Origin of the sequence: Micromonospora olivasterospora, from assembly GCF_007830265.1 — a bacterium.
GTDB classification, from domain to species: domain Bacteria; phylum Actinomycetota; class Actinomycetes; order Mycobacteriales; family Micromonosporaceae; genus Micromonospora; species Micromonospora olivasterospora.
The window spans coordinates 5962843-6020513 of record NZ_VLKE01000001.1; the positions used below are offsets into that span (position 1 = coordinate 5962843).

38 protein-coding genes and 2 pseudogenes (2 of these 40 only partly in view) are annotated in these 57671 nt (G+C 74.0%); 23 read left to right on the forward strand and 17 right to left on the reverse strand.

The features are described 5' to 3' along the window. The 8 genes from JD77_RS27300 to JD77_RS27335 all read left to right on the forward strand — a co-directional run. Positions 1-617, forward strand: the 3' end of a protein-coding gene (locus tag JD77_RS27300; protein ID WP_145776755.1) for an ABC transporter substrate-binding protein. The gene continues 664 nt to the left of window position 1, outside the view; the window shows 617 of its 1281 coding nt (coding positions 665-1281); its start codon lies beyond the left edge, outside the window; it ends in the stop codon at positions 615-617. Positions 618-627: 10 nt separating this feature from the next. Further along, a complete protein-coding gene (locus tag JD77_RS27305; protein WP_145776756.1) occupies positions 628-1575 on the forward strand; it encodes a carbohydrate ABC transporter permease in 948 nt (315 codons plus the stop codon). Beyond that, the gene (locus tag JD77_RS27310; RefSeq protein WP_145776757.1) at positions 1565-2407 is read left to right on the forward strand and encodes a carbohydrate ABC transporter permease; all 843 of its coding nucleotides are present in this window, start codon (positions 1565-1567) and stop codon (positions 2405-2407) included. The genes JD77_RS27305 and JD77_RS27310 overlap by 11 nt, the downstream gene beginning before the upstream one ends. 58 nt (positions 2408-2465) lie before the next feature. Continuing rightward, positions 2466-2630, forward strand: coding sequence for a hypothetical protein (locus JD77_RS34290; protein WP_246141012.1), 165 nt, complete (start codon positions 2466-2468; stop codon positions 2628-2630). A gap of 83 nt (positions 2631-2713) precedes the next feature. Then, positions 2714-3643, forward strand: coding sequence for a hypothetical protein (locus JD77_RS27320; RefSeq protein ID WP_145776758.1), 930 nt, complete (start codon positions 2714-2716; stop codon positions 3641-3643). Continuing rightward, positions 3640-4095 carry an ABA4-like family protein gene (locus JD77_RS27325; protein WP_145776759.1) on the forward strand — a complete coding sequence of 152 codons (456 nt, stop codon included), beginning with the start codon at positions 3640-3642 and terminating at the stop codon, positions 4093-4095. Before JD77_RS27320 ends, JD77_RS27325 begins: the two co-directional genes overlap by 4 nt. Before the next feature lie 4 nt (positions 4096-4099). Continuing rightward, positions 4100-5359 carry a sensor histidine kinase gene (locus JD77_RS27330; protein WP_145776760.1) on the forward strand — a complete coding sequence of 420 codons (1260 nt, stop codon included), beginning with the start codon at positions 4100-4102 and terminating at the stop codon, positions 5357-5359. Continuing rightward, complete coding sequence (locus tag JD77_RS27335) at positions 5356-5982, forward strand: response regulator transcription factor (RefSeq protein ID WP_145776761.1); 627 nt, start codon at positions 5356-5358, stop codon at positions 5980-5982. The genes JD77_RS27330 and JD77_RS27335 overlap by 4 nt, the downstream gene beginning before the upstream one ends. A gap of 29 nt (positions 5983-6011) precedes the next feature. Here the strand turns inward: JD77_RS27335 and JD77_RS27340 are convergent, their stop codons facing one another. The 3 genes from JD77_RS27340 to JD77_RS27345 all read right to left on the reverse strand — a co-directional run bounded on the left by JD77_RS27340 (position 6012) and on the right by JD77_RS27345 (position 8475). Next, complete coding sequence (locus JD77_RS27340; protein ID WP_246141014.1) at positions 6012-7586, reverse strand: dolichyl-phosphate-mannose--protein mannosyltransferase; 1575 nt, start codon at positions 7584-7586, stop codon at positions 6012-6014. Further along, the gene (locus JD77_RS32535) at positions 7583-7759 is read right to left on the reverse strand and encodes a hypothetical protein (protein ID WP_170286559.1); all 177 of its coding nucleotides are present in this window, start codon (positions 7757-7759) and stop codon (positions 7583-7585) included. The genes JD77_RS27340 and JD77_RS32535 overlap by 4 nt, the downstream gene beginning before the upstream one ends. 179 nt (positions 7760-7938) lie before the next feature. Then, positions 7939-8475 carry a winged helix-turn-helix domain-containing protein gene (locus tag JD77_RS27345; RefSeq protein WP_145776762.1) on the reverse strand — a complete coding sequence of 179 codons (537 nt, stop codon included), beginning with the start codon at positions 8473-8475 and terminating at the stop codon, positions 7939-7941. Between the two features lie 372 nt (positions 8476-8847). Here JD77_RS27345 and JD77_RS27350 point away from each other — a divergent pair, with 372 nt between their 5' ends. Beyond that, entirely contained in the window at positions 8848-13173 is a 4326-nt protein-coding gene (locus tag JD77_RS27350; RefSeq protein WP_246141016.1) for a S8 family serine peptidase, read from the forward strand. Positions 13174-13295: 122 nt separating this feature from the next. Here JD77_RS27350 and JD77_RS27355 read toward each other — a convergent pair whose 3' ends face one another. Further along, on the reverse strand, positions 13296-13874 hold the full coding sequence (locus JD77_RS27355) for a winged helix-turn-helix domain-containing protein (protein ID WP_145776764.1): 579 nt from the start codon (positions 13872-13874) through the stop codon (positions 13296-13298). Positions 13875-14674: 800 nt separating this feature from the next. Here JD77_RS27355 and JD77_RS27360 point away from each other — a divergent pair. Continuing rightward, positions 14675-14998: an SAM-dependent methyltransferase gene (locus JD77_RS27360; RefSeq protein WP_211372695.1), complete on the forward strand. Its 324-nt coding sequence runs from the start codon at positions 14675-14677 to the stop codon at positions 14996-14998. Between the two features lie 82 nt (positions 14999-15080). Here JD77_RS27360 and JD77_RS27365 read toward each other — a convergent pair whose 3' ends face one another. Continuing rightward, positions 15081-16457, reverse strand: a complete 1377-nt coding sequence (locus tag JD77_RS27365) for an FAD-dependent oxidoreductase (RefSeq protein WP_211372696.1) — start codon at positions 16455-16457, stop codon at positions 15081-15083. Between the two features lie 320 nt (positions 16458-16777). Here JD77_RS27365 and JD77_RS27370 point away from each other — a divergent pair, with 320 nt between their 5' ends. Continuing rightward, positions 16778-17071 carry a hypothetical protein gene (locus JD77_RS27370; protein ID WP_145776766.1) on the forward strand — a complete coding sequence of 98 codons (294 nt, stop codon included), beginning with the start codon at positions 16778-16780 and terminating at the stop codon, positions 17069-17071. Between the two features lie 41 nt (positions 17072-17112). Here the strand turns inward: JD77_RS27370 and JD77_RS34860 are convergent, their stop codons facing one another. Further along, on the reverse strand, positions 17113-17247 hold the full coding sequence (locus JD77_RS34860) for a hypothetical protein (protein ID WP_281292130.1): 135 nt from the start codon (positions 17245-17247) through the stop codon (positions 17113-17115). 41 nt (positions 17248-17288) lie between these two features. After that, positions 17289-18122, reverse strand: a complete 834-nt coding sequence (locus JD77_RS27375; RefSeq protein ID WP_145776767.1) for a hypothetical protein — start codon at positions 18120-18122, stop codon at positions 17289-17291. Between the two features lie 71 nt (positions 18123-18193). On the opposite strand from JD77_RS27375, the gene JD77_RS33035 reads away from it, so the two are divergent. Continuing rightward, on the forward strand, positions 18194-18373 hold the full coding sequence (locus JD77_RS33035; RefSeq protein ID WP_211372697.1) for a hypothetical protein: 180 nt from the start codon (positions 18194-18196) through the stop codon (positions 18371-18373). Between the two features lie 79 nt (positions 18374-18452). Here the strand turns inward: JD77_RS33035 and JD77_RS27385 are convergent, their stop codons facing one another. The 5 genes from JD77_RS27385 to solA all read right to left on the reverse strand — a co-directional run bounded on the left by JD77_RS27385 (position 18453) and on the right by solA (position 22258). Beyond that, positions 18453-18938 (reverse strand): SRPBCC family protein, encoded by a 486-nt coding sequence (locus tag JD77_RS27385; RefSeq protein ID WP_145776768.1) that lies wholly within the window; start codon positions 18936-18938, stop codon positions 18453-18455. A gap of 3 nt (positions 18939-18941) precedes the next feature. Further along, entirely contained in the window at positions 18942-19283 is a 342-nt protein-coding gene (locus JD77_RS27390) for an ArsR/SmtB family transcription factor (RefSeq protein WP_145776769.1), read from the reverse strand. Further along, positions 19280-19831, reverse strand: a complete 552-nt coding sequence (locus JD77_RS27395) for a hypothetical protein (protein WP_145776770.1) — start codon at positions 19829-19831, stop codon at positions 19280-19282. The genes JD77_RS27390 and JD77_RS27395 overlap by 4 nt, the downstream gene beginning before the upstream one ends. 16 nt (positions 19832-19847) lie before the next feature. After that, entirely contained in the window at positions 19848-20549 is a 702-nt protein-coding gene (locus tag JD77_RS27400; RefSeq protein ID WP_211372855.1) for a GH39 family glycosyl hydrolase, read from the reverse strand. Positions 20550-21019: 470 nt separating this feature from the next. Beyond that, positions 21020-22258, reverse strand: coding sequence for an N-methyl-L-tryptophan oxidase (gene solA / locus JD77_RS27405; RefSeq protein ID WP_246141018.1), 1239 nt, complete (start codon positions 22256-22258; stop codon positions 21020-21022). Positions 22259-22962: 704 nt separating this feature from the next. On the opposite strand from solA, the gene JD77_RS27410 reads away from it, so the two are divergent. The 9 genes from JD77_RS27410 to JD77_RS27450 all read left to right on the forward strand — a co-directional run bounded on the left by JD77_RS27410 (position 22963) and on the right by JD77_RS27450 (position 52771). Then, positions 22963-28428, forward strand: a complete 5466-nt coding sequence (locus JD77_RS27410; protein ID WP_145776771.1) for an ATP-binding protein — start codon at positions 22963-22965, stop codon at positions 28426-28428. Positions 28429-28804: 376 nt separating this feature from the next. Next, on the forward strand, positions 28805-33181 hold the full coding sequence (locus tag JD77_RS27415; RefSeq protein ID WP_145776772.1) for a peptidoglycan-binding protein: 4377 nt from the start codon (positions 28805-28807) through the stop codon (positions 33179-33181). Positions 33182-33227: 46 nt separating this feature from the next. Further along, positions 33228-36911 (forward strand): DUF6603 domain-containing protein, encoded by a 3684-nt coding sequence (locus JD77_RS27420; protein ID WP_145776773.1) that lies wholly within the window; start codon positions 33228-33230, stop codon positions 36909-36911. Between the two features lie 102 nt (positions 36912-37013). Continuing rightward, entirely contained in the window at positions 37014-41732 is a 4719-nt protein-coding gene (locus JD77_RS27425; RefSeq protein WP_145776774.1) for a hypothetical protein, read from the forward strand. After that, positions 41729-46249 carry a hypothetical protein gene (locus JD77_RS27430; protein WP_145776775.1) on the forward strand — a complete coding sequence of 1507 codons (4521 nt, stop codon included), beginning with the start codon at positions 41729-41731 and terminating at the stop codon, positions 46247-46249. Before JD77_RS27425 ends, JD77_RS27430 begins: the two co-directional genes overlap by 4 nt. Beyond that, the gene (locus JD77_RS27435; RefSeq protein ID WP_145776776.1) at positions 46246-48096 is read left to right on the forward strand and encodes a hypothetical protein; all 1851 of its coding nucleotides are present in this window, start codon (positions 46246-46248) and stop codon (positions 48094-48096) included. Before JD77_RS27430 ends, JD77_RS27435 begins: the two co-directional genes overlap by 4 nt. A 44-nt stretch (positions 48097-48140) precedes the next feature. After that, positions 48141-49955, forward strand: coding sequence for a hypothetical protein (locus JD77_RS27440; protein WP_145776777.1), 1815 nt, complete (start codon positions 48141-48143; stop codon positions 49953-49955). 320 nt (positions 49956-50275) lie between these two features. Continuing rightward, positions 50276-51829 (forward strand): hypothetical protein, encoded by a 1554-nt coding sequence (locus JD77_RS27445; RefSeq protein WP_145776778.1) that lies wholly within the window; start codon positions 50276-50278, stop codon positions 51827-51829. Positions 51830-51913: 84 nt separating this feature from the next. Continuing rightward, entirely contained in the window at positions 51914-52771 is an 858-nt protein-coding gene (locus tag JD77_RS27450; RefSeq protein WP_145776779.1) for a peptidoglycan-binding domain-containing protein, read from the forward strand. 425 nt (positions 52772-53196) lie between these two features. Here JD77_RS27450 and JD77_RS27455 read toward each other — a convergent pair whose 3' ends face one another. From JD77_RS27455 to JD77_RS35710, 5 genes and pseudogenes are all read right to left on the reverse strand, one after another. Continuing rightward, positions 53197-54333: a mandelate racemase/muconate lactonizing enzyme family protein gene (locus JD77_RS27455; protein ID WP_145776780.1), complete on the reverse strand. Its 1137-nt coding sequence runs from the start codon at positions 54331-54333 to the stop codon at positions 53197-53199. After that, positions 54330-54671 (reverse strand): dihydrodipicolinate synthase family protein, encoded by a 342-nt coding sequence (locus JD77_RS34865; RefSeq protein ID WP_281292191.1) that lies wholly within the window; start codon positions 54669-54671, stop codon positions 54330-54332. The genes JD77_RS27455 and JD77_RS34865 overlap by 4 nt, the downstream gene beginning before the upstream one ends. Next, positions 54635-55267, reverse strand: coding sequence for a dihydrodipicolinate synthase family protein (locus JD77_RS27460; RefSeq protein WP_211372698.1), 633 nt, complete (start codon positions 55265-55267; stop codon positions 54635-54637). The genes JD77_RS34865 and JD77_RS27460 overlap by 37 nt, the downstream gene beginning before the upstream one ends. Beyond that, positions 55264-55659 (reverse strand): annotated as a pseudogene (locus JD77_RS35705) (GntR family transcriptional regulator); the annotation flags it as partial. The gene JD77_RS27460 and the pseudogene JD77_RS35705, both read right to left, overlap by 4 nt. Before the next feature lie 54 nt (positions 55660-55713). After that, a pseudogene (locus JD77_RS35710) lies at positions 55714-55947 on the reverse strand (GntR family transcriptional regulator); the annotation flags it as partial. Between the two features lie 119 nt (positions 55948-56066). On the opposite strand from JD77_RS35710, the gene JD77_RS27470 reads away from it, so the two are divergent. Both JD77_RS27470 and JD77_RS27475 read left to right on the forward strand, forming a co-directional pair. After that, the gene (locus tag JD77_RS27470; protein WP_145776782.1) at positions 56067-57428 is read left to right on the forward strand and encodes an ABC transporter substrate-binding protein; all 1362 of its coding nucleotides are present in this window, start codon (positions 56067-56069) and stop codon (positions 57426-57428) included. Between the two features lie 141 nt (positions 57429-57569). Continuing rightward, positions 57570-57671, forward strand: partial view of a carbohydrate ABC transporter permease gene (locus tag JD77_RS27475; protein WP_145776783.1) — the 5' portion only. 810 nt of this gene lie beyond the right edge of the window; 102 of the gene's 912 nt are visible here — the first part of the coding sequence; its start codon is at positions 57570-57572; the stop codon falls past the right edge of the window.

Here is a 57671-nt window from a genome sequence, read left to right on the forward strand (position 1 = left end):
CCCAGGCCTGGAGCGCGGACGGCAAGAGCTGCGGCTTCGCCAGCCCGGAGATGGTCGAGGCGATGACCACGCTGCACAAGGCCATCTTCACCGCGAAGGCGCTGCCCGGCCCGGGCACCACCGCCGACTTCTTCGCCGGTGACGCCGCCATGACGATCACCCAGATCTCCCGCGCCTCGCTGCTGAAGGACGACGGTTTCGCCTGGGACCTGGTCCCCCTGCCGGCGGGCCCGAAGGGACCGTACTCGGTGATCGGTCAGGCCGGCCTCGGGGTGATGAAGAAGAGCCGGCACGCCGACGTCGCCGCCGACTTCCTCGCGTTCTTCACCAACCCCACCAACTCCGCCAAGCTCGCCCAGTTCTTCCCGCCGCCGCGGCAGTCGCTGCTGACCGCGGAGAACCTCGCCAAGACGAACCCGAAGCTCAAGCCGGAACAGCTGCAGAAGGTCGTCATCGAGGGCATCACCAACGGTGTCGTCAAGCCCACCCACGCGGGACAGGCCGAGCTGAGCCAGCAGGTTCGCGCCGGGCTCGACCCGCTCTGGAAGCCGGACGCGGACGTCAAGGCCGTCCTGGACGGGGTCTGCGCGAAGATCCAACCGCTGCTGGCGAAGTAGGCAATCGATCATGACCCGTACGGACACCAGGGTGGGCCCGGTCGAGGCCCGGCCCGCCCTGGGCCCGGCGCGGCCGTTCTGGACCAGCCGCCGCCGGGATCAGCTCACCGGTTACCTCTTCGTCACCCCGCAACTGCTCGGCAGCGTCGTGTTCGTGATCCTGCCGCTGATCCTCGTGGTCTGGTACAGCCTGCACGAGTGGAACGTGCTGGCCGGGACGTTCGACTTTGTCGGCACGGACAACTACCGGGCGCTCGCCGCGGATCCCAACCTCGGCGCGGTGCTGCGGGCCACCGGGCTGTTCTCCGTCGGGCTGGTGGTGTTGAACCTCGGGCTGGCGTTGCTGCTGGCCGTCCTGCTCAACCAGAAACTGCGGGGCACCATCCTGTTCCGCACGGTCTTCTTCTCCCCCGTGGTGGTCTCGCTGGTGGCCTGGACCATCGTGTGGGGCTTCCTGTTGCAGGACAACGGCGGCGTGAACGGCCTGCTCGACACGATGGGCGTGGACGGGCCGAACTGGCTGCGCGGCGAGGGCACGGCGATGCTGTCGGTGATCGTCGTGCAGGCGTTCAAGAACGTCGGCCTGAACATGGTGCTGTTCCTGGCCGCCCTGCAGGGCGTGCCGGCGGAGCTGTACGAGGCCGCGGAGATGGACGGGGCGAGCCGGATGCGCCAGTTCCGGCGGATCACCGTACCGCTGATCAGCCCGACCATCCTGCTCACGTCGATCATCACCGTGGTCGGGTCGTTGCAGGTCTTCGCGCAGATCGCGGTGCTGACCCAGGGCGGGCCCGGCGCCTCGACGACCGTGCTCGTCTACTACCTCTACCAGCAGGCGTTCCAGTTCCACCACTTCGGCTACGGCGCCACGCTGTCGATCATGCTGTTCGTCATTGTGCTCGCGCTCACCGTGCTGCAGTGGCAGATGCGCAAGAGATGGGTCTTCCATGAGTCGTGACCTGTCGCGACGGGCCAAGCTGGCGTTCTACGGGGCGCTGCTGGTCCTGGCGATCCCGTTCGTGTTCCCGACCTGGTGGATGGTCACCTCGTCGCTGAAGCCGGTGGCGGACATCTTCGCCTTCCCGCCGCAGCTGCTGCCGGTCAACCCGCGGCTCGACGCCTACCGGCGGGTGTTCGAGTTGCAGCCCTTCGGGCAGCAGTACGTCAACAGCCTCTACATCGCGCTGGTGGTCACCGTCGGCACCCTGGCCGTGTCGGCGCTGGCCGGGTACGCCTTCGCGCGGATCCGGTTCCGCGGCCAGAACCTGCTGTTCCTGGTCGTCCTCGCGGGCCTGCTCATCCCCAGCGAGGTGACGATCGTGCCGCTGTTCCAGATGTTCTTCAAGCTCGGGCTGATCGACACCCACTGGCCGCTGATCGTGGTGCCGATCTTCGGGGCGCCGAGCGTGCTGGCGACGTTCATCATGCGGCAGTTCTTCATCAGCCTCCCCGACGAACTGGAGGAGGCGGCCCGGGTCGACGGGCTGGGTCGCTTCGCCACCTTCTGGCGGATCGCCCTGCCGCTGTCGCGGCCCGCGCTGGGCGCGGTGGCCATCTTCACCTTCCTGCACAGCTGGAACCTGTACCTGGAGCCGATCGTGTTCCTCTCCTCGCCGGAGAAGTTCACCCTGCCCCAGGCGCTCACCCAGTTCGTCGACGCGTACGGCGGCCCGATGTGGGACGTCCAGCTCGCGGCGGCGTCGATGACCGCGCTGCCGGTGCTGGTGGTGTTCGTCATCGCGCAGAAGCAGTTCGTCGAGGGCCTGGCACACACCGGCCTGAAGGGATGACGGCATAGGTGCCCACCCCCACCCGGTCCGGGCCCGAGGCGGTGCTGGACGCCGCGGGTTGGCCGCCGACCTGCTCGGCGCGGCCGGCGCCGGGCCGGTCGGGGTGGGCACGGCCGGCACGGGCACCGGGCAGGCCGCCGCGTACGCCATCGAGGCCGGCGCCGAACACCGCCAGCGGCACAGGCAGGGACGGGGCCGACGGCTGCGTCTCCTACCCAGGTAGGAGGAGGCGGCTCCGACCGCCGGCCGCAACCGGGGCTTCAGGTCGGGCGAAGTCCGCGGGCCGGCGCACGAGCATCTGTAGGTATGACAACCACGATGCGCCGGGCGGCGCGCTGGCACCGCCCCCTGATGGTCTTCGTCTCGGCGATGGCGGTGCTCGCCCTCGTCTCCGCGGTCGGCGTCATCGCCGACTCGCGGGTCCTCACCGGCGTGCCGATCTGGCTCAAGCCGCTGAAGTTCTCCCTGTCGTTCGTGGCGTACGCCACCACCCTGGCCTGGATGCTCTCGCTGCTGCCGAGGCGTAGCCGGGTCGCGGAGCGGGCGGCCACCGTCATCGTCGCGGTGGCGGTGCTCGAAATGGTGATCATCGTCGGGCAGGTGCTGCGGGGCACCACCAGCCACTTCAACGCGACCACCCCGCTGGACGGCGCCCTGTTCGCGCTGATGGGTGCCGCGATCATGGTGCTGTTCGCCGCGCACCTCGTCCTCGGGATCGTGGTGCTGCGCCAGCGCATCGCCGACCGGGCCGCCCGGTACGCGGTGGCGCTGGGGCTCGGCCTGACGCTGCTCGGCATGCTGGTGGCCGTACCGATGACGATGCCCAGCCAGCAGCGGGGCGTCGAGGGGATCTCCGGGGCGCACAGCGTGGGCGTACCGGACGGCGGGCCGGGTCTGCCGCTGGTCGGCTGGAGCACCACCGGCGGTGACCTGCGGATCGGGCACTTCGTGGGGCTGCACGCGCTGCAGGCGCTGCCGATCCTGGCGATCCTGCTGCGCCGCTTCCTCGGCGCGCGACTGGACGAGCGCACCCAGGCGCGGCTGCTGCTCGTCGCGGGTGGCGCGTACGGCGCGTTCACGCTGCTGCTCACCTGGCAGGCGCTGCGCGGACAGCCGCTGCTGCGGCCGGACGCGCTCACCCTGGCCGCCGCCGCGGCCCTGGTGCTCGCGGCCGCCACCGCCGTCGGCGTGGTGGTGGCCCGGCGGCGCCGTCCGGAAATGGCGCTGGCGGCATGACCGGCACGCTGTTCACGCTCACGTTCGCGGTGGCCGCGCCGTTCTGGGCGCTGATGATCCTGCTGCCCCGCTGGTCGGTGACCGCCCGGATCGTCCGGTCACCGCTGATCGTGGCGCCGGTCCTGGCGATCTACGCGATCCTGGTGCTTCCGGCGCTCGGCGAGGTGCTGCCGGCTGTGACGTCCCCGACCCTCACCGGCATTCGCGACCTGCTGGGCACCGCCGACGGCGCGGCGGCGGCCTGGGCACACATGATCGCGTTCGACCTGTTCGTCGGCCGGTGGGCGTGGCTCGACAGCCGGGAACGGGGTGTGCCGGCGCTGGTCATGGCGCCGGTGCTGGTCCTGACGATCCTGCTCGGGCCGCTCGGCCTGGCCGCCTACCTGGCGGTCCGGACGAGATGGGACCGGCCGGAGGCCGCTCGTGTCACCGAGCCGCAGCGCCTAGGCTGACCCGGTGGGCTGGGTGGCACGGCTGTTCGACGCGCGGGACACCCTCGTGCGGATGGTGCTGCTCGACCTCAGCGGCATCGGATACCTGCTGTTCGGCGCCCCGGTGGCCGGGGCGCCGACGGCCGCCCAGTGGGTCCTCGCGGTGATCGCGTTCGCCCTCGCGCTGGTGTTGCACCGCCGGCCGCTGGTCAACCTGCTGATCCAGGCCGCGCTGCTGGCGGTCGCGATCCGGCTGGTCGACGACATCATGATCAACCAGGTGGGCGCCAGCTGGGCGCTGCTGGAGCTGACCATGCGGGCGCGGCGGCCGCGGACCATCTGGCTGGCGGCCGGGCTGCTGACCGCCGTCGACATGACCAACTCGATCGGCGATCCGTGGCGACGGGTCCTGTCCGGCGTGTTCGGGCTGCTGGTGGAGGTGGGCGTCCCGCTGCTGCTCGGGCTGGTCATCCGGACCACCCGGGAACTCGCCCGGCAGGCGCAGGAGCGGGCGGCGGCGGAGCAGCGCCGGCGCGAGTCGGAGAGCCGCGCCGCCCGCGCCGACGAACGCAGCGCCATCGCCCGGGAACTGCACGACGTGGTCGCCCACCACGTGGCGTCGATGGTGCTGCGGATCGGCGTGGCCCGGCACGTGCTGACCGACCTGGACCCACGGGTGGGTGAGGTGTTCGACGACGTGCACGCCACGGGAAGCGCAGCCCTGGCGGACCTGCGTCGGCTGGTCGCGGTCCTGCGTGACCCCGACGGGGTACGCGGCGACGCGGCGCTGACCGCGATCGAGCCGTCGGCGGTCCCGGCGGCCCTCGGCGCGGCGGTCGACCGGGCCCGGCAGGCCGGTGTCACGGTGGAGGCCGACATCGACCCGGCGGTCGGTTCGCTCGACGCGGTCCGGGGCCTGGCGGTGCTGCGACTCAGCCAGGAGGCGCTGACCAACGTGGCCAAGCACGCCGGCCCGTCCGCGCTGGCCCGCCTGTCGGTGGCGGTGGTCGACGGCGCCGTCCACTGGGAGGTGTCGGACGACGGGGGCGGGTGGGCGCCCGCGACGGTGCCGTCCGGCGGCGGCCACGGCGTCACCGGGATGCGCGAGCGCGTCGAGGTCCTCGGCGGCCGCCTGGAGGCCGGTCCGACGGGCGCGGGCTGGCGGGTGCGTACCGTCCTCCCGACGGCGGCACCCGCTCCCCCGCCCCCTGCCGGCGCGCCCGCTTCGCCCGCCCCGCGGGAGCGCGAGGCGCCCGCCGCGCCGCGCGCGGCGGAGCCGGCATGATCCGCGTCCTGCTGGTCGACGACCAGCACCTCATCCGCGCGGGCCTGCGCATGCTCTGCGACGCCCAGCCCGACATCGAGGTGGTCGGCGAGGCCGACAACGGCCGCGACGCGGTCGCCCTCGCCGCGCGGCTCGTCCCCGACGTCGTCGTCATGGACCTGCGCATGCCGGGCGTCGACGGCATCACCGCGACCAGTCGCATCCTCGCCGACCGTCCCGCCATCCGGGTGCTGGTGCTGACCACGTTCGGCGACGACGACCACCTGTACCCGGCCCTGACCGCCGGCGCCTGCGGATTCCTGCTCAAGGACGCGCCACCCGCCGACCTGCTGGACGGCGTCCGCCGGGCTGCCGCCGGCGGCAGCCCGTTCAGCCAGGAGGTGCTGCGGCGCCTGGTCCAGCGCGCGGTGCACGCCCGCGCCGAGGCGCCCCGGCCGGTCGAGGGGCTGACCGCCCGCGAGCAGGACGTGCTGAACCTCGTCGCCGAGGGCCTGTCCAACACGGAGATCGCCGAGCGGCTGCACGTCGGCGTCACCACGGTCAAGACCCACATCACCAGCCTGATGACCAAGACGGGCAGCCCCAACCGGGTCCGTCTGGCCCTGTACGCCCGCGGCGCCTGACCGGCCGCCCGGCGGGGGCGAGAATGAACCTATATCCAGCGGCTGCCCAGCCACATGCGGGCCGCCCACTCGGTGTACGGGATGGACGTGCCGACGTAGAGCGGGTGGAAGTACGCGAAGCAGATCGCGACCAGCAGCACGTACGCGCCCGCGACGAGCGCGCCGATCATGCGGCGGTCGCCGTCGCCGTCCGCGGCCCCGTCGGTCGTGGCGGGCGCTCGGGCCGGCGTCATGATCGCGCCGAGCACGTAGACCACGGCGAGGATCAGGAACGGCTCGGCCGGGGCGGTGTAGAAGTAGTACATCGTGCGGTTGTCGGCGGCGGCGAAGTAGAACCAGGGCAGCAGCCCCGCGACGACGCCCACCCAGATCGCGCCCGCCCGCCAGTCGCGCCGGGCGATGCCGAACCAGGTCAGCGCGCCCAGTGCCGGGATGAACGACCACCACAGCAGCGGCGTGCCGAGCAGCAGGACCTCCCTGGTGGCGGTCGCTCCCCCACACGTTCCCTCGCACCACCAGTAGAACGCGACCGGTCGGCCGAGCAGCAGCCACTGCCACGGCCACGACTGGTACTGGTGCGTCTTCTCCAGCCCGGTGTGGAACGTCAGCGCCGCCTGGTGGTAGTGCCACAGGTTCTGCAGCGCGCCGACGACCGGCGCCTCCCGCTGGCCGGTGTCGCGCAGCCAGTGTCGGAGATAGCCGTCGTCGGTCACGAACCACCCCGCCCAACTGGCCAAGTAGACCGCGCCGACGAGGACCGCGCCGAGCACCAGCCAGCCGACCTCGCCGAGCAGCGCGTCGCGCCACGGATGCCGCGCGCCGGCGGAGCGCCGGGTCTGGGCCGCCCAGTAGAGCATCAGCGCGGCGAACACGAGGACGTACCACACGCCGCTCCACTTGACCGCGCACGCGCAGCCGAGCAGGACGAAGGTGGCCAGCCGCCACCACGGTACGGCGAACCGGGGTCGCCCCGCGCGGCCGTGCGCGGTCGGGTCGAGCCCGTCCGCCAGCGCCCGCAGCCACCGGCGCCGCCGCGCGTCGCGGTCGAGGAGCAACGTGCCGAACGCGGCGAGGACGAAGAACATCAGGAAGATGTCGAGCAGCGCCGACCGGGACAGCACCAGATGCATGCCGTCCAGCGCCAGCAGCAGCCCCGCGGCGCAGCCGAGCACGGTGGACCCGAACATCCGCCGGGCAACCCTGACGAGGACGAGCACCGACACCGTCCCGGTGACCGCGGCCGAGACCCGCCAGCCGAACGCGTGGTAGCCGAAAAGCCACTCGCCCAGCGCGATCATCCACTTCCCGAGCGGCGGGTGCACGACGTATCCCGCGGTGTCGTTCTTCTCGTCCCACTCGACTCCGCGGGTGAGCAGGTTGTGCGCGTCGGTGGCGTAGTAGAGCTCGTCGAAGATCTTGCCCGCGGGCTGGTCGAGGTCGACCAGGCGCAGGACGCCGGCGATCACCACGACCACCGCGGTGGCCAGCCAGGAGGAGCGGCCGCCGCGCGGACGGACGGAGGCCAGACGCCGCCGGACGATCTCCGGCAACGCGTCGTTGACGGCTACGACGCCTGGGGATCTCGGGGTGGCCGCCTGGGTCACCCCGACATCCTATGTGGCGAACGGGGACGGAAACGGCACCGCACGGAACGCGGCGCGAGGACCTCGTCCAGCGCGGCCGTCCACCGCATCACGAAGTCGTCCTCCTGGTAGACGGCCGGCAAAAACGACCCCGCCGGGTACGGCATCAGCAGGCCCGCCAGCGCTCCGCGCATCAGTGCTCCTCCACCCGGACCAGGTGCTCGAAGGAGAAGACCAGGCTGTTCGGCTCCAGGTCGACCCGGCGTACCTGCGGGCCCCGGTCGCCGGCGACCGGCGGCCGGCGGCCGGCGGATCCGACACAGGCGGAACAGGAAGCGAGTCAGGCGGGCCTGGTTGCGCGATCGGACAGCCGTCATGCCCCGCTGACGTCCGGGAACCGGTGGTCGGTCAGCCGGAATCCGACACCGCGTACCGCGTCGATGGTGACGCCGGTGCCGAGTTCGCTGAGCTTGCGCCGCAGCCGCTTCACCAGCGACTGCACGTCCGCCTTGCGCTCCCGGCCCTCGTCACGCCACACGGACCGGTGCAGCTCCGGGTAGCTCCAGACGCGGACCGGCTCGCTGGTCAGGCAGGCCAGCAGGTCGTACTCGAGTTGGGTGAGGCCGACCTCGCGGCCCCGGCAGCGGGCGGTGGACCGGGCGGAGTCGATGACCAGGGTGTTGTCGGCCACCGCGGGCGCCGGCATCGCCCCGGAGCGCCGCTGCGGAACCGCGATCAGCCGGCGCAGCTCGTCGAGGTCGGCGACCAGGAGCAGCGGTGCGACGCCGTCGAGGCGCTCGGCGAGCCGGATCCGCTCGGCCGGCGCGGGTGACACCGCGATCACCAGCGGGAACACGTCCTCGGTCGGCCCGTGCCCGGTTGGCACGGCGCACTCATCGTTCTCCGCCACGGCACCCCACCCCGAATGATGGGCAGATTCCGCCCAACCTCGCCATGGACCTGACGATAATTGTCAATCCTGCTGACAACCAGGCAACTGTTGGCGACAAGTTACTCACGAAGCGTTCTTGATCGGCTGTTCATTCCGATCATAGTGTCCAGTCGGGCAGCCGGCATGACCCGCACGGCGCCCAGGGCAGGGGGGGTCCGTCCATTCCAGTGTGGTCCAAACGGGGAACCGCCTCCTGCACCTTCGCACGGCTAGATCAACTGCGGGTCGTCTCAGAGGAGGCAGCACCGAATGTTAGAACGTCCACACAGGAGGCGCACCGCCAGACGTCTGGTGAGCGCCGGCGCGGCGATGGTACTCGCCGCAACAGGATTGGCCACAATCGGCACAGGTGCACAGGCGGCGCAGGCCGGGACGGGAGCAGCCTCCCCTGCTGACAAGATCCGTCCGGAGCTCACGAAGCAGCTCCAGGCCAAGAGCGAGGGCGACTTCTGGATCCGCTTCAAGGACCAGGCGGACCTGAGCAAGGCCAGCCAGATCAAGGACTGGGCCGAGCGGGGCACCGCCGTCGCGGACGCGCTGAAGAAGGCCGCCGTCGAGAGCCAGGCCAAGATCCGGGCCGAGCTCGACGTCTCGGGCGTGAAGTACCAGAGCTTCTGGGCGACCAACGCCATCAAGGTCAGCAGCGGCTCCCTCTCGATGGCGCAGAACCTCGCCGCCCACGCCGAGGTCGACGGCCTGTACGCCCCGCTGGAGTACAAGGTCCCCGAGGTCACCCAGGGCAACAACGAGAAGACCGTGAACGCCCTCGAGTGGGGCATCGCCAACATCAACGCCGACGACGTCTGGGCCCAGTACGGCGTCAAGGGCGCGGGCATCACGGTGGCGAACATCGACACCGGCGTCCAGTACGACCACCCGGCCCTGGTCGGCTCGTACCGCGGCAACAACGGCGACGGCACGTTCAACCACAACTACAACTGGTACAACGCCGCCGGCACCTGCGCCGCCGCGCCCTGCGACACCGACGGCCACGGCACCCACACGATGGGCACGATGGCCGGCGCCGCCGGGGCGAACCAGATCGGTGTCGCCCCCGAGGTCAAGTGGATCGCGGCGAACGGCTGCTGCCCCAGCGACGCGGCCCTGATCAACTCCGGCCAGTGGATGCTCCAGCCGACGGACCTCAACGGCCAGAACCCGGACGCCAGCAAGCGGCCGAACATCATCAACAACTCGTGGGGAACCACCGCGCCCTCCACCGACCCGTTCATGGAGGACGTGACCAACGCATGGACCGCCTCGGGCATCTTCGGCAGCTGGTCCAACGGCAACAACGGCCCGTCGTGCCAGACCAGCGGCTCGCCGGGCAGCCGGACCAGCAACTACTCGGTCGGCGCGTACGACATCAACAACAACATTGCCAGCTTCTCGTCCCGCGGTTCGGGGCAGGACGGCGGGATCAAGCCGAACATCTCGGCACCCGGCGTGAACATCCGGTCGAGCGTTCCGGGCAGCACCTACACCAGCTACAACGGCACCTCGATGGCGGCCCCGCACCTCGCGGGCGCGGTCGCGCTGCTGTGGTCGGCGGCGCCGGCGCTGGTCGGTGACATCAACGCCACCCGCGCGCTGCTGAACAGCACGGCGATCGACAAGTCCGACCTCCAGTGCGGCGGCACCGCGGCCAACAACAACGTCTACGGCGAGGGCCGGCTGGACGCGCTCGCGCTGCTCAACGCCGCCCCGATCGGCGACACCGGCACCCTGGCCGGCACGATCACCGACGCGGCCAACGGCTCCCCGATCCGCGGCGCGAAGGTGGCCCTGACCGGTGCCGCCGACCGCGAGGTGACCACCGGCAGCGACGGCATGTACTCGTCTCTCCTTCCGGCCGGTGCCTACCAGGTCACGGTGTCGGCGTTCGGCTACGGGACGAAGACGGTCTCGGCGACGGTCACCAAGGACACCACCACCACGGTCAACGTCGCGCTGGCGGCGGTGCCGAGCGTCACCGTCAGCGGCACGGTCACCGACGGCTCCGGTCACGGCTGGCCGCTCTACGCCAAGGTGAGCGTCGAGGGCCCGTCGGGGGTGTCCGACTACACCACGCCCGCCAACGGTCACTACAGCTTCTCGCTGCCGGCCGAGGCGACGTACACCCTCAAGATCGAGTCGCAGTACCCGGGTTACGAGACGGTGACCAAGGAGGTCGTCGTCGGCTCGGGCAACGTCACCCAGAACGTCTCCGTGCCGGTGGCCGCCAACTCCTGCACCACCGCGCCCGGATACCGGTACGGCTCGGACGGCGTGTACGAGACCTTCGACGGCACCACCACGCCGGCCGGCTGGTCGGTGGTGGACCACCTGGGCACCGGGCAGGTCTGGAAGTTCACCGACGACGGTAACCGCACCAACCTGACCGGCGGCACCGGCAACTTCGCCGTCATCGACAGCGACAAGTACGGTTCCGGTGGCCGGCAGGACGCCTCGCTCGTCAGCCCGGTCGTCGACCTCACCGGCGTCGCGGCGCCGGTGATCCGGTTCAACCAGGACTACAACTGGCTGGGCAGCGACCGTGCCGACGTCGACCTCAGCCTCGACGGCGGTACCACGTGGACGAACGTCCTCCGGCAGGCGGCCGACGTCCGCGGGCCGCGGGTCACCGAGATCGCCATCCCGCAGGCCGCGGGCCAGGCGCAGGCCCGGGTCCGGTTCCACTACTACGACGCCCAGTGGGAATGGTGGTGGCAGGTCGACAACGTGCTGATCGGTAGCCAGGTCAGCTGCCAGCCGGTCGCCGGCGGCCTCGTGGTCGGCAACGTCCGCGACAACAACGACGGCTACGTCAACGGCGCCACCGTCACCAGCAAGGACCGGCCGGCGGAGAAGGCCACCACCATGGCCACGCCGGACGACTCCGGGCTGGCGGACGGCTTCTACTGGATGTTCTCCTCGCTGACCGGCTCGCACGAGTTCACCGCGACCGGCGCGGGCTACCTCAGCGACAGCAAGAATATCGACGTCCAGGCCCACGGGGCGACCGCGGCGGACTTCCAGCTCAAGGCCGGCAAGCTGTCCGTCGAGCCGGCCGAGGTGACCGGCACGGTCCAGATGCCCTCGGGCAAGGTCAGCAAGTCCTTCACGGTGACCAACACCGGGGCGGCGCCCGTCGACGTCGGGTTCAGTGAGCGCGACGGCGGGTTCGTGCTGCAGCGGGCCGACGGGTCCACGATGAGCAAGCAGGAGGTGCTCGGGTCCGCCGGTGCGCCGGAGCAGCGGCTCAACGTCCCGACGTCGTTCGCCGCCCAGGCGACCGGCAAGGCGGCCACGGCCGCGTCCCCGGCGGTGGGCCCGCAGGCCGACCCCTGGACGGACATCGCCGACTACCCGGCGAACGTCATGGACAACCGGGTGGTGAACCTCGACGGCAAGGTGTACTCGATCGCCGGCGGCAACGGATCGGCGTCGTCGACGAAGAACTACGTCTACGACCCGGTCGCGCTGAGCTGGGCGCCGATCGCCGACCTTCCCGCAGCGCGGAACGCCCTGACCGTGGGCGTCGTCGACGGGAAGATCATCGCGACCGGCGGCTGGGGAGCGTCCGGCCCCGACGCCACCACCTGGTCGTACGACCCGGCGGCCAACACCTGGACGAAGAAGGCGGACAACCCGGCGCCGCGCGCCGCGGCCGGTCAGGCCGTCATCGACGGCAAGCTGTACGCCATCGGTGGCTGCACCACCGCGTCCTGCACGCCGATGTCCAACAGCGTCGTCCGGTACGACCCGGCCGGTGACAGCTGGGAGACGGTGGCCAACTACCCGAAGTCGGTGGCCTTCGCCTCCTGCGGCGGGATCGACGGCGTCGTCTACTGCGCTGGCGGCAACGACGGATCCGCCGCGCAGAAGGCCGGCTACGCCTTCGACCCGGCGGCCAACGCCTGGACCGCCATCGCCGACGCGCCGGCCGACAGCTGGGCCAGCTCCTTCGCCGTCGCCAACGGCAAGCTGCTGGTCGTCGGCGGTGTGCAGAGTGGGGCCGTCACCAACGCCGGCTTCGCGTACGACCCGGCCAGCAACTCGTGGTCGAACCTGCCGAACGCCAACACCGCCCGGTACCGCGGCGGCGCGGCGTGTGGCTTCTACAAGGTCGGCGGCTCGTCGGGCAGCTTCAACGCCACGGCGGACAGCGAGGCGCTCCCCGGGTTCGAGGAGTGTGCCGAGGGTCCGGCGGACGTCAGCTGGATGACGATCGACAAGACGTCGGCCACGCTGGCGCCGGGTCAGAAGGTCACGGTCACCGTCGGCATGACGGCGAACGTCGACCAGCCGGGCACCTACTCCGGCTCCATCGCCATCAAGGAGAACACTCCGTACACGGTGCAGCCGGTGGCGGTCACCATGAAGGTGAATCCTCCGAAGAGCTGGGGCAAGCTGATGGGCACGGTCACCGGCACCAGCTGCCAGGGGGCGAACGCGCCGCTCGCCGGTGCGATCGTTCAGGTGAACTCCAAGGCGGCCTCGTGGACGTTCGCCACGGACGCCGAGGGCAAGTACGCCTACTGGATGGACACGAAGAACAACCCCTTGACGATCATCGCCGCCAAGGACGACTGGAAGCCCCAGACCCGTCAGACGAAGCTCGACACCAAGACGCCCAAGGTGGAGAACTTCGCACTGTCCCCCGTCCGCTGCTGACAACTGAACACCAAGGTCCGGCCCGCCTGGTTTCGACCAGGCGGGCCGGATCGCGTGTGGCGCCCGCCGCCGCGGCGCTCGTGGCGGACGCCCCGGACGCGGCGGTGCGCCCGACGCGGCGGTCAGGCCAGGGCGAGGCGGAAGCCGACCCCGCGGACGGCGTGGATCGCCGCCCTCGCGTCCAGCCAGGCGAGCTTGCGCCGCACCCTGCGCACCACCGAGTGCATGTCGGAGCCGCGACCGAGGTGCTCGTTGCCCCAGACCTCCAGGTGCAGCCGCTCGTAGGTCCACACCTGCCCGGGCGTGTCGACCAGGCACAGCAGGAAGTCGTGCTCCAGCGGGGTGAGTGCGATCTCGCGGTCCAGCCAGCGCAGCACCCGCCGGCCGGAGTCGACGGCCAGGTCAGCCGGCGGTGGCGTTGTCACGCCCTCCGCCGCCTCGGCAACCGCGATCCGGCCGGACGGTGCCGCCTCGGCAACCACGCTCTGGCCGGGCGCCGCCTCGGCGACCGCGGCGTGGCCGGGCGGCGTCATCGCCGCGACGCGGGTCCCTCCGGTCCCGTCCAGGAACTCCCGCGCCTGCTCGACCGTCGAGACGATCAGGAAGGCCTCCGTCCGACTGAGCAGTTGCGCAAGTTGCCTGCGCTGGGCCGGCGAGGACGCGATGCCGATGACCAAGGATTCGTTCGGGATCCCCCTCATCCCCCCACCCCTTCCGGTTTCCCCACCCGCTCTGGATGTTTTCTCCTAACGCCGACCAATCGGCGCTCTCACCCTGATAGTGGCATTTCGGTAACAATTACCCCCAGATTAAGGGGTTGACAACTGGCCGTGGGCAACAATTCGGGAACTTGTCGCCACATCGTGGGAAGGGTGGTCCACGGGACGGCATCAGCCGAGCCTCTCCGGTGGCCGACACAGTTCCGACCCCAGGTCACCCACCCGCTCGGGCGGTGGTCGAATCTAATTCGCGTGCTGCCGAGTCGTCACTCCGAGTGCTCGTGATGGCCCTCTTCGGGCAATTGTCGCCGCGCCCTGGATCAGGACGCGGTTGGATGCTAATGCACCTCGATGTAATGGGCAACGCCCGCTCTGCACCTTGCATTTGCGCCAACCGATACCGGTTTGAGTGATCGAATACTGAATATTCAGGTCATTTCAAGCGTGGTCGAGATGACTGCTCCGTCCAGGTAGGGGCGGGCCCAATCCGGGACGATACGGGCTCGGCGTCCCCTGCGGACCGCCCCCCTCCACGCCTGATGACATCGACACCAGCTCATGGTTCGATGCATGACAACGATCCCACATCGCCGTCCCCCGCGCGGAGGTCCGGATGCACCGGTCGCTGTCCAACCTGATCCAGCGCATCGAGCACGCTCGACGAACGGCTCGTCCCGGCCATCTACCGGGACGCCGAGCCGGTACGCGTCGAGGCGGCGCACCTACCCGGCGAGCCGATCCCGGCCGGCGCGGGGCTGGCGCTGGCGTACACGCCGTTCGCCGTGGGCCAGGCGTGGGGCAACGTCCTGGACGACGACGAGGCGTACGCGATCGTCCGACGGTTCGTGGACGCCGTACCGTCCGGAAGCTACCTGGCCCTCGAGGACGGCACGAACGTGGTCCGCCCGGACGCGGCCCACCAGGCCGAACGGGTCCGCGCCGAGGCCGGCGACCCGTACCGGCTGCGTACCCCCGAGCAGATCGCCCGGTTCTTCGACCGCCTGGAGTTGCTGGAGCCCGGCATCGTCTCGGTCTCCCGGTGGCGCTCCGAACCGGAACTGCCGCCCGAGCTGGACGCCCTCTGCGGGCTCGCCCGCAAGCCCTGAGCAGCGCCCGGGGCGGACCGCGGCCCGTCCGGCGCCGGACGGATCGACAGCGCAGGCGCGACCTGCGGTGCGGGAGACCCGATCAGCGTGCGCGCCGGTTGGCGCGCAGGGCACCCAGGAGCACGCCGGGCGTTGCCAGCGACCTCGGATGTTCACGCATGGAGACGACCGCGTTGAACCGCCGGGCGACCGCCACGTCCGTGATGGTCGCCGTGACGATCTGCCTGCTGACCCAGCCGGAGAGCCGGTATCCGCGCGGGTAGGGGCCGGCAACGTGCGGCAGTGCCAGGTCGGCGGAGGTCGACATCGACCAGGCGGCGTCGACGACGACCTTCTGCAGGCCGAAGAATCCGCGCGCCGGCGCGCGCAGGTCCGGCCCTGACCGCAGGTACGCCGACAGGCAGGCCGCGTGCAGGGCGGCCGCCGTCATCCCCTGGCCGTACACGGGGTTGAACGAGGCGACCGCGTCACCGACGCTGACGAGCCCCGCCGGAAACCGCCTCAGCGCGTGGTAGTCCCGCCGCCGGCTGTCGGCATGGCGGTAGGTCCGGACGTCGCCGAGCATCTCGTTCCCGGCGACCTCACCGAACTCCGGCGGGAACTGCTCGCGCAGCCGGCGGACGAAGTCCCCGGCCGTGCGCCCGGGGCGGTTGTCCCCGTAACCGGCCATCATGGCCATCCACCGGCCGTCCTCGACGGCGAAGAACGCGGCACCGGCCACGTCGGACGACATCCTCGGGCTGTGCAGTGCCAGAACGATCGCGGGATCGGGCTTCGACTCACGGCGGCGGAACAGGGCCGTCGCGTAGTTGAGGTGCACGGTCATCCGCCGCGTCACGGGCCGGTCCCATCCCGCGTGCTCCAGCCACTCCGACAGCCTGCTCGAACGCCCCATGGCGTCCACCACGAGATCGCCGCTCTCGACGCCGGGCACCCCGTCGGCGTCCACGTGGACCCCGACGGTCGCGCCGCCGTCGAACACGAGACCCGTGGCGCGGGCGGTGACCGCCCTGACGTTGGGCAGTCGAAGCACCTGCCGGCGGATCAGCCCTTCCAGGAGAGGCCGGCTGCCCGCCAGGCTGTCGGCGTCGTCGGGGACGACGACCTTCAGGCGCCCGTCGAGATAGTTCCGCCTGGCCGCGGGCGGCGCCTCGACCGCCCCCTCGGCCAGGGCCTGGTCACGGAATCCCGGGAACAGGTGCTCGAGCTGGAACAGGCCGCCGGGCAGCAGCGCGTGCAGTTGCGTCCCCTGCGGCACACCGGGCCGCTCACCGGCCGCCTGCACGTCGTCCCGGTCGATGACGACGACGCTCTCCGCGTGGTCGGACAAGACCCGGGCGGCCAGCAGTCCCGCGACGCTGCCGCCGAGCACGACCGCCCTGCCCATGACCCGGGACGCCGCGCCGGGCGGTCGCGCCGCGTTCAACTCGGCGAAGACCCGGGCCGGGGAAGGGGACATGGTGCTCTCCAAGGGGTACGGGTCGACCTGCCGCTCCCGACCGTGGCGCAGCACGGTGGGTGGGCAAAAATTCCACTATACCGGCCCCTACTGGCAGACATTGACAAAGCGCGCGACGAGCAGCGAGGCACATCGATGCATATCCGCCGGTGTACGCGCCGGGCGCCCTACGCCGCGATCCTGCGCTGGGACGGCGCCACGCCCAGGGTCGGCGCGTTCCTCTGACGCGGCGGTCCCGCCGTGGTGACGGAGCGGCCGGGTGCGGCCCCCGTCGCCACGGCGGCTCGCACCCGGCGGGTGGGAGGACGGCCTAGAGCTCCATGGCGAACGTCGCCACGACGCCGTTGTGGTCGGAGTTGGTGCCGCCTACGATGCAGGCGCCGATGCCACCGGCGTACGCCCCGGCGTTGCTGGCCAGGGTCCGGGCGGAGTACGTCCTGCCCCGGCAGGCGTACGGCCGGGCACTGGTGGCGGAGAACCGGTTCGGTCTGGTCGAGGGGCCGATCCCAGACGACGTCGACTTCGTCGACAACGGGCGCGTCGTGCCACCGCGCCCACAGCCCGAGCTTCCGCGTTGCAGTTCCGGCCCCGACATCCGGAACAAATGCCGCTAACCAGGGGCCGAAAGTGCAAGATCGCGGCGGTGGGGGCCGGTTCATTCCGCCAACCGCTCCCCCGGCTTGAGATCGGTCCGGTGGTACCGGTAGACGGTGCCCGTCACCACCTCGAGCCGGTCGGCCGCGATCAGGCGCGGCAGCGATCCGGTCCCGCCGTCGATGTCGAAGGCCACCACCGTCGGCGGGGGGCTCCCCGACGTAGCGGCGGACGCTGTCACGTTCCGCGACGGTCGGCGGCCGGAACACCGGATGGTGGAAGGAGGACGGGCAGGCCACGTAGGCGGTCTCCCGGAACACCATCTCGAGTCCGTGGTGATACGTCAGGTCGGTGCCCGCTGCCAACCGCAGCTCCCCGGCCGACCAGCACACGACCTCCCAGTCCCACCAGTCGCCCTCGGGGAGACGCAAGAGGTCCACCAGCGGATTGTGCCACAGCCACGGCGAGCGGCACCCGCCCGGCGGCCGCCTCGACCGTGCCCCGGTCGGCGGCGACCGGCCGGTCGGTGGCCAGCACCACCACGTCGTCGCCCTGGGTGGGCCGCAGCAGCGCCCAGTCGCCGCCCCGGGAGATCAGCTCGCACGTCGTCTCCACCAGCGTCGCCGCGCCGACGGTGACCCCGTACGGAAGGATGAGGCCGGTGCGCGCCGGCACCCGCAGCCGCCGGCCGCCCAGGACAGGTCGGCCGTGCCAGCCCAGTCCGACGGTCACCGCCGACGGTGCCACGTTGACCAGGTGCAGCAGGCGCTGCCCGGCGCGGTCCACCGTGGAGGTGAGCACCAGGCCGGGAGAGTCCGCGTCGGGGGCGAGCCGCGGGCGCGCCCCGAGCCGCTCCAGGGCGGCGCGCCAGAAGCCCAGGTCGCACGGCATGCCGGCGGCGACCACCACGGCCCGCCCGGCTCCGACCGTCACCTCGACCGCGCAGGGCTCGCCCGAGCCGACCTCGGTGAGTACCGGCTCGGCGCCGGCGCCGGCCAGCCGCTGGGCGTAGTCCACCCGCGCCTCGGCCGGGCCGGCCGAGGTGCTGATCGCCGACGAGCCGATCTCCATGCTGGACGTGTCGATCCGCGCGGAGATCCTGGAACTACTCGCCGAACTGGTCCGGAACCCGGCGCCTGGCCATGCTCTACATCACCCACGACCTGCTCAGCGCGCGGCTGCTCGCCGACGAGGTGCTGGTGCTCAACCAGGGCGCGCTGGTCGAGCGCGGGCCGACCCGCGAGGTGATCGGCGCGGCCCGGGACGACTACACGAAGCTGCTGCTCGACTCCATCCCCAACCCGTTCGCCAACTCCCGTTGAACGCGGTTCAGGGCCGTTCGCGACAGCGCCGATCGTCGTCGGGAGACCGGGGCCCCCGTGGCCCCGGTCTCCCGAATGCTCAGGACGCGACCAGGTCGTCGATCTGGTTGATCGCCGAGGTGGCGCCCTCCACGATGCCCATGTCCAGCACCTGCTGCAGCGCCTCGGCGGACGCGTACCTGCCCACGTAGGTGGCGCGCGTGCCGCCGTTGTGCGCGGTGAAGGTGTAGACGTTCTTGGAAACCGGCAGTGCCGGATTCGGGTTGAAGTCCAGGTCGGCGAAGCCGTCGTCGAAGGAGAAGCTCCTCGGCTCGTCCACGGCGGTCACCAGCCAGTATCCGGCGTGCTTGTCGCCCTCGGGGCCGGTCATGTAGTAGGTCACCCGACCGCCGGGGGTGAGGTCGTGGTCGACCACCGTCGCCGGGTGGGTCGGCGGTCCCCACACCTTCTCCAGCTGGCGGGGGTCGGCGTAGACCTGCCAGATCCGCTCTACCGGCGCGGCGAAGTCCGCGGTGATGGCCAGGGTCAGGTTGTCGAGGTCGTGCTGGACGTCGGTCACGGGCATGGTTCAGTCCTCCTGGTCGGGGTCGGATGCGATGAGTAGGTCGATGCGTGCGATGCGGCCGCGCCAGACCTGTTCGAGCTCGGTGAGCATGGACGCCACCGACCGCACCGCCTCCACGTCGCCGCTGGCCAACTGCTCGCGACCCCTGCGTCGCTTGGTCAGCAGACCGGCCTTCTCCAGCACGGCGACGTGCTTCTGCACCGCGGCGAAGCTCATGTCGTACTTCGCCGCGAGCGCGGAGACGGAGTGCTCCCCGGCCAGCACGCGGCGCAGGATGTCGCGCCGGGTGCGGTCAGCGAGCGCGTGGAACAGGGCGTCCGCCCGGTCGTCGCCCTCCTCGCTCACGGGTCTAATATACAACCGATCGGTTGTACGTTGTCAAGGTTCGGCGCTTCCGCCGCCGTCGTGTCGCTCGCGCCGATTCGGCGCACGCTCGGCGCGGCCCGCGGCGTCCGGCGCCGGGTCAGCTCAGCCAGGCCGTCGACCGGGGCGGGCAGCGCGCCGGAGTGCGCGCGGCTGCTGGACAGCAGCATCCGCTCGCCGTACGGCCGCCAGTCGACCGGCGCGTCGCCGAGGTTGACCAGGCAGACCGGCCCGTCGGGGCCGCGCCGGAAGGCGAGGGCGTCGGCGGGGGTGTCGAGCCAGGTCACCTCCGCGGGGCGGCCGCGCCAGCAGCTGTCGCGCAGCGGCAGGGCGGTCCGGGTCAGCGTCAGCGCCGAGTCCGGGTCGGCGGCCTGCCGGTCCGCCGCGTACCGGTCCCAGCCGGGGGGCTGCGGCAGCCACGGTGCCGACCCGACCGGCCCGAACCCGTACGGTGCCGGGGCGGCGGCCCACGGCGACGGCACCCGGGCACCGTCGCGGCCCGGGTCGGCGCCGCCGGAGCGGCGGAACACCGCGGGCGGCCACCGCTCAGCTCCCGGCGACCTCGACCAGCACGGCGCCCGGCTGGGGCAGGTGCAGCTCCAGCACCGCGGCCCCGCCCTCGGCGGCGGCCGCCACCTTCTCCACGGCCAGGGTGTCGGCGACGCGCAGCGCGTCCCACTGCTGGTCCGTCGGCCACCCGGTCACGCCCAGCCGGTCGGCGAGGGTGGTGACGTCGCCGTGCTCGCGGTCCAGCCGGGTCAGCGTGACCGTGCGCCCGGCGGCGCCCTCGACGGCCAACTGGATCCGCCGGGCCAGCGCGGCGTCACCGTCGCGCTTGGACTGGTCGAGGGTGGAGTTCCAGACCAGGACGGCCAGGCTCCCGTCGGCGCGCCGGCTCGCCCAGGTCTGCACGAGGCCGTCTGCGCCGTCGCCGTACGCGCGGACCGGCAGCTCGGTCTCGCCGAGCTGGCCGAACATCCGCAGCGCGTGGTAGCGGGGCTTGGCGATGCCGCCGACGGTGATCAGGCCGAAGCCGCCGTGCAGCAGCCGGGGCGGCCGGCCCAGCTCCTCGAAGTGGTCGCTGGCCACCCAGTACGACAGCGCGTCGACCCGGCCGGCGGCCGAGCGCATGCCGCTGAGCAGGAAGGTCGCGGCCGACGTGCCGTCGTTGACCGGGTGGAAGTGGGTGGGGGTGACGCCCCACTCGGTCCACAGGATCCGCGCGTCGGGGAAGCCGAGGCGGCGCAGGGGTGGGACGCACGTCCAGCGGCGGGCTGCCGTACGTGTGGGTGGAGACGAAGTCGACCGGCGCGCCGGAGCTGCGCGCGTGCTCCAGCAGCGCGTCCACCCAGCCGGCGGCGGCCGAGGACGGGCCGCCGACCGGAATGCAGGGCGTCCAGCGGCGGGGACGTCGCGAGTCGGCCTGCGGCGGGCGGGCCGTCGGCGGTGAGCAGGGCGTACGAGTCGTCGGGGGCACCGGGGCGGTGAAAGCGGCCTCGGCCGCGAGTGCCGGCAGAGTGCTCACGTGGTGCCACCCACTTCCTTTGCCGATCAGGGCGCGGCCCGGCGACGGGCAACGCACCGTCGTGCAGGCGCGACGGGGAGTCTACCGAGCGGTGCGCGGCCGAGGCCCTTTCGACTCAGCGTGGATCAGGTGCCGCCGACGGCCAGCCGGTCCGCGGGCGGTTCCCGCCGCAGCGCCCGGTCCGTACGATCCGTCAGGCGTACTCGCGTCGCGGGTCGAACAGGCCGATGGGATGCTCGGTCGCCCCGGTCGTGGCAAGGTCGGCCAGGATCTCGCCGACGACCGGTACGAACTTGAAGCCGTGACCGGAGAACCCGCAGGCGACCGTGACCTGGGGGTGCTCCGGGTGCGTCGCGATGACGAAGTGCTTGTCCGGGGTCACGGAGTACAGGCAGGTCGCCGCCCTGAGGAAGCGACCCGGAAGCGTGGGCAGGACGCCGGCCAGGTGATCCTGCATGTCCTGGATCTCCTCGGCGTGCACCTGCCGGTCGATCGTCTCCGGGTCACAGACCTGACCCCGGCGGAAGAACGCCACCTTCGCACCGCCCTGCGGCCCGTCGATGGCCGGGAAGCCGTAGATCTGGGCGCCCTCGCCGTCCTCGTGGATGTAGATCGGGTGCCGCTCCGGCTCGAAGGCCGTCACCCCGTCCCGCGGCTGGAACCAGTACATGACCTGCCGCTCGATGGTGATCGGGACGCCGAGGTCGGGCAGGAGCCGGGGCGCCCAGGCACCGGGGCAGATGACGAGCCGTTCCGCCGTGTACGAGCCGTTCGCCGTCGTCACGCGTACCCCGTCGGGGAGCGCCTCCCACCGCAGCACCGGCTCCTCGTACCGCAGGTCGGCGCCGTGCCGGGCGGCGAGCCGGGAGTGGGCCGCGACGGTCTCCTCCGGGCGGACGAGACCCGCCTTGGCCTCGAACAGGGCCACGTCGTCGGGACGCGGGGTGAAGGTCGGGTACCGCCGGCGCAACTCACCGGCGTCGAGGATCTCGTGGGGCAGCCCCCACTCCTGAGCGGCGCGGAGGCTGCCGGCGAAGGTGAGGCTGCCGGGCCGGCCGACGAAGACGCCGCCGGTGAGCGACAGGATGTCCCGTCCGGTGTCGCGCTCCAGCTTCTCCCACAGCTCGTAGGCCCGGAGCAGCAACGGCACGTAGGCGGGATCCTCGAAGTACGCCTGCCGGATGATGCGCGAGCCGCCGTGGCTGGATCCCCGGCTGTGCACGGTCTGGAACCTCTCCAGGCCCAGCACGCGTCGCCCTCGCGCGGCCAGGTGGTAGGCGGCGCTGCTTCCCATCCCGCCGAGCCCGACGACGATGACGTCGTACGCTGCCACGTCCGTCCCCTCCTGGTCGTCCCGCCTCCACGCCGGACCTGTCACCAGATTACGGACCCCGCCCGAGCCGCCGCAGCCGTCGAGCGCGTGAAGCAGCACGTGGGCAGGCCGGCCCAGCCACCGGGCGGCTCAACGATCGACCACGGCCAGCCAGTCGGAGATAGGCGTCCGCCGGTAGGTCCGCGGTGGGCACCAGCGGAACGTGGATCTCGACGATCTTGGCCATGGCAACATGATCCACGAACCGGCCAGCGGGCCCGACGCCGCGCGGCACAGGACCGGGCAACTCGGCGCATCGCCGGCCTCCGGCCACGGTCCGGCCGGGCGCGTTCCCGCCGGAACTTGCAGCCAGGTGCCACACTTCGGCGGTGGCTCCGGACATCCGCCCGCGGCGTCCGGATCGAACGGGGCACGGCGACGGGCGGCGAGCGGCAAATGACGCGTTTCACCAAGAAGCGCGGAGAGGTGACACCGTGGCGGCGTCCAGGGCTGATCGGTCCGGCCCGGTCCGGCGATCCGGCAACCTGGTCCGTGCCGTGACGTGCGCCCCGAGCGGGCCGGCGGCGAGCACCGACACCTCGGGCGCGCCCGCTCGCGCGACGCGTGCCACCGCCGTCGCTCACACCCGGCCGCAGGCAGATGCACCACAGACAAAAAGCTTTGTTGGGTTCCTACAAATAGTGCCGCGCAGGGTTCGGCGTTTACGACATGGCGCCGTCCGCCCGTAGGCGAAAAAGTGATCACTGCCGGAGGCTGTCGTCTCGCGGCACGTCCGTCGTCGGTCTACCGGAGGGATCGGTCAGGTGTTCAGCCGTGTCGCCATCGTCAACCGTGGAGAGGCCGCGATGCGGCTCATCCACGCGGTCCGAGAGTTGGCCGCGGAGACCGGGGCCCGGATCGAGACCGTCGCCCTGTACACCGACGTCGACCGCGCCGCCACGTTCGTGCGCGAGGCGGACATCGCGTACGACCTCGGCCCCGCGTCCGCGCGCCCGTACCTCGATCTGAAGGCGCTGGAACGCGCGCTGGTGGAGACCGGGGCCGACGCCGCGTGGGTGGGCTGGGGCTTCGTCGCCGAGGACCCGGCGTTCGCGGAGCTGTGCGAGAAGGTCGGCGTCACCTTCGTCGGGCCCAGCGCCGACGCCATGCGCAAGCTCGGCGACAAGATCGGCGCGAAGCTGATCGCCGAGGAGGTCGGCGTCCCGGTCGCGCCGTGGAGCCGCGGCGCGGTCGAGACCCTGGACGACGCCCTCGCGGCGGCGACCGAGATCGGCTATCCGCTGATGCTGAAGGCGACCGCGGGCGGCGGCGGGCGCGGCATCCGCGTGATCACCAACGAGGCCGAGCTCGCCGACGCGTACGAGCGCACCAGCCAGGAGGCCGCGCGCGCGTTCGGCAGCGGGATCGTGTTCCTGGAGCGCCTGGTCACCGGCGCCCGGCACGTGGAGGTCCAGGTGATCGCCGACGGCCAGGGCACCGCGTGGGCGCTCGGTGTCCGCGACTGCTCGGTGCAGCGGCGCAACCAGAAGGTCATCGAGGAGTCGGCGTCGCCGGTGCTCAGCCCGGCGCAGGCCGCCGAGCTCAAGGCGTCGGCCGAGCGGCTCGCCGTCGCGGTCGGTTACCGGGGTGCGGCGACCGTCGAGTTTCTCTACCACCCCGGCGACCGGCTGTTCGCGTTCCTCGAGGTCAACACCCGCCTGCAGGTCGAGCACCCGATCACCGAGGCGACCACCGGGTTCGACCTGGTCAAGGCGCAGCTGCACGTGGCCTCGGGAGGGCGGCTCGAAGGCGAGCCGCCGGCGGAGCGCGGGCACGCCATCGAGGCCCGGCTGAACGCCGAGGACCCCGACCGCGACTTCGCGCCCTCCCCGGGCCGTATCGCGCGGCTGGACCTGCCCGCCGGGCCGGGCATCCGGGTGGACACCGGCGTCAGCGAGGGAGACACCATCCCCGCCGACTTCGACTCGATGATCGCGAAGATCATCGCGTACGGCCGCGACCGTGACGAGGCGCTCGGCAGGCTGCGCCGGGCGATGGCGAACACCACGGTGATCATCGAGGGCGGCGCGACGAACAAGAGCTTCGTGCTCGACCTGCTCGACCAGCCCGAGGTCGTCGACGCCAGCGCGGACACCGGCTGGATCGACCGCGTCCGCGGCCAGGGCAGGCTCGTCGCGCACCGGCACTCCGCCGTCGCGCTCGCGGCCGCCGCCATCGAGGCGTACGAGGAGGAGGAGCGCGTCGAGCGGCAGCGGCTGCTGTCGACGGCGGCCGGCGGGCGCCCGCAGGTGCAGCACAAGAGCGGCCGACCGCTGGACCTCAAGCTGCGTGGCGTCGGCTACCGCATGCGCGTGGCGCGCGTCGGCGCGCACCGGTTCCGCGTCGGCATCGAGGCGGGCGGGACGGTCCGCACCGCCGACGTCGAGCTGGACCGCTTCGACCGACACACCGGGCAGATCGCCGTCAACGGCATCCGGTACCGGCTGCTCACCGGGACGCACGGGCCGATCCACCTGGTCGAGGTGGACGGCGTCACGCACCGGGTCAGCCGCGACGAGGGCGGCGTCCTCCGCTCGCCCATGCCCGCGCTGGTCGTCGCCACCCCGCTGGCGGTGGGCGCCGAGGTCGAGGCGGGCGCGCCGGTGCTGGTGCTGGAGGCCATGAAGATGGAGACGGTGCTGCGCGCACCGTTCAAGGCGCGGCTGAAGGAATGCGCCGTCGCCGTGGGCAGCCAGGTGGAGGCCGGGGCACCGCTGCTGCGGCTGGAGCCGCTCGCCGACGAATCCGCCGAGGCCGAGGACGGCCCGGCCGCCGCGTCCGTCGAGCTGGACCTGCCCGCCGCGCCCGGGGAGATCCCGGCATGGCAGCGCGCCACGCGCGGCCAGGAGGAGCTGCGCGGCCTGCTGCTCGGCTTCGACGTCGACCCGCACGACGACCGCCGGGTGCTCGACGACTACCTTGCCGCACGCCGGGCGACCACGGAGGACGGCCACCGGCCGCTGGCCGAGGAGCTCGACCTCGTCAACGTGTTCGCCGACCTCGCCGAGCTGAGCCGCAACCGACCGACCGGCGAGGACGGCGGCGGTGCGGGTCACGTGCACAGCGCCCGCGAGTACTTCCACACCTACCTGCAGAGTCTCGACGTCGAGCGGGCGGGGCTGCCGGATGCGTTCCAGGCGAAGCTCGCCAAGGCGCTCGGGCACTACGGCGTCACCGACCTGGAGCGCTCCCCCGCGCTCGAAGCCGCCGTGTTCCGGATCTTCCTCGCCCTGCAGCGCGGGTCCGCCGATGCCACGGTCGTCGCGACGCTGCTGCGCGCGTGGCTGCGGGAGCCGCCGCCGGACGACGCGCTGCGCGAGCCGGCCGGTCTCGCGCTGGAGCGGCTGGTGGCCGCGACGCAGGTCCGCTTCCCGGTCGTCGCCGACCTCGCCCGCGGCGTGGTGTTCGCCTGGTTCGCCCAGCCGCTGCTGCGCCGCAACCGCGCCCGCGTCTACGCCGAGGTCCGCAAGCACCTGCGTCACCTGGACGCGCACCCGGACGCGCCGGACCGCGCCGAGCGCGTCGCGCAGATGGTGCGCAGCACCGAGCCGCTGGTGCGGCTGCTCGGCCAGCGCCTCGTGCGCGATCACCTCGACAACGCGGTGATGCTGGAGGTGCTGACCCGGCGGTACTACGGCAACAAGCCGCTCACCAGGGTCCGCACCCGCGAGGTCGCGGGCTGCACCTTCGTGGTCGCCGAGCGCGCCGACTCGAACGTCGTCTCCGCCGCGGTGCGTTTCGACGCGCTCGGCGGCGCGCTCCGGGGGCTCGCCGAGCTGGCGGGCGGCGAGGACGACATCGACGCCGACATCTACCTCGCCTGGGAGAACCAGCCGGAGGACTTCGACGCGATGGTGGCCGCGCTGCTGGAGGTCATCAGCGCGCACCCGCTGCCGCGCCGGGTCCGCAGGCTCACCACCACCGTCGCGGGCCGCGGCGGCGCGGTGATGCACCACCACTTCACGTTCCGCCCGTCGAGCACGGGGATGGCCGAGGAGCGGCTGATCCGCGGCCTGCACCCGTACATCGCCCAGCGGATGCAGCTGGAACGGCTGCACAAGTTCGACCTGACCCGGCTCCCGTCCGCCGACGAGGAGGTGTACCTCTTCCGGTGCGCGGCCCGGGAGAACCCGTCCGACGAGCGTCTCGTCGCGTTCGCGCAGGTACGCGACCTGACGGCGCTGCGCGAGCACGACGGCCGGCTGATCGCGCTGCCGACGGCCGAGGACACCGTCGCCGCCTGCCTCGACTCGATCCGGCGTGCGCAGTCGCGGCGGCCGTCGAAGACGCGCTTCAACACCAACCGGATCGTGATCTACGTCTGGCCGCCGAGCGACCTGACCCGGGAGGAGATGGAGACCATCGCCGGGCGGATGCGCCCGACGACCGCGGGCGCCGGCCTGGAGGAGATCCTGTTCATCGCGCGCCAGCGCGACCGCAGGACCGGCGAGCTGACCAAGATCGGCGTACGGATCTCGTTCGACGCCACCGGCGGCGCGCAGCTGACCGTCGGCGAGCCGCCGGCGGAACCGGTCGAGCCGCTCGACGACTACCGGCTGAAGGTGCTGCGCGCGAGCAGCCGCAACACGGTGTACCCGTACGAGCTGACCGGCCTGCTCGGCGACTTCGTCGAGCACGACCTCGACGACGGCCACGCGCTGGTGCCCGTCGACCGCCCGAGGGGGCGCAACAGCGCGGCGATCGTCGCCGGCGTGGTCACCACGCCGACCCCGAGGCACCCGCAGGGCGTCACCCGGGTCGTGCTGCTCGGCGACCCGACGAAGTCGCTGGGCGCCCTGTCGGAGCCGGAGTGCCGCCGCGTGATCGCCGCGCTGGACCTGGCGGAGCGGATGCGGGTGCCGCTGGAGTGGTACGCGCTGTCCGCCGGCGCCCGGATCTCCATGACCTCCGGGACGGAGAACATGGACTGGGTGGCGGCGGCGCTCAAGCGGATCGTCGAGTTCACCCAGGACGGCGGCGAGATCAACATCGTGGTCGCGGGCATCACCGTCGGCGCGCAGCCGTACTGGAACGCCGAGGCGACGATGCTCATGCACACCAAGGGCATCCTGGTGATGACGCCGGACTCGGCGATGGTGCTCACCGGCAAGCAGTCGCTCGACTTCTCCGGCGGCGTCTCCGCCGAGGACAACTTCGGCATCGGCGGCTACGACCGGGTGATGGGCCCGAACGGGCAGGCGCAGTACTGGGCGCCGAACCTGGCCGCCGCACGGGACGTGCTGATGGCGCACTACGACCACACGTACGTCGCACCCGGCGAGGAGGCGCCGCGCCGGGCGACCACCAGCGACCCCGTCGACCGCGACATCTCCGACTTCCCGCACGTCGTGGCCGGCAGCGACTTCACCACCGTCGGCGAGATCTTCTCCGCCTCGGCGAACCCGGACCGGAAGAAGCCGTTCGACATCCGGACCGTGATGCGGGCGCTCTCCGACCAGGACCACCCGGTCCTGGAACGCTGGGCGGGCATGGCGGACGCGGAGACCGCGGTGGTGCAGGACGTACACCTCGGCGGCATCCCGGTGTGCCTGCTCGGCATCGAGTCGCGGTCGGTGCCGCGGCGCGGCTTCCCGCCCACCGACGGCCCGGACACCTACACCGCCGGCACGCTGTTCCCGCGCTCGTCGAAGAAGGCCGCGCGGGCGATCAACGCGGCCAGCGGCAACCGGCCGCTCGTGGTGCTGGCGAACCTGTCGGGCTTCGACGGCTCACCCGAGTCGATGCGCAAGCTGCAACTGGAGTACGGCGCCGAGATCGGCCGGGCCATCGTGAACTTCCGCGGGCCCATCGTGTTCTGCGTGATCTCGCGATACCACGGCGGGGCGTTCGTGGTCTTCTCGAAGGCGCTGAACCCGAACATGACCGTGCTGGCGCTGGAGGGGTCGTTCGCCTCGGTGCTCGGCGGCGCGCCCGCCGCGGCGGTGGTGTTCTCCGGCGACGTCGACCGCCGCACCGCGGCCGATCCCCGCGTACGCGAGCTGGAGGGCCGGGCCGCGGCCGCCTCCGGCGCCGACCGGGCCACCCTGACCGCGGAACTGGACGAGCTCCGCTCGGCGGTCCGCGCGGAGAAGCTCGGCGAGGTGGCCGCGGAGTTCGACCGGGTGCACAACATCCAGCGCGCTGTCGAGGTCGGCTCGGTCGACGCCGTCATCCGGGCGGCCGAACTGCGTCCGCGCGTCATCGAGGCCATCGAGTCGCGTCTGCGCTGACCCGCCGAAGGCGATCGTCACGGCCCGGTCGGGCCGTCGTGGAACACCGCGACGGCCCGACCGGGCCGCGCGCGTAGGTGGCCGACCTGCGTCCCGCCGCCCGGAGCGGCTCGCACCCCAGGCGCTGTTAGCGCTGTCCACGCCCTGACGGCAAGCCGGCGTCGGGTGTCCGTCAGTGAAAAGGACTGAGTGGACAATCAGTCCCGCTGGTCGGATCGGTCGGCGGGTCGCCCGTGCGATGGTTGTCGTCTCCTCAGCCTGGATCTTCGCGCTGTTGCGGCGGTAGGCACGCCGGGGATGCTCGGCTTCAATCAGGTGTCACCACCGCGCGACCCGGCACCGCACCGTCGCTCGGCCGAGCGCGAAGGGATGTGCGATGACGGCTCCGTCCGGCCTGCCACTTGTCCTGTGCGGCCCTGTCGTCCGCCGCGTCGATCCGACCAGCGTCACGGTGTTCGTGGCGCTGCGCGCGGCGAGCACGGTGACGCTGACCGTCTTCGGCGTCGGCGCGGCCCCCGGGTACGCCCGCGGCGCCACGGTCGGCACCGGCAGCCGGGCGACGGTGCGGCTCGGCGAGCGGCTGCACGTCGCGGCCGTCACCGTCGCCGGGATCACCCTGCAGCCCGGCACGCTCTACGGCTACGACCTGGGGTTCGCCGGCGGCGCGCCGGGCAACAGCCTGTTCGACGCCGGCGTGGTGGCCGCCGACCCGACCGTCGCGCGCGCGGCGCTGACCTACCTGGGCCACCCGCAGGCGCCGGCCGCCGCCCCGGCGTACCCGACCTTCGCCACCCCGCCCGCGGACCCGAACCGGCTGCGGATCTTCCACGGGTCGTGCCGCAAGCCGCACGGCGAGGGCACCGACGCGTTCCCCGCCCTCGACCCGATCATCGCCGGCGTGGCCGGCGACCCGGTCCTGCGCCCGCACCAGCTGGTGCTCGGCGGGGACCAGATCTACGCCGACGACGTGGCCGACCCGCTGCTCGCCATCATCCACGGGCACGACGCGCTGGCGGCGGTGGGCGGCGAGCCGGCCGTGCCCGCGCACGTCGGGGTGGCCACCCGGCTCGGCCTGACGCCGGAGGCCATGCCGGTCGGCAGCACCGGGCAGCCGACGGACGACACCTACAAGCCCGGCAAGCGGGCCACGACGATGGAGCGGGACGCGAAGTTCACCTCGGGCGAGGCCGCCAGCCACCTGATGTCGCTGCGCGAGTACCTGTGCATGTACCTGCTGGTCTGGTCGGACGTGCTGTGGCCGGAGAGCTGGCCGCGGTTCGAGCACGTGCTGCCCGCGGACACCCGGATCCTGAAGGACCCGCAGGACCGCCGGCCCGGCGAGACGGTGTACGACCTGATGCGCGCCGGGCGGCCGTACACCCCGAGCGCCCAGCAGAAGGAGATCATCGAGCGGTACACGCGGTGGCAGGAGCAGGCCCTGTCGCTGTGGGGGTTCCGGCAGGGGCTGGCGGCGGTGCGCCGGCAGCTGGCCAACGTGGCGACGTACATGGTGGCCGACGACCACGAGATCACCGACGACTGGAACATGACCCGTTCCTGGGTGACCGACGCGGTGGTGAACTCGCCGCTGGGCCGGCGGGTGGTCCGCAACGGGATGGCCGCCTTCGCCGTCTTCCAGGCCTGGGGCAACACCCCCGAGCGGTTCGCCGAGGCGGGCGACACCGGGGCACCGGGCCGGGCCGCGCTGGACGCGCTGCGCGACTGGACGGCGACCCCCAACGACGGCTATGACGAGGCGCTGCGCACCCGACTCGGCCTGCCCACCGCGGTCACCGACGAGGGCAGGCTGGCCCGGCCGGCGGGGGCACTGACCTACCACTGGACGGTCACCTGGCCCCGCTACCAGCTGGTCGCCCTGGACACCCGCACCTGGCGGCAGTTCGCGGCGGGCGCCGCCCACCCCGGCGGCCTGCTCTACGACGACCAGCCGCTCAACGAGATGATCAGCGGAGCCGGGGTCCTCGGCGACGACGCGGTCACCGTCGTCGCCCAGCCGGTCGCCCTGTTCGGCGTGCCGGTGCTGGAACAGCTCGCGCAGCCCCTGGCCAAGGTGTTCGCCGGCCGGTACACCGCCGACAACGAGGACGCCTGGGTGGCCAGCGACGCCGCCGTGCACAAGATCCTCGCCCGGCTGTTCGCCGCCGCGCCCCCCGGCGCCGACGGGATCCGCCGGCGCCGGCTGGTGATGCTCGGCGGCGACATCCACTTCGGGTCCGCCGAGCGGATCCGCTACTCCGCCACCCTGCCCTACGCGTGCGGGCCGGACCCGGCCAAGCCCTTCCAGGGCGTCAACCGCACCGAGGGGGTGCTCGCCGGGTTCGTGTCCAGCGGATTCCACAACGAGGACGACAAGACCCGGCTCCTGCACGCCGTGGGCTACGTGCCGCTGCTGGACGTCACCGGGCGGATCGACCTCGTCGGGTGGGCCAACGAGCTGCCCGACAAGGAGGGGCAGCGGATGCAGGCCGGGGTGCAGGTGACGCTGGCCGCGGACGACGTCACCGGCTGGTGGGTGTCCGGGCGGCCCTCCGTCGCCGACCTCGACGCGCTGAAGGTCCTGACCCGGCCGCCCGAGTGGAGCGTCTACGTGCAGTTCGTCCGCCACGACGAGGCCGACCCGCAGGTGCTCCGGGACGGCACCCCGGAGTCCGTCGTGGACCCCGCCGGCCTGCCGCGCGACCAGGCGCTCGCGCAGTACCTGGCCGCCGCCCGGAACCTCGACAACTACAAGGGCTCGTGGGGCAACGGCAAGGAGATCGTCGGCCACAACAACCTCGGCGAGATCACCTTCGACTGGCCGGACGGCGAGTGCAAGTCGGCCACCCAGCGGCTCTGGTGGCACCTGCCCGGCGAGAAGCGCGCCGCCGCGCTCACCACCTTCACGGTGGACCTGTCCTTCGGCTGCTCGCTGACCGTCACCCCGCCCTACGGGGGCTGGGTGCTGCGCCCCGACGACCGGGACGCCACCGCCACGGCCAAGGCCCGCTACGACGGCATCGAGCGGCCGGCGGAATTGGCCCCGGCCACCGACCGCTGGGTGACCCGGCTCCAGCAGGACCTGGCCACGCTGGGCTTCCTGGCCCCGGACGCGGCCGACGGCACGTACGGCATCGTCACCTACTGGGCGGTGCGCGAGTTCCAGGCGTACGCCCGCCGGGAGCGGGCCGCGACGGAGCCGGCGGGCGCCACCGCCACCCGCTACTCCGACCGGCTGCGGCCGGTGGACGTCCCGGAGGCCCAGCGCTACCTCGGGCCGGTCAGCGGCGTGGCGGACCTGGCCACCCAGGTGGCCATGAAGCACTGGCTGAACCAGCGGTGGCGCTGCCCGGTCGTGGTGGAGGCGTGGCAGGTCGCCGGGGACGTCCCGCAGCGGCTCGACCGGCCGAACGTGTGGCTGTTCGACGAGGTCACCGCCGCCGACCGGCGGCTGTACTCGCGGGTGGTCACCGGACGCCCGACGGACGCCGGCGGCGTCCCGGCCGAGCACCCGGAGCTGATCCGGCTCGGCGCCTACCGGGCGCACACCACGGACGCGCAGTGGAGCGGGCCGGTGCTCGACGCCGAGTCGGAGCTGCTGCCCGAGGCGGTGCTGCCGCGCCCGCAGGAGCACGGCGCCGGGCCGTCGCTGCCCGCGCTCGTCGCGGCGATCGCCGGCGGCGGGGACGCCGGCGCCCGCGCCGCCCGGCAGTTGTCCACCTTCAAGGTGCTGCGGGCCGTCGCCGAGAACCGGGTGCCGGACGCGGCCGGCGGCTACCTCGACGCGGTCGCCGCGGACGACCCGGCGGTGATCCGCTTCGGCCCGTACGGCTGGCGGGCACACGGGCCGCTGCTCGCGCCGACCACCGCCCCACCGGTGCTGGACATCGACGCGGCGCCCGGCGAGATGTGGGCGTACCTGGCCTTCCTGCGCGCCACCGACCGGGACGCCTACGAGGCGCTCGGCGGGCAGGCCGGCGTCACCGCCGTGCCCGGCTGGGGACCCGACGGCGCGGGCCTGCTCTTTCCCGACCTGCGGGTGCTGCGGGCCCGCCCGGCGCAGACCGACGCGACGGGAGCCGCCGGCCCGGGCATCGCCACCACCCTGGAGCTGCTCGGGCTGCGGTCGTGGCACTGGATGCACCGCTACGCGCTGGCGCTGCGCGGCCACGACGGCGTGCGGCGCGGGATCTGGACGTTCGCCCGGCAGCGGCTGCACGACCTGCTCGCCACCGACTGGGACTCCCCCGACCCGGCCGTGGCTCCCACGGTGGCGGACGTGCCCGGCGCCGACGGGAACCCGCGCCGGGCGCGCATCGGCGACGTGTTCACCTCGGAGCGGTCGGTGGCGCTGCTGGCGTGCTGGCAGCAGTACCGGCCGCACCAGCTCGTCGCGGTGGGCGCGCCCGCGTCGAACGCCGAGAAGGCCGAGTTCCGCACCCGGCCGCGCGCCGCCACCCCGCTGCACCTGGTGCTGACGAAGGCCAGGGAGGCGAGGAAGGCCGACTTCACCGGGCCGCCCACCGGCTGGACCGACGCGCACGAGACGGCGCTGATCGCCGCCGTCGGGCAGGTCGTCGCGGGCGACGCCGAGGTCGCCGCCGCGCTGACCCGGCTCGCCGCCTGGCCGTCCTGGCCGACCGGGCGGACGTACACGCTGCCGGTCGACGCGCTGCCCGCCACCGAGCGGGGCCTGTCGGCCGCCCGCGGGGCGCTGCGGCTGGACCTCGGCGACGTGCCCCGGGTGACGCCGTGAGCGGCGGACAGGCGACGGACAGGCGGCAGGAAGGACGGGCTGGACGATGACCGAGGACCGGAACGCGCTCGTTCTGCTGTGGAACGAGATCAAGCTGCTGGCCGAGCCGGTGCTGGCCGCGTACGACCCGTGGCAGCGGGCCCGGCTGATGCGCGCGCTGGGCTGGGACCTGGAGGCGGTCAGCGGGTTCGACGCCGCCCGCTTCGAGGACTGGGTGGGTACGGTCGGCGCGGCGCTGGAGGCGCTGGACGCCGCGTCGGCCGACCTGAAGCTGGACCACCTGGCCGCGCTGAAGAAGTTCGGCGAGGCCGCCGGCAAGGCGTTCGGGCAGCTCGGCGCCCTTCCGCCGACCCTGCAGGGCAAGCTGCCGGACGTGGCCGGCCTGCCCGCCGAACTCGCCGACGACCTGCTCGACCTGCTGATCCTGACGTACCTGTCGCGCCGGGTGCCGTGGACCGTGCCGCTGCTCGACCTGCTCGGCCTGGTCACCCCCGCCGCCGAACTGCCGCCCAGCGCGCCGATGCCACCCGGCGACGCGCCGATCCGGCTGCCCCGCCGCCGCGACGAGCTGCACCTGGACCGGATCGTCGACCTCGTCTCCGACCCCGCCGGCTACTTCCGCGCCCTGTACGCCCCGGCCGGCTGGACGACCCCGGAGAGCGTCGCGGAGCTGTCCGCCCGGCTGCTGCCCCGGCTCGCCCGGGCGTTGCGCGCCCTCGGTCTCGACGCCGACCAGGGCGTACGCCCCGGCGTCGGCCCGGACCAGGGCGAGGTGGGCCGGCGGCTCGCCGACAGCCTGCTGCGGCTGCGGTTCGGCGGGCGGCGCACCCCCGACGGCGCGCCGCCGGAGGGCACCGGGCTCGCGGCGCGGGAACTTGCCGGCGGCGCGGGGCTCGCGGCACCGGAACCGGCCGGCGCCACCGGGCTCGCGGCCTGGCAGCCCACCTTCGGCCTCGGCGTCACCCTCGGCCTGGCGAGCTGGGACGGCCGGCTCACGGTGATCCTCGCGCCGACCGGCGAGGCGCACCTGGAGGGCTCGATCGGCGCCTGGAACGTCGCCACCGACCTCAGCGGCGCCGGCCCCGCCATCGCCGTGAACAGCGACGGGGTGACCGCCAACGTCGGCGCGTCCGTGGTGAAGTGGGCCGCCGAGATAGCCCGGATCGCGCCGGCCGGCCAGCCGGGCTGGATCATCGGCGCGCCCGAGGGCACCCACCTCGCCGTCGGGCAGCTGGTCTTCTCCGGCCGGGCGAGCCTCGGCGCCGGCCGCGACGACGTGGAGCTGGGCGTACACGCCGGCCGCGCCGAGCTGGTGATCCGCGCCGGCGACGGCGACGGGCTGCTGGGCAAGCTGCTGCCCGCCGACGGGCTGCGGCTGGGCCTCGACCTCGGCGCGGCCTGGTCGCTGCGGGCGGGCCTGCACCTGGCCGGGGCCGCCGCCCTGGCCGCCGAGTACCCGGTGCACCTGTCCTGGCACGGCATCGGCATCGATGGGCTGCGGATCGCGCTGCAGGCCTCCACCCAGACGCGCGCGGTCAGCCTGCTGATCACCACGACCGTGCGGGCGGCGCTGGGACCGCTGCACGTGGTCGTGGAGAACATCGGCGTCCGCGCCGACCTCACGTTCCCGCCGGCGCTGCCCGACGGCAGCGGCGGGCAGACCCGCGGCGGCAACCTCGGCGCGGCCGACCTGTCCCCCGGGTTCAAGGGGCCCGACGGGGTGGCGCTGCGGATGGACAACGGCATCGTCTCCGGCGGCGGCTACCTGTTCGTCGACGAGCCGCGCGGCATGTACGCCGGGGCCATCCAGCTCGGCATGGCCTCCACCACGCCGCTCGCCCCGATGAAGGGCTTCCGGCTGCAGGCCACCGCCATCGTCAACACCCGCAATCCCGACGGCAGCCGGCTCACCGAGGCCGACGGCGGGCACACCTTCTCGCTGCTGCTCGCCGGCACGTACGAGTGGTTCCCCGGCCTCCCGCTGTTCTGGGGCATCTCCATCACCGGCCTCGGGCTGGTCGTCGGGTACAACCGGCGCAGCAACCCCGAGGAGGTCCGCAACGCCGCCCGCGCCGGCACCCTCGACGCGCTGCTGTTCCCGCAGGACCCGGTCGCCAACGCCCCCGCCGTGATCGCGACCCTCAGCCGGATCTTCCCGGTCGACACCACCGGCACCGTCCTCGGCGCGATGGTCCGGCTGAACTTCCTCGGCGGGCAGGTCGTCGCCGACCTGGCGGTGCTCGTCGAGTTCCCCGACCCGGTGCGCATCATGCTGCTGGGCAGACTGGTCATCGACTTCAAGGACGCCGGCAAGTTCCGGCTGGACTCCGCGGGCATCGTGGACGTCGCCCGCCGGGAGATCAGCGTGGACGCCGCGCTGATCGACTCGAAGCTGTTCGGCCGGCCGGTCTCCGGCGAGATGGCGCTGCGGGCCCGCTGGGGCGCCGGGGGCACGTTCGCCGTGTCGATCGGCGGCTTCCACCCCCGCTTCACGCCGCCACCGGGGTTCCCGGCCGTCAAGCGGTTCACCATCGCCCTGCAGAAGTCCGGCAAGGGCGTCAACCTGTCGGCGTACCTGGCGGTGACCAGCAACAGCGCCCAGTTCGGCGCCGAGCTGACCCTCCACTTCGAGGGCGGCGGCTTCGTTCTCGACGGCCGCGCCTGGCTCGACGTGATGTTCCAGTTCAAGCCGTTCTGGTTCACCGCCGAGATCGGCGCCACCGTGTCGCTGAAGTTCGGCGACAAGGAACTGCTGGCGGTGAACCTGATCATCGGCGTCTCCGGGCCCGGACCGTGGAAGGCCTGGGGCGAGGCCCGGATCAAGTTCCTGTTCTGGGAGGTGTCGGCGAAGTTCTCCTGGACCGACGGGAAGGACGCCGGCGCCGACGAGCCCAGTCAGGTCAACGCCGCCGAACTCCTGCGCGGGGCGCTGTCCACCCCCACGGCCTGGGAGGTCCGGCCCGCCATCGGCGCCGGCGAGCCGGTGACCCTGCGCGACCTGACCGGCTGGGCCGGGCCGATGCTGCTGCAACCCGGCGCGCTGCTCGCGGTGCGGGAGAACGTGCTGCCGCTCGACACCGACCTGCAGCGCGTCGGCACGTCCCGGATCACCGGGCCGAACCGGTTCACGCTGACCGGCGTCACGGTGGGCACCGGCGACGACGCCCTCACCGGCACCCTCGGCGACACCGTCGAGGACGACTTCGCGCCCGGCCAGTTCCGCGACCTGTCGCCCGTGGAGCAGATCACCACCCCCGGGGTCGTCCGGCTGGCCGCCGGGCGGACGGTGGCGCTGCCGGAGGGCACCGCCCTGCCGCCCGCCGACCTGACCACCTATGCCGACCTCTCCGACGACTCGGCGTACGACCGGATCATCATCGACGACCCGGACTCCGCCGGCCGGCCGCTGCCCGCCCAGCGGGCGACCACGCGGCTCGCCGCCCGCCGCGGCAACGACACGCTGGCCCGGTTCGCGGCCACCGCCCCGGCCGCGTACGCGGGCACCCGCCACGGCGGGACCGCGCGCTTCGCCGGCCCCGCCCTGGACCTGGCCGCCACCGGGCCCGCCGGCCGGACCGCCGCGCCGACCGTGCCCGCGCAGCGGACCGCCGCCGCACAGCGGACCGCCGCCGCGCAGCGGACGGTCGCCGCCGCGCCGGTCGCGCCGCGCCGGCCCCGGGCCCGGGTGCCGCTGCCGAGGATCACGCCCGTCGAGTTGGAGGTCTGCTGACATGGGTGGCCTGCGTTTCCTGCCCTGGGTGCGCGACGGCGTCGCCCGGGTCGTCTCCCACACCGACACCCTGGCCGGGCCCTGCCCCGCGCCCGGGCGGAGGTGACCCTCACCGTGGCCGCGCTGGGCACCGACACCGCCAGCGACAAGACCACGGAGATCGCCGGCACCACCACCGCGCTGCTGCACGGCCCCGGCGACGTGGTCGGCATCGACCCGCAGGAGATCATCCGCAGCTACCCGGCGCCCGGCGCGGAGAACGTCGAGGTGTCCCTGCTGGCCGCGGTGGAGTTCGACAGCCCCGAGCTGCCGTGGCTGTACACGCCGGCCCGGCCGGACGCCCGCGGCGCGCTGCGCCCGTGGCTGGTCCTCGTCGTGGTGCCGGCCGGCGAGGGCGGGGCCGAGCTGCGCACCGAGCCGGGCCAGGCGCTGGCCCGGCTCGCCACCACCGTCCGGCAACTGCCGGCCCTGGCCGACTCGTGGGCCTGGGCGCACGCCCAGGTGCTGGTCACCGGCGACGAGGACGTCGCCGCGGTGATCGCCGACGCCCCGGACCGCACCCTGTCGCGGCTGCTGTGCCCGCGCCGGCTCGCCGCCGGCACCGACTACCTCGCCGCCGTGGTGCCCGCCTTCGCCGCCGGGGTCCGCGCCGGGCTCGGCCAGCCGGTCGACGACACCGGGCCGCTCGCCCCCGCCTGGGGCCCCGACTCGGCGCACCCCGGCCCCGACGACGCGGTCCTGCTGCCCGTCTACCACCACTGGACGTTCCGCACCGGCCCGGACGGCGACTTCGAGTCCCTGGCCCGCCGGCTGCGCCCCCGGGTCCTGCCCGCCGACGTCGGCCGGCAACCGGTCGACATCGCCGCGCCCGGCGGCGGGCTGCCAGCCGGCGCCGACGAGGGGGTGGAGGGGCGGTCCGTCCTCGGCTTCGAGGGGGCCCTCGCCGCCCCCGGCATGACCCCCAGCGTGTGGGCCGACGACGTCCGCACGGCCTGGGCGGGCGCCCTCACCGACCTGCTGCGCCACGCCCAGGACCGGCTGACCCCGCCGCTGTACGGCGACATCCACACCCAGCAGGGGCAGCTCCCCGCCGGCGGCGCCGAGCCGCGCTGGCTGGCCGGGCTCAACCTCGACCCCCGCTACCGGGCCGCCGCCGCGCTCGGCACCCAGGTGGTGCAGCGCCACCAGGAGGACCTGGCCGCCGCGGCCTGGGAGCGGGCCGCCGCGCTGCGCGAGACCAACGAGCAGCTGCGCCGCGGCCAGGCCGCCCGGGACACGGCCACCGCCCTGTTCGCCCGCCGGGTCGACCCGGACACCCCGGGCGCCGCGGTGACCGACGACCAACTCGTCGCCATGACCCAGCCGGTGCACGACCTGGTGGACGCGTCCGGGCCGGCCGCCGCCCGCGCGGCCGGGCCCGCCGCCGACGAGCCGCTGGACCGCCGGCTGGAGGCGAACCCGGGCGCCCGGGCCGCCACCAGCGCGCCGGTACGCCGGCTGCTGCGCCCCCGCGGGCCCCTCGCCCGCCGCGTCGACCCCGACGCCGGTCCGGCGGCGCTGGTCCGGCTCGCCGACGGCACCAGCCCGGTGCCCGCCGCGCGCGTGCCCGCCGGCGGCACGGTCCTCGACACCCTGGTCACCGACGGCCGCGGCCTCGGCTCGCTCACCCGGGCCGTGATCGAGCAGGCCGCCCGGAACCCGTGGTGGCACACCAGCGGCACGGCGGCGACGAAGGTGGTACGGGCCCTGGCCTCCGACGACCCGGTCACCTTCGTCACCACCAACGGCGGCGACCTGCTCGGCCCCGACCGGTTCTTCCTCGGCACCGCGGACGGGCGGCTGTTCGAGCGGCGCCGCGTCGCCCCGGACCAGTGGGTGTGGCGGGACCACGGCGCCCCGCCGGGCACCGCCGTCGCCACCTCCGGCGCCGCCGTCCCGCCCGACCGGGTGTACGTGCGCACCCGAGACAGCCGGCTGTTCGAGCGGCGCTGGGACGGCGACCGGTGGGTGTGGACCGACTGCGGCGCCCCGCCGCTCGGCGTGCGCAGCCGGCCCGTCGCCGGCGGCGACCAGGTCTACCTGCTCGGCGGGGACGGCAGCCTGCACCGCTACACGCCCGCCACGAGGGTGTGGACGGCACTGGGCGCGCCCGCGCTGCGCTCCGGCGAACGGCTGTGGGGCTCGCCGCGCCCGTCCATGAACGGCGTGCTGGTCGCCACCACCCAGCAGCGGCTGTTCGGCCACAACGGCGGCTGGCGGCAGGTCGGCACCGACGCCATGCCGCCGGTCTGGGGCTCCCCGGCCAGCCAGCACACCTACCCCGGCGAGAACCGGACCGGCTACTCGTACGTCACGCCCGACGGGCGACTCGTCTCCCAGTACGCGGACGGGTCGATCCTGCCGCACGACGCCGCCCCCGACGGACGGCGCGTGGTGTCGCTGGCGCAGCAGGCCGCGCCGCTGGGCAACGACGAGGAGCTGGCCATCATCACCCTCGGCGCGCCGGCCGCCAACCCGGCGGACCTGCGGCTGATGCGGCGCTACCGCTACTACCACGACCTGCACGAGCGGTGGTACTGGGGCTGGGACTACGTCACCACCACGGTGCCCGCCGGCGGCCTGGGCCGGCACCGTCCCGGCCCGTTCGTCGGCGACTCCCGCACCGGCGAGCTGTACGCCGTCACCGCCGACGGCCGGCTCACCTCGTTCCGCTGGGGTTACGCGGTGGCGGCCTGGATCGACCACGGCCTGCCCGCCGACCCGCGCGGCGCCGGCCCCGACGGGGCGCCCGCCCCGGCACGCCTGCGGTTCGCCCCCCGGGTGGGGCTGCTCTCGTCGCTGCTGTTCACCCACACCGTCGCCCAGGGCACCGGCAGCCGGCCGCGGGTGCAGGTCGGGCACCACCTCGGCGACGACGGGACGGTGCAGGAGCGCACCCTGACCCCGGCCGTCAACGGCCCGGCGATCCCGGTCGCGGCCCGCGCCACCGCCACCACCATCGGCGCCGTCCAGCCGGCCGGCCCGCCCTGCCTGGTGACCGCCGCCCTGCTGCCGGGCACCACCGCCGGCACCTGCCGGATCGCCTACTGGATCGGCCGGAACGCCGACGCCACCGGCGCGGCCACCGGCGGCTGGTCCGGGCCGTACGACCTGCCCGACCCGGTCAGCGCCGACGCGGCGGGACTCGACGTCGCCCTCGCCGACCTGGACGACGACGGGCAGCCGGAGCTGATCGTCGCGTACGGGGTGAGCCGCCCCGGCGGCGCCGACAACCGGGTGTACTACCGCGTCGGGTGGGGCCTGGACGACGCCGGCGCCGTGACCCGCGGCTGGAGCGACTCCCAGCCCACCCCGCAGCAGCTCGGCACCATCACCTCCGTCGGCGTCGAGGTGGTCGACATGACCGGCGACCAGGTCCCCGACCTGCTCGTCTTCGCGGCCGGCACGGTCGGCACCACGCCGGTGGCCCGCTATCTCACCGGGCGCGGCCTGAACCGCCGGGGCCGGATCGTCAACGGCTGGACCGCCCCGCAGCCGGTGCCCGACGAGGCGGCCGTCGCCGGCGCGGCCGGGGCGGGGGTCGCCGTGGCCGACGTGACCGGCACCCGCCGCCCCGACCTGGTCGTCGCCTGGCGCACCGGCGCCACCGTCACCTGCCGCACCGCCTTCGACCTCGACCCGGCGGGCGTACCGGTCAACTGGAGCGCCGCGGCGACGGTGACCGGCGCGGCCGACGCCGGCGCCGCCCGCGGCTGCACCGTGGCGATCGCCGACCTGCGCGCCGACCTCGTCGCCGACCGGGCCCGGATGGGCGACGACTTCATGTCCGCCGCCGCCAACCACCAGGACCGGCTCGCCCCGGCGCAGTCGCTGGCCCGCGACCACCGTCCCGCGTCCGTCGACCTCGCCGCCGCCGCGGCGGCCGTCCGGGAGACCGTCCGCCCGGAGACCGCGGTGGCCGGGGAGGTGCTGGCCGGCCTCGCCCTCGGCGGCGACCTGGTCGACGCCCTGCCCGACAGCGGCGACCCGCTGCGGCGGCTGCTCGCCGGGGTCACCTTCAACGTCCCCGCCTACGAGCTGCTGCGCGGCCTGTCCCAGGAGCACGTGGTGCCCAACCTGCCCGCGGTGGCGCCGGAGACCATGACGGCGCTGGCCGCCAACCCCCGGTTCATCGAGGCGTTCCTCGTCGGGCTCAACCACGAGATGAGCCGGGAGATGCTGTGGCGGGAGTTCCCCGCCGACCCGCGGCAGACCTGGTTCCGGCAGTTCTGGGACGTCCGCGGCGCCGTCTCGGCCGGCGCCCCGCTGACCGACATCCCGCCGCTGACCGACACCGCCTGGCGCAACGGGCCGCTGGGCAGCCACCTCACCGCCGTCGGCGCGCCCGGCGAACAGTCGCTGGTGCTGGTCGTCCGCGGCGAACTGCTGCGCCGCTACCCGTCCACCATCGTCACCATGCGGGCCGCCACCTGGACCGGGCCCGAGCAGCGCGTCCCGACCGGGCCGGACATCCTGCCCATCTTCACCGCGCGGCTCTCCCCCGACCTGCTGCTGTTCGGCTTCCCGTACACCGCCGTCACGGCCCGCGGCGCCACCCGGCAGAGCGCCGGCTCCGCCGGCTACTTCTTCCTGCTGCGCGAGCAGCCGGCCGCGCCCCGCTTCGGCGTCGACCTCACCGGCGACCCGCTGCCGCCGGACGCGGTGGTCTTCGCCGCGCGGCCGGACGGCAACGCCGCCGACACCGCGCTGGCCATGCTGCAACGCCCCGTCCTGCTCGCCCGCCACGCCAGCGACCTGCTACCCGAGCCGGAGAACAAGTGAAGACCACCTCGTCGTACGCCGCGAACCGGCCCCCGCTGGCCAGCGCGCTGACGCAGACCCCGTGGACCCTCTCCCCGCAGGCCCCGGCGGTCATGCTGCCGGTGCGCCTGGAGACCCGCTTCGCCGGCGCCACCCTGAAGATCCGCGTCTACCCCGACCAGATCCACGTCGACGACCACGAGCCGGGGCTCACGGCCGAGGAGGACGCCGCGGGCCGCGCGTACTGGGGTGAGGGCCGGCCCGGCGGAATCACCGGCACGCCCGACGAGGCCGCCTGGGCCGACCTGGTCCGCCGCTTCGGCGCGCCTCGGGCCGGGTGGATCGCCCGGGTGATGGAACCGACCGACGGGAACTTCCCCGACCCACTGCCCCGCCCCGGCCCCTGGTGCGAGCCGGCCCGGGCCCGGCTGCTGCCCACCCGCTGGTACGCGGTGGGCCGCACGGTCAGCGGGCGGCTGTTCACCGGCACCTCCGGCCCGGTGACCCCCGACCTGCCGGTCGGGCCCAGCCCGGTGCCGCCGGAGGGCACCAGCACCCTCGCGCAGGCGCCGGCCGAGGCGCTGCCCGTGGACGCCGGAATGCGCTGGACGGTCGACTTCGCCGCCGCCCTCGGCGCCGGCATGGCGCTGACCGTCACCGTCCCCACCGACGGGGCGGGGCGGCCGGAGACGGTGGAACGGCTGCTGGTGTTCGGCCTGGACAGCGCGAGCACGCCCGCCGAGGCGTCCCGCGCGCTCGGCCGGCTGTTCGAGGCGCACGCCGCCACCGACGGGCTGGCGTTCCTCGCCCCCGACAGCCCCACCAACAACACCGTCACCGCCACCCCGGCGGCGGAGCCGACCACCGCCGCGCCGAGCAGCGGCGACAGCGCCGCCGACGCCCAGGCGCCCGAGGCCGCCGCCGCGCTCGTCGCCGACGCCCTCGGCGTACATCTGACGGCGGAGCCGGACGACGCGCTCAGCGCGGCCCGCCGGCGGCCGGCCCGCCCGGACGCCCCCGCCGCGCTCGCCCGCGGCACCGGCGCCACCGTCACCGACCGGCCCACCGGCGGGCTGGTCCGCCGGGCGCTCTGGCCGGCCAGCTTCGGCGGCCTGCTGCGGCACCTGCTGCCGGTCGCCACCCCGGCGGAGACGGCCGCGGTGCGCGACCACTTCGTCGCGCACGTGCACGCCGAGGGGCCGCTGCCGACGCTGCGCGTCGGCCGCCAGCCGTACGGGCTGCTGCCCGTGGCGAGCCTGCGGGACTGGCGCCCGGCCGGCGGCGGCGAGGCCCGGGCCGTGACGCTGCTGACCCGGCTGTGGCAGCAGGTGTGGCTGCCCTCGCGGATCCCCCGGATCGTCCCCGGCCTGGCCGACCCGGAGCGGGCCCTGCTGGACGTGCTGGCCACCGACGCCCGGGTGCTGGAGGTGCGGGCCCGCAGCATGCTCGGCAACGAGTACGTCAGCTGGTTGTGGCGCTTCGCCCGGCTCGGGCTCGGCCCGGACTGGCGCGAGCAGGTCGTCGAGCCGGCCCGGGACCTGCTGGCCGCCCTGGGCCTGGGCGGCGCCACCGACCCCCGGCTGTCCCTGGCCGTCTTCGCCAAGGAGGCGTACGCCCTCGGCACGCCCCTGCTGGACGGCCCCGGGACGCCGCGGGCCGACCGGATCGGCGCGTACCTGCGCGCGCTCGCCGCCGTCGGGCTGCACGGCGACGAGGTGCCCGCGCGCCCCGGCGAGGGGCCCGTGCCGCTGTTCCACCGGCTGCTGCGCGCCGCCCTGATCGCCGAGCACTCCGCCGCCGCGGACGCGTTCGCCGCCGAGGCGGCCCTGCCCGCCGCCGCGGAGATCCCCGAGCCGGAACTGGTCGACATCCGCCCGCACGACCGCACGCCGGTGCTGCGCCGCCGCCTCGGCGTCGACGTCCCCGGTGCCGGCGGCGCGACCGTCGGCGGCTACCTCGCCGACGTCCACGACGACCCGCGGCAGGTGCGGGCCACCACCGAGCTGCGGGCCTTCCGCGCCGCGCTGACCGGCCTGGCCGACCTGCTCGACGACGGGCTGTCCCCCGCCGACCTGCACCGCCACGTCGCCGGCACGCTGGGGCTGGCCGCGCACCGGCTGGACGCCTGGATCACCTCGCTGGCCACCCGCCGGCTCGCCCGGCTCACGGCCGGGCCGCACCCCGGCGTGCACGTCGGCGGGTACGCCTGGCTGGTCGACCTGCGGCCGGCGCAGCCCCCGCGGATGGTGCCCCGCCCCGACGACGTGCCCCCCGAGGTGGCCCCGCCGACGCTGCCGGCCGCCCCCGAGGGGGCCGGGCACGTCCACGCCCCGTCGCCGGCGCAGGCCGTCACCTCGGCGGTGCTGCGCAGCGCCTGGCGCTCGCACCGGGGCGGCGACCAACCGCTGGCCGTCGAACTCTCCTCCCGCCGGGTCCGCCTCGCCGAGCAGCTCCTCGACGGCGTACGCGCCGGGCAGAGCCTCGGCGCGCTGCTCGGCTACCGTTTCGAACGCGGCCTGCACGACCACCCGGACGGCCCGCTGGACGCGCATCTGCCGCTGTTCCGCCGGCTCGCGCCGGTCCGCGCCCACCGGGTCGACCCGGCCCCGGGCGGCGCGACGGTCACCGCGACGGTGGAGTCGGCGCGGACGGTCGACGGGTTGGAGCTGCACCGGCTGCACCAGGCCGGCACCATCGACGCCCAGCTCGACGCGCTGCCGGCCGGCGCCCGCGCCGCCATCCGTGACGTCCTCGCCGACCTCGCCGACGCCACGGACGCGGTGGCCGACACGCTGCTCGCCGAGAGCGTCCACCAGCTGGCCCTCGGCGACATGAACCGCGCCGCGGCGGCCGTCGACGCCGCCTCCGGTGCCGCGACCAACCCGCCGCAGTTGCACGTCACCCGCACCCCGGCGACCGGCGCGACCCTGACCCACCGGGTGCTGCTGCTGGTCAACGTCGACGAGCGGGCGAGTCAGCTGCGCCGGGACTGGCCGGCCGGCCGCGCCCAGCACCCGCGCATCGTCGGCGCCGCCGCGGACGTGCTCACCTCCGTGCTGCTGCCGCCGTCGCCGCGGGTCTGGTGGCGGTACCGCTGGCACGCCCCCGACGGGATCACCGCGACACCGTGGCAGGCGGCGAGCCTGGACCGGCTGCAGCTGCCGGCGATCGACCTGCTCGCCGCGCCGCCGCACCCCGGCCGGCCCGGCGACGCCGAGCTGGACCGGCGCATCGCGCTGGACGCGTGGGGACCGCTGCTGCCCGCCGGGGTGAAACCCGACTGGACGCTTGAGCTGGACTACGACCGCGACCCCGCCTGGCCGGGCGACCGGGTGAGCCTGGCCGAGTTCCTGCACGCCGTGAACGTGCTGCGGGACCTGGTCGGCCGGTCCCGGCCGGTGGTCGCCGCCGACCTCGGCCTCGACGCCGACGCGCCGCCGCAGGTCGACGACGTCGCCAAGGCACAGGCCGGCGAGCTGTGGCAGGCGGCCCGGGACGCCGCCTCGGCGCTGGCCGACGTGCCCGCGGTGGACGCGCCCGGCTGGGACGAGGCGGACGTCCGGCTCCTGCTGGACACCGCCGCCGGCTTCGGCGTGGTCGGGGCCGTGCCGCCCCCGCCGGCCGCGGGCGCCGCCGGCGCGGTCGCCGACGCGGCGGTGGTGGCCGCCGCCGAGCTGGCCCGCCGGCTGGCCGCGCACTGCCGGGTCGTCGCGGAGCTGCACGACCGGGCGCCGTGCCCGCCGTCGGCCTGCGCGTGCGTCCCGGCGACGGACTTCGACCGGCCGAGCGCGCCGCCCGCGCGCCGCCGCGAGGCCCAGATCGCCCGGGTGCGGGCCCTGCTCGGCCCCGACATGCCGGTCCTGACCCGCGCCACGGCGCCGCAGCCGGCCGACCTGGCCACCGCCCTGGACGCCAGCGACGCCCTGCAGGGCGGCTCGCCCCACCCGGTACGCCGGTGGCTGTCGCGCTACGGCCGGGTCCGCCCCGCCGTGGGCCGGTTGCAGGAGGTGCTCACCGCCGCGGAGGCGCTCGACGCCGGCGGCGTGGTGAAGCTGCCGACCACGGTCCAGGTGGCGCAACTGCCGTACGCCGAGGGCGACCGCTGGGTCGGCGAGGCCGCGCCGCGGCCGGGCACCGAGCCCGTGTCGCTGGTGGTGGTCGCCCCCGGCGGCCTCGACCCGGCCCGGCCGGTGCACGGCCTGCTGGTCGACGAGTGGACCGAGGTCGTCCCCGCCGGCCGGGTGCAGACCGGCCTCACCTTCGAGTACGACGCCCCGGGCGCCGCCGCGCCGCAGGCGGTCCTGCTGGGGCTGGCGCCGGAGGGCGTCGCCAGCTGGCAGCCGGCCACCCTCGCCCAGGTCCTGGAGGAGGCGCTGGACCTGGCCGTGGCCCGGGCCGTCGACGTCGACTCCCTCGGCGCGGCCGGGCAGTTCCTGCCCGCGCTCTACTTCCCGACGAACGTCGCCGAGACCGCGACGACCACCGATTTCGTCCCGGACGCGACGCTGACGCCGCAGGGCGGACAGGAGGGCTCGTGACCACCGTCGAACAGCCGGCGACCACGCCGACGCCCCCGTCGGTCACCACCTGGACGCGGCTGGAGCCGCGTACCCGGCGGGCCGACCTGGCGCCCGCCGTGGAGGCCCGCATCGCCGACCCGCTGTGGCTGCTCGCCCGGCAGTGGCAGCTCGGCGAGTTCACCGGCGAGGACGCCGGCTCGCCGGTCGGCGCCCGGGTGCACGCCGAAGCCGCCCGATTCACCCGCTACCGGCCCGGCACCGGCTCCGGCAGCACCGTGGGGCTGCCGGAGGCCGCCCCGCTGGAGGCGGTGGTGGAGCGGGAGGCGGCCGCCACGGCCGGGGACCTGCGGTTCGCCGTGGAGAGCGGCCAGCAGCTGCTGCGGCTGCTCGCCGACGCCGGCGCCGGCTCGCTGGCGGCGCGGCTGTGCGCCACGTACCCCGTGCCGGCGACCCCGCCCGACGCCGCGTCCGCCGCGGACGCCGAGACCGTCGGCTACCTGCGGATCGCCGCGGGCCGGGTCCCGCACGGGGACCTGGCGCTGCGGGCCTGGGCCGAGGGCCGGTTCCTCGGCGAGAACCAGGTGCCGGCGGCCCTGACGGCGGCGGTCACCGCCGCGGTCGCCGACTGGCTGGCGTGGCTGGGCGTGCCGGAGCGGCCCGCCGGTCCACCCGCGGGCTACCTGCTGCAACTGCCCGCCGTGCTGGCCCCCGGAGCTTCCCGGCCGGCCGCGCCGCCATGGCCGCCGGCCGACTTCACGCCGCTGTTCAGCGCGCCCGGGCAGGAGGGACCGGCGTGGCGGCGCGAGCGGATGGAGTACGACTTCGCCGTCGGCGCGCACGGCTCCGGCGGCGAGCTGGTGCTCACCGCCCACGAGTACGACGGCGACCGGTTGGACTGGTACCACTTCGACCACGAGCCGGGAGCGACCCTGGAGGCCCGTCCGACGGTCGAGGACGTCGTGAAGGTGCTGCTGCCCACGCCCGTCGCGTACGCCGGCATGCCGTCGACCCGCTTCTGGGAGCTGGAGGACGCCCGGGTCAACCTGGCCGGCATCGGCGCCGGCGCCGGGGACCTGGCCCGGATGTTCCTGGTCGAGTACGGCCTCGTCTACGGCAACGACCACTTCCTGGTCCCGCTGGAGTTGCCGGTCGGGTCCGCCACCCGGATCCGCTCGCTGATCGTCACCGACACGTTCGGCGTCCAGACGCTGGTGCCCGCCGCGCCCGACGGCACGGCGCTGTTCCGGCCGTCCGGTGCGACCTCCGGCGGGGCGGCCGACGTCCTGGTGCTGCCGGCGACGGCCGCCCAGACGCTGGACTCGGAGCCGGTGGAGGAGGTCCGCCTGGGACGCGACGAGATGGCGAACCTGGCGTGGGCGGTCGAGCGGACGGTCACCGGCGCCACCGGCCGGCCGATCGACCGGACGGCCCAGGTCGGCCGTGCGGCGGTGCCGCCGCGGCCGCCCGTCGACGAGGCGAGCGGGACGGTGCCGGCGCTGTCGTACTCCTTCGCCACCAGCGTCCCGGAGAACTGGGTGCCGCTGATCCCGGGGCCGACGCAGGACCGGCCGGACGTGGTCCGGCTGCGCCGGGTCCCGCTGCAGCAGCCGTCCCGGCAGGGGCCGCCCGTCGCGGTGACCGGCTTCAGCCGCCTGCTCGACTGGCGGTGGCGCGCCGACGGCGAGCTGGTCGAGTTCGCCGTCCCCGAGGAGGAGGTGCCCCGCGCCGGCGCCCGGGTGCTGCGTCAGTGGCAGCTCGCCCGGTGGAGCGACGGCTCGGTGCACCTGTGGCTGGGCCGTGCCCGGCGCGCCGGCACGGGCGAGCTGTCCAGCGGCCTGCGCTACGACACCGTCGAACCGCGCTGAACGACCCCTCACCCGCCGTAGACCAAGGACCAGCGGAGAAAACGATGACGATCACCTGGAAGAACGAGCTGCCGCTGCCGATGGCCCGGCCCCGGTACTACGACTACCAGTACCTGCGCGCCGGCGACCTCAGCCAGGCGCTGGACTACCTGCTGGCCCGGCAGAACCTGGCCGCCCGGCTGCTGCTGCCGCGTGGCGTGGTCACCGGCCTGGACCTGACGCCGACCGGCAGCGACGTGACCGTCGGCCAGGGCGTGGCGATCGACGGCGACGGCCTGGTGATCGTGCTGCCCGACAGCACCCGCAAGACGCTGCCCGGCGACGGGTCCTGGTACGTGGTGATCCGGTACCACGAGTACCTCAGCGACCGGCGCGACGAGGGCGGCGTCGCCGCCGACACCCGGTGGACCGAGGAAGGCCGCGTCGAGTTCAGCGCCGGCCTGCCCACCGACCCGGCCCACACCATCGTGCTCGGCCGGGTCACCCGCGCCGGCGGCACGGTCACCGTGCAGAGCACGGGCCGGGTCGTCGCCGGGCTGCGTGTCCCGGCCGGGGCGATCGTGCCGTCGGTCGGGTCGGGCGCCCAGTCCGGCATCACCTTCCCCCCCGACCCGGGCGGCGGCAGCGGCGACGAGGCGTACATCCGGTACTGGGCGTACAGCGGCGAGAACACCATCCTGCGCATCGCCAACAACAACGACGCCGACGACATCATCGCCTTCACGCAGGGCGGCGCGGACCGGCTGCGCGTCGCCGGCTCGATGCTGCACCTGGGCAGCCTGGAAGGCGCCGTCGTCGGCAACGGGCAGGTGGTCAGCGCGCTCGGGTTCTGGGGCCCGGGCATCCAGCACGCGCAGCTGTCCTTCCGCGCCGGCCGGGGCTTCGAGCTGGTGGACCGCAGTGCCGACGGTCCGGCGCTGGGCTACACCGAGGGCAGCAAGCCGTACACCGACCTGGCGGTGCGGGAGCTGCGGGCCGCGACCCTGCGCGGGCGCGGCGGGCTGTCGCTGACCGCCGAGGGCACCTTCGCGCTGCGCGCGACGGGTGGGGTCACCGTGGTCCGGGACGCCAACGGCAACGGCGACCTGACCGTGCAGGGCGGGCTGTCGGCGCAGGGCCTGTCGGTGGCCGGCGACCTGTACATGCCCAACTGGAGCTCGATCAACGGCGGCACGCGGCTGCACATCAACGGCCCGGAGCGGCTGCACCTGCTCAACACCGCCGGGGTGTGGGTCGGCTACGGCGGCGGCACCGGGGCGGACACCGGCTGCCTGTGGGTGGAGAAGCGGGGCCACTTCGGCGGCGACGTGCGGATGAACGGCTCGGTCATCGTGGGCCCGTCGACGCCGCCGATCGCCTCCTGGAGCGGCGGCGGCCTCAGCACGTTCGACCTGTTCGCCTCCGCCGCCATCTACGTCGGCAACGAGTCGAGCGGCTATCCGGTCACCCTGTACGCGAACGGCACCATCAGGGGCAAGTCGAAGCAGTTCGCCATCGACCACCCGCTGGACGCGCCGGACGCCGCCGAGCGCCGCCAGCTGATCCACGCGGCGCTGGAGGGGCCGGAGAACGGCGTCTACTACCGGGGCGAGGGCCGGCTGCGCGGCGGGGCCGCCGAGGTGCGCCTGCCCGACTACTTCGAGGCGTTGACGCGGGCGGAGGGCCGGACGGTCACGCTGACGCCGATCTTCGAGGACGACGAGCCGGTCTCGCCGCTGGCCGCGAGCCGGGTCCGGGACGGTGGCTTCCGCGTCCGCACCGTCGACGGCGCACCGGCGGAGCACGCCTTCTACTGGCAGGTCTACGCCGTCCGCGCCGACCTGGAGCCACTCGCCGTGGAGGTTCCCGCGCCGCGCTGAGGCGGGATGGCGGGCCGCCCGGCCGGCGTCGGGCAGCCCCGGAACCGCCTGGTGCGCTACCGCGCGACGGGCCCGACGGCAAGCCGTCGTCGGGTCCCCGTCACCGGAAAGACCTGAGTGGACACTCAGCCGCGCCGGTCGGGCCGGCACCCTCGCCGACCTGGCGAAATTGCCGCCCGCCGGGCTCGCACCGGCGCGCCGTTCCACCGTTGGCGCGGGCGGTCGCGGTGACTTGAATGAGTCTCGGAACCGTCCGCACCCGACCGGAGCGCTGCCGGCGGTTCCCTCGCCCCCATGACACTCGACCCGAGGAGGCCGCCATGATGCCGACCGGCTGGTGCCCCGGAGACCGGTCGGTGACCGGGATGCTCGCCGCCTACCCGGAGACCAGCTGCGTGCGGATCTTCTTCGGGCCCGGCGACGGCCTCCCCGCCTCGGCCTGGACCGACACCAGGCTCCGGCTGGCCCAGGTGCCCGCCCACGCCGACGTCATCGTCTCGCACAAGGACCCGGACGTGGACGCCGCCGCGTTCGTCGCCGCCTGGCAGGCGACCGGGCGGACCGGGCGGCTCATCCTGGTGCCGCACCACGAGCCGGAGCAGCAGAGCGGCGGCGACCCGCCCCCGGCGACGTTCCGCCGGTCCTGGACCCGCACCCGGGAACAGGTGGGCGACCATCCCGCCCGGCACGACGGCCGGCTGCTGCTCGCGGTCTGCTGGACCCTCCAGTGGGTCCGCCGGGTCGACGCCGCCGGGCGCCGGGTCAACGACTGGCGCACGTGGTGGCCCACGCACGAGGCCGACGCCGTCGACCTGGTGCTCGGCGACTGGTACCCGTACGACCCGACGGCCCGCAATCCGTTCCGCCCGGCCGCCTACGAGGACCCGGCCGCCGCGCTGACGGTCATGACGGAACTCTCGGCCGAGACGGGCAGCCCGTGGGGCATCGCGGAGATCAACCACTCGCGGATCACCAAGGCCGGCGGGTTCGGCGTGGACCTGGACCCCGACGGGAGCCGGTGCGCCGACTGGTACCGGCGGATGCACGCCTGGGCCCGCGACAACGGCTGCCAGGTCTGGGCGCACTTCCACCGCGGAGGCGGGGATCTCACCGAACGGCCGGCGGAGGCGCGGGTGCTGCGGGAGCTGATCGCCCAGGAGGCGGCCGCCCCGCGGCGGCTCGCGCCGGCGCTGGAGACGTTGCGCGGCGAGATCGAACGGCGGTGGCCCGGCCCCGGCCGCGTGCTGACCGACAGCGGGCACCACGCCGACCACCGGCCCAACGTCCGGGGCGCCGTCGACGCGATCGACGTGGACGTCGCCGGCCTCGACGTCGAGGCGCTGCTCGCCGCGTTCACCCGCCACCCGGCCGCCGGTGCCTGGGTCCACGCCGGACGCGGCGCGCGGGCCGACGACGGATGGACAATCCGCCCGTACGCCGGCACCAACCCCGGCGAACGACGGTTGCACCTGGCCCTGCGGCCGACGGCCGAGGCCGAGCAGGACCGCGGCCCGTGGCTGCTCGCCGGGGACGACGGGACGGACGCCGGCCGGCTGCTCTCCCTGCTGCGGGACCCGGCGGTGGCCGCGCAGCTGCGGGCCCTGCCGTGGCAGTACACCGGTGCCGGCCTCCCGCGCGGCATGTCGGCGCTGGACGTCCTCCACGAGCTGCTGCTGACGGTCCGCGCGCTCGGCGAGATCGTCGCCGAGCAGAGCCCTGACCCGGCGCGGGTGCGCGCGGCGCTGGCCCCGCCGCGGGGGACGCCGACGCGCTCGCCGCCGCGGCGGCCGCCGAGGACGCCCGACAGGCCCCTTCCGAGCGGGGCGGAGGAGACGCGACGGCCGTCTCGGACACCGACATCGACTACCAGGTGACCGTGTTCGAAGAGGACGACGACCCCGAAGCCCTCATCGGCGACGCCATCGAGTTCGACCTTTCCGTCGAGAAGGAGAAGTGACGTGACCGCGCACCTCGCGCCCGTCCTGCGGGTGCTACGTGAGGAGATCAACGCCCGCTGGCCGCACCGCGACCGCGGCTCGGACGGCTGGATCGGCGACGCCGCCCACCAGGCCCGGCAGTCCGACCACAACCCCGACCGGGACGACTCGTCGGTCAACGCGTTGGACGTGGACGTCGACGGAATCGACCCGCTCCTGGTGGTGCGCCAGTGCATCGCCCACCCGTCCACCCAGTACGTGATCCACAACCGGGTGATCTGGAGCCGGAGCCGGGGATTCGCCGCCGCCCGCTACACGGGCTCCAACCCGCACACCAAGCACCTGCACGTGAGCGTCAGCCACCAGCGGGTACTGGAGGACAGCACCCGTTCCTGGGGCATCGCCACCTCGACCGCCCGGCGGCTGGGCGATCGCGTGCTTCGCCTCGAGTGCCGGGGCGGCGACGTACGGGAGTTGCAGACCCTGGCCAACCGCCTCGGCGCCCGGCTCGTGGTCGACGGCGTCTTCGGACCGCGGACCAACGCCTGGGTGCGGAGCTTCCAGAAGGCCCACGCCCTGGAGCTCGACGGCATCGTCGGCCCGGCCACCCTGGCCGCGCTGCGGAAGGCGACCACGCCCCCGAAGCCGCAGGCGGGGCGCGCCCCCGGCTCGCGCACCCTGCGGCGCGGCAGCACGGGCGAGGACGTCGCCTTCGTCAAGCGATTCATCGGGGCCCGCCGCTGCGGCCCGGCCGGCCCGGACTTCGACGAACGCACCGACGCCGCCGTGCGCTGGTACCAGCGGATGCGTGGCATCGCCGACGACGGTGTGGTCGGCCGGATCACCTGGGGGCAGATGGGCATCCGGGTCACCTACTGAGAGCTGGCCGGCCGCCCGCGCTCGTGGGGGGCGGCGGCGCGTCCCCCTTCCGGACCTGTTGCGAGACGTCGACGGCGTGTTCTCATACCGGGACGGCGATGCTGGTGATCCTCTCGCGGCGGCCCCAGGACTCCTGCATGAACATGTTCACCCCGGGCCAGGCGGACCGGATGAGCGATGCCTGGGTGGCGTTCCGGGCCGGCGGCGGCAAGTAACCACGCCCTCGTGGCACCTGTCGGGGTCGATGGGCCGCCGGCTGGCGGCCCGTCGACCCCGCACCCGAGCGCCGCTGTTTTCCTTCAGGCGCTTCGCGCGTGGCCGGACCGGCTTGACCAGTAGGTCCGGACGTTGACGAACTCGCGCAGTCCTGTCGCCGCCCCCGGCATGGTCGGCCGCGACCCGGGCACCGCGACCCGCTGACGCGGTCAGGCGAATGCGAGGGAGCCGTCGGGTCGCACCGGAAGGGACCGTTCCCAGTGCACGTAGTCGTCGGTCGCCAGCGCCGCCTCGTCGATGGTGACGCCCCAGCCGGGCCGGTCCGGGCGAAGCTCCAGGTGCCCGTCGACAGGCAGGTAGGGATCTGGGCACCAGGTCACGTCGTCGAACTTGTACTCGAGGTACGCGAAGTTGCTGCACGCGGCGGCGAAGTGCACATTGTGGGCGGTCGCGAGCGGCCCCATCGGGTTGTGCGGCGCGACGGGTACGAAGTGGGTCTCGGCGAGGGTCGCGATGCGGCGCATCTGGGACAGCCCACCCACGACGGCGATGTCGGGTTGCAGGATGTCCACCCCGCCGGAGCCGAGCAGCGCGAGGAACTCGTTCGGCGTGTAGAGCGACTCCCCGGTGGCGAGCGGCACCGTCAGCGCGGCACGCAGGTGCGCCCACGCGGGGACGTACTCCGGCCGGATCGGCTCCTCGAAGAACATCGGCTGCCAGGGCGCAAGGGCGTTGCCCAGTTGGATCGCCTTGTACGGCTCGAAGATCTTGGCGTGGGCGTCGAAGGCGAAGTCCCAGCGTGGATCGGCGGCCTCCCGGACGGCGGCGAAGTAGTCCGCGGACTCCTTGACGACGAGGCCCCAGCGGCGATTGTGCAGGTCCCCGCGGTACGGGCTCAGCTTGAACGCGGTCAGGCCGTACCGCTCGTGCAGCTCGGCGGTGATGTCCCGCGCCGCGACCGGGTCGGGCGCCGAGTAGACGCCGCAGTAGACGGGGACCCGGTCCCGGGTACGGCCGCCGAGCAGGGCGTAGACCGGCACGTTCAGCGAGAGGGCAGTGATCTCCCAGAGCGCGTGGTCGATCGCGGCGATCGCGGCGAGGCCCAGCGCCCCGGGTGGGAACCGGGCCAGCCGGAGGAGTTTCTGCGTCACGAACTCGACCCGGCGCGGGTCCTCGCCGGCCATCTGCCCGAGCAGGTGCTCCAGCAGCGGCAGCAGGGCGCGGTCCGGGCCGTGGTTGTACGCCTCGCCCCAACCGCTGACGCCCTCGTCGGTGTCGACCCGGACGAGCACCCTGGGGCGGTCCCCTACGCGCTGTAGGTACGCCTTCAAGCCGCTGATCCTCATGCCGCGGCCGTCGCCTCGACCGGCGTCCGCACCAGCTCGCCCGCCATGCCCCAGTCGGCCAGGACCTCCCGCACCTCGTGTCGCTCGGCCTCGGTGAGTTGGCTGCTCGGGGCGCGTACCTCCCGGCTGCACAGGCCGAGCTGGGCGAGGGCCTCCTTGACCGCGCTGACGTTGTGGGCCGAGTTGTTCCGGGCCCGGAGTTCCTCGAAGCGGCTGATGCGGTTGATCAGCTCCGCCGCCGTCACGTTGTCGCCGGCCCGCAGCGCGTCCCGCAGGTCCAGCGAGATCCGCGGGTTCACGGTCACCAGTCCCGAGGTGAAGCCGGCGGCGCCGTGCAGGGCATAGCTGAGGGCGTAAGGCTCGGCGAGGCCGGCGACCCAGGTGAACCGGTCGGCCCCGCCGCCTCGCGGGTCCGGGCGAAGGCGACGGGATCCGCGACGGCGTACTTCACGCCCACCACGTTGGGGCACCGCTCGCCCAGCTCCCGGATCATCTCCCCGGTCACGTGGGGCGTCTTGACGTACAGGACGATGCCCAGCTCGCCGAGTTCCCCCGCGATGGCCGCGTGGTAGTCGATCCAGCCCTGGCTGGAGATGTACGGGTGCAGCGGCTGGTGCACCATCGCCATGGTGGCCCCGGCCGACCGCGCGAGCCGGCCCTCCTCGACGGCGGTCTGCACGTCGAGGCCGATTCCGGCTACGAGCGTGGCCCGGTCGGCGACCGTGCGGCCGCTGAGCTCGAGGAGTTCGCGCCGCTCGCGCGCGGTGAGCGCGTAGAACTCGCTGGTGTTGCCGTTGGGGGTCACGACGTGCACGCCCGCGTCGAGCAGGCGCTCGAGAAGACGGACGAAGGTGGCCTGGTCGACCCGGTTGCCGTCGAACGGCGTCACCGGGATCGCGACGACGTCGGCGAGCGCGCTGCCCGAGGGGCTCATGTGCCGGACTCCAACTGTTCAAGGGCCCGCTGGGCCCGCTGACCGAACGTGTAGATGTGCGCCTCGGTGAGGCGGCGGGCCTCGTCGCTGTCGCCGCGGCGGGCCGCGTCCAGGATCGCGGCGTGCTCCTCCGCCTCCGTGTCCCAGGACGGGAGGCTGTTCCAGGCGGTGACCGTGATGAGGGCGGTCTGGTCCCGCAGGGAGTCGAGGATGCCGACGAAGACCGGGTTGTCGCAGCCGGCGTACAGCAGCCGGTGGAACTCCCGGTTCGCCATGCTCCGCTCGGCGCCGTCGCCCGCCTCGGCCGCGCGGTTCAGGGCGTCCTGGGCGGGCCCCGTGTCCAGCCCGGCCTCGACCGCCCGCTGCACCGCCGCCGGCTCGAGCAGCACCCGGACGTCGAACACGTTGTGCGCCATGCGCGCGTCGACCACCCGGACGAGCGCCCCCCGGTAGTCGCTGATCGTCACCAGGCCGACGCCGGCGAGTGTCTTGAGCGCCTCCCGGACGGGAGTCTTCGACAGCCCGAACGACCGCGCGAGGTCGGCCTCGACGAGTGGCTGACCGGCGCGGAGCTCGCCGTTCAGAATCGCCGTCCGCAGCGCGTCCACGACGAAGCCCGTCCGGGACGCGTAGACGACGGTGGGCGCAGCAGGCGCAGAACCCACGTTTTCTCCTTCCATCGGTGGCTCACCGTACCACACTTGCGGAGTCTGATCGATCGTATATCATCCACCAGATCCCATCGCCCTCGACGATCACCCGAGCTACATCAACCCCCGTCCCCCAAGGAGAAGCCCCAATGGAGCATCGGAGCCATTCCGCTCAGCCCTCCCGGTCCCGCCGCCGACCTCACGTCGGCCGGCGGGCGCTCGCGGCAGCGATGGCGTTGGCAGCGCTCGCCCTCACCGCCTGCGGCGGATCGACGCCGGGCAGTGCGGGCGCCGACGGCGAGGTGACGCTTCAGCTCTGGGACACGGACACGCGCCCCGAGCGGTCCGCCAACCTGAAGCAGCTCATCGACATGTTCGAGAAGAAGAACCCGGGCATCAAGGTCACCTACCTGGGGCTGCCCACCGACTCGTACATGCAGAAGATCGACACCGCCATCGCGACGAAGTCCACCCCGGACCTGCTGACGCCCAAGGCCTCCGACCTGTCGGCGCTCGTCGCGCAGGGTGCGCTCGCTCCGCTCGACGACCGGTTCGCCAAGGGCGGCTGGGCCGAGCGGGTCGACCGGTCCATGGTCGACATCACCAAGGCCGCCGCGCCCGACGGCAAGCTCTACATGACCCCCGCCACGAGCCTCGCCGACGCCGTCTACTACCGCAAGGACTGGTACGACAAGGTGGGGCTCGGCGCGCCGGCGTCGTGGAACGACTTCTTCACCGCCGCCCAGAAGCTCACCGACAAGGGCAGCGGCCGGTTCGGCTACACGATCCGGGGCGGAGCGGGCTTCTTCCCGCAGTTCGTCCAGATGGTCTACCCGCAGGCCGGCGTGGCGTCGTTCTTCCGCGAGGACGGCACCTCCACCCTCGACGACCCCGCCGTCGTCGAGGCGGCGCAGAAGTACGTCGGCCTCTACAAGACGGCGACGGCCGAGAGTGACCTGACCGCCGACTTCAAGGCGATGGTCGCGCAGTTCACCGCCGGCGGCGCCGGCATGCTGAGCCACAGCATCGGGTCGTACCCGACCATCACGAAGACCCTCCAGCCCGCCGCGGTCGGCGTCGCCGCGCCGCTCCCCGCCGCGGACGGCAGCACCGTCCTCACCGGGCGGGTGACCACCGGCTTCGCGATGTTCAACAACAGCCGGCACCGGGACGCCGCCTGGAAGTTCCTGGAATTCACCATGAGCCAGGAGGGCAACAGCTTCTGGGCGAAGGCCTCCGGCTACATCCCCGGCAATCTCGCCGTCGAGAAGGAGTCCTGGGTGCAGGACAGCCCCGTCCTCAACGCTGCCGTCGCGGCCGGCAAGGCGCCCAACGTCAGGTTCCTCAACCAGCCGTACTACCTGCCCGAGTTCAACTCGATCACCAACACCGACATGCGGCCGGACTGGCAGCGGGTCCTGCAGGGGCAGCTCTCCGTGCGCGAGTTCCTCACCACCTGGGCGGCGAAGCTGACGCAGGCGCAGCAGCGCTACCAGAAGCTCAAGAAGTAGCGCGCGACGCGCCCGTTGCGATGTGCGAACCGACCGCGCGGCACGGCTCCGCTCGGCGGAGGAGAACCCCTCGCCCGGCGGAGGCCGTGCCGCCACCACCCGGATCCCGGGCCCAGCCCATCCTCGACCTGAGAGGCCCGCATGACGACAAGTGCCGCCGCGTTACGCCAGCGACGGCGCCGGGACCGAAACTGGCACCCGTACGCCCTGATCGCCCCCGCGGCGATCCTGGTCCTGGTGTTC

Coding starts and splice junctions, on each gene's coding strand:
- JD77_RS27375 (WP_145776767.1), bottom strand. CDS start 18,122: ATGGAGATCGGCTCGTCGGCGATCAGCACCTCGGCCGGCCCGGCCGAG.
- JD77_RS27305 (WP_145776756.1), top strand. CDS start 628: ATGACCCGTACGGACACCAGGGTGGGCCCGGTCGAGGCCCGGCCCGCC.
- JD77_RS27325 (WP_145776759.1), top strand. CDS start 3,640: ATGACCGGCACGCTGTTCACGCTCACGTTCGCGGTGGCCGCGCCGTTC.
- JD77_RS27470 (WP_145776782.1), top strand. CDS start 56,067: ATGGAGCATCGGAGCCATTCCGCTCAGCCCTCCCGGTCCCGCCGCCGA.
- JD77_RS27310 (WP_145776757.1), top strand. CDS start 1,565: ATGAGTCGTGACCTGTCGCGACGGGCCAAGCTGGCGTTCTACGGGGCG.
- JD77_RS27415 (WP_145776772.1), top strand. CDS start 28,805: ATGACGGCTCCGTCCGGCCTGCCACTTGTCCTGTGCGGCCCTGTCGTC.
- JD77_RS27365 (WP_211372696.1), bottom strand. CDS start 16,457: ATGTCCCCTTCCCCGGCCCGGGTCTTCGCCGAGTTGAACGCGGCGCGA.
- JD77_RS27335 (WP_145776761.1), top strand. CDS start 5,356: ATGATCCGCGTCCTGCTGGTCGACGACCAGCACCTCATCCGCGCGGGC.
- JD77_RS32535 (WP_170286559.1), bottom strand. CDS start 7,759: ATGCGCGGAGCGCTGGCGGGCCTGCTGATGCCGTACCCGGCGGGGTCG.
- JD77_RS27440 (WP_145776777.1), top strand. CDS start 48,141: ATGACGATCACCTGGAAGAACGAGCTGCCGCTGCCGATGGCCCGGCCC.
- JD77_RS27355 (WP_145776764.1), bottom strand. CDS start 13,874: ATGAGGGGGATCCCGAACGAATCCTTGGTCATCGGCATCGCGTCCTCG.
- JD77_RS27320 (WP_145776758.1), top strand. CDS start 2,714: ATGACAACCACGATGCGCCGGGCGGCGCGCTGGCACCGCCCCCTGATG.
- JD77_RS27370 (WP_145776766.1), top strand. CDS start 16,778: ATGGCGAACGTCGCCACGACGCCGTTGTGGTCGGAGTTGGTGCCGCCT.
- JD77_RS33035 (WP_211372697.1), top strand. CDS start 18,194: ATGCTCTACATCACCCACGACCTGCTCAGCGCGCGGCTGCTCGCCGAC.
- JD77_RS27455 (WP_145776780.1), bottom strand. CDS start 54,333: ATGAGGATCAGCGGCTTGAAGGCGTACCTACAGCGCGTAGGGGACCGC.
- JD77_RS27460 (WP_211372698.1), bottom strand. CDS start 55,267: ATGAGCCCCTCGGGCAGCGCGCTCGCCGACGTCGTCGCGATCCCGGTG.
- JD77_RS27385 (WP_145776768.1), bottom strand. CDS start 18,938: ATGCCCGTGACCGACGTCCAGCACGACCTCGACAACCTGACCCTGGCC.
- JD77_RS27445 (WP_145776778.1), top strand. CDS start 50,276: ATGATGCCGACCGGCTGGTGCCCCGGAGACCGGTCGGTGACCGGGATG.
- JD77_RS27420 (WP_145776773.1), top strand. CDS start 33,228: ATGACCGAGGACCGGAACGCGCTCGTTCTGCTGTGGAACGAGATCAAG.